At 62.1% G+C, this 56,806-nt stretch carries 53 protein-coding genes and 1 pseudogene (1 of these 54 only partly in view); 23 read left to right on the top strand and 31 right to left on the bottom strand.

Annotated features, from left to right (window positions below):
- From A2I95_RS06950 to A2I95_RS06910, 9 genes are all read left to right on the top strand, one after another.
- Nucleotides 1-369, top strand: partial view of an esterase-like activity of phytase family protein gene (locus tag A2I95_RS06950; RefSeq protein ID WP_291729064.1) — the end only. The gene continues 546 nt to the left of window position 1, outside the view; only the last 369 of its 915 coding nucleotides appear in the window; its start codon lies beyond the left edge, outside the window; the stop codon is at nt 367-369.
- Nucleotides 370-561: 192 nt separating this feature from the next.
- Nucleotides 562-1,197 carry a queuosine precursor transporter gene (locus A2I95_RS06945; RefSeq protein ID WP_291729063.1) on the top strand — a complete coding sequence of 212 codons (636 nt, stop codon included), beginning with the start codon at nt 562-564 and terminating at the stop codon, nt 1,195-1,197.
- Between the two features lie 246 nt (nt 1,198-1,443).
- Nucleotides 1,444-1,863: an alternative ribosome rescue aminoacyl-tRNA hydrolase ArfB gene (arfB, locus tag A2I95_RS06940; RefSeq protein ID WP_291729062.1), complete on the top strand. Its 420-nt coding sequence runs from the start codon at nt 1,444-1,446 to the stop codon at nt 1,861-1,863.
- 66 nt (nt 1,864-1,929) lie between these two features.
- A complete protein-coding gene (locus A2I95_RS06935) occupies nt 1,930-2,676 on the top strand; it encodes an SDR family oxidoreductase (protein WP_291729061.1) in 747 nt (248 codons plus the stop codon).
- Complete coding sequence (locus A2I95_RS06930) at nt 2,673-3,026, top strand: cupin domain-containing protein (RefSeq protein ID WP_291729060.1); 354 nt, start codon at nt 2,673-2,675, stop codon at nt 3,024-3,026. Before A2I95_RS06935 ends, A2I95_RS06930 begins: the two co-directional genes overlap by 4 nt.
- Nucleotides 3,027-3,120: 94 nt before the next feature.
- Nucleotides 3,121-4,143: a P1 family peptidase gene (locus tag A2I95_RS06925; RefSeq protein ID WP_291729059.1), complete on the top strand. Its 1,023-nt coding sequence runs from the start codon at nt 3,121-3,123 to the stop codon at nt 4,141-4,143.
- 109 nt (nt 4,144-4,252) lie between these two features.
- Nucleotides 4,253-4,714, top strand: a complete 462-nt coding sequence (locus A2I95_RS06920; RefSeq protein ID WP_291729058.1) for a cytochrome C — start codon at nt 4,253-4,255, stop codon at nt 4,712-4,714.
- Nucleotides 4,715-4,868: 154 nt separating this feature from the next.
- Nucleotides 4,869-5,411: an isopentenyl-diphosphate Delta-isomerase gene (idi, locus tag A2I95_RS06915; protein ID WP_027256745.1), complete on the top strand. Its 543-nt coding sequence runs from the start codon at nt 4,869-4,871 to the stop codon at nt 5,409-5,411.
- A gap of 78 nt (nt 5,412-5,489) precedes the next feature.
- On the top strand, nt 5,490-6,746 hold the full coding sequence (locus A2I95_RS06910; RefSeq protein ID WP_291729057.1) for a flavin-dependent oxidoreductase: 1,257 nt from the start codon (nt 5,490-5,492) through the stop codon (nt 6,744-6,746).
- Nucleotides 6,747-6,996: 250 nt separating this feature from the next.
- Here the strand turns inward: A2I95_RS06910 and glpK are convergent, their stop codons facing one another.
- From glpK to panB, 3 genes are all read right to left on the bottom strand, one after another.
- A complete protein-coding gene (gene glpK, locus A2I95_RS06905) occupies nt 6,997-8,487 on the bottom strand; it encodes a glycerol kinase GlpK (RefSeq protein WP_291729056.1) in 1,491 nt (496 codons plus the stop codon).
- Nucleotides 8,488-8,554: 67 nt separating this feature from the next.
- Nucleotides 8,555-9,415: a pantoate--beta-alanine ligase gene (panC, locus tag A2I95_RS06900; RefSeq protein ID WP_291729055.1), complete on the bottom strand. Its 861-nt coding sequence runs from the start codon at nt 9,413-9,415 to the stop codon at nt 8,555-8,557.
- Nucleotides 9,416-9,423: 8 nt separating this feature from the next.
- Nucleotides 9,424-10,254, bottom strand: coding sequence for a 3-methyl-2-oxobutanoate hydroxymethyltransferase (gene panB, locus A2I95_RS06895; protein ID WP_291729054.1), 831 nt, complete (start codon nt 10,252-10,254; stop codon nt 9,424-9,426).
- A gap of 164 nt (nt 10,255-10,418) precedes the next feature.
- Between panB and A2I95_RS06890 the strand changes: the two genes are divergently transcribed.
- Entirely contained in the window at nt 10,419-11,897 is a 1,479-nt protein-coding gene (locus A2I95_RS06890; protein ID WP_291729053.1) for an ABC transporter substrate-binding protein, read from the top strand.
- A 94-nt stretch (nt 11,898-11,991) separates the two neighbouring features.
- Here A2I95_RS06890 and A2I95_RS06885 read toward each other — a convergent pair whose 3' ends face one another.
- Complete coding sequence (locus A2I95_RS06885) at nt 11,992-13,110, bottom strand: acetoin utilization protein AcuC (RefSeq protein WP_291729052.1); 1,119 nt, start codon at nt 13,108-13,110, stop codon at nt 11,992-11,994.
- A gap of 162 nt (nt 13,111-13,272) precedes the next feature.
- Between A2I95_RS06885 and A2I95_RS06880 the strand changes: the two genes are divergently transcribed.
- The 5 genes from A2I95_RS06880 to A2I95_RS06860 are packed head-to-tail and all read left to right on the top strand — an operon-like array spanning nt 13,273 to nt 18,541.
- Entirely contained in the window at nt 13,273-14,220 is a 948-nt protein-coding gene (locus tag A2I95_RS06880) for an ABC transporter permease (protein WP_291729156.1), read from the top strand.
- Nucleotides 14,217-15,032, top strand: coding sequence for an ABC transporter permease (locus tag A2I95_RS06875; RefSeq protein ID WP_291729051.1), 816 nt, complete (start codon nt 14,217-14,219; stop codon nt 15,030-15,032). Before A2I95_RS06880 ends, A2I95_RS06875 begins: the two co-directional genes overlap by 4 nt.
- Nucleotides 15,029-16,621, top strand: a complete 1,593-nt coding sequence (locus A2I95_RS06870) for an ABC transporter ATP-binding protein (RefSeq protein WP_291729050.1) — start codon at nt 15,029-15,031, stop codon at nt 16,619-16,621. Before A2I95_RS06875 ends, A2I95_RS06870 begins: the two co-directional genes overlap by 4 nt.
- The gene (locus A2I95_RS06865) at nt 16,618-17,091 is read left to right on the top strand and encodes a GNAT family N-acetyltransferase (RefSeq protein ID WP_291729049.1); all 474 of its coding nucleotides are present in this window, start codon (nt 16,618-16,620) and stop codon (nt 17,089-17,091) included. The genes A2I95_RS06870 and A2I95_RS06865 overlap by 4 nt, the downstream gene beginning before the upstream one ends.
- Complete coding sequence (locus tag A2I95_RS06860) at nt 17,084-18,541, top strand: aldehyde dehydrogenase family protein (RefSeq protein ID WP_291729048.1); 1,458 nt, start codon at nt 17,084-17,086, stop codon at nt 18,539-18,541. Before A2I95_RS06865 ends, A2I95_RS06860 begins: the two co-directional genes overlap by 8 nt.
- Nucleotides 18,542-18,661: 120 nt before the next feature.
- On the opposite strand, the gene pncB is transcribed toward A2I95_RS06860, so the two are convergent.
- The 3 genes from pncB to pncA all read right to left on the bottom strand — a co-directional run bounded on the left by pncB (nt 18,662) and on the right by pncA (nt 22,952).
- Nucleotides 18,662-19,951: a nicotinate phosphoribosyltransferase gene (pncB, locus tag A2I95_RS06855; RefSeq protein ID WP_291729047.1), complete on the bottom strand. Its 1,290-nt coding sequence runs from the start codon at nt 19,949-19,951 to the stop codon at nt 18,662-18,664.
- Between the two features lie 62 nt (nt 19,952-20,013).
- The gene (locus A2I95_RS06850) at nt 20,014-22,281 is read right to left on the bottom strand and encodes a PAS domain-containing hybrid sensor histidine kinase/response regulator (protein ID WP_291729046.1); all 2,268 of its coding nucleotides are present in this window, start codon (nt 22,279-22,281) and stop codon (nt 20,014-20,016) included.
- Between the two features lie 74 nt (nt 22,282-22,355).
- Nucleotides 22,356-22,952, bottom strand: coding sequence for a bifunctional nicotinamidase/pyrazinamidase (gene pncA / locus A2I95_RS06845; RefSeq protein ID WP_291729045.1), 597 nt, complete (start codon nt 22,950-22,952; stop codon nt 22,356-22,358).
- A gap of 178 nt (nt 22,953-23,130) precedes the next feature.
- Here pncA and A2I95_RS06840 point away from each other — a divergent pair, with 178 nt between their 5' ends.
- The gene (locus tag A2I95_RS06840; protein WP_291729044.1) at nt 23,131-24,042 is read left to right on the top strand and encodes a rhodanese-related sulfurtransferase; all 912 of its coding nucleotides are present in this window, start codon (nt 23,131-23,133) and stop codon (nt 24,040-24,042) included.
- 68 nt (nt 24,043-24,110) lie between these two features.
- Here the strand turns inward: A2I95_RS06840 and A2I95_RS06835 are convergent, their stop codons facing one another.
- The 7 genes and pseudogenes from A2I95_RS06835 to A2I95_RS06805 form a co-directional block, all read right to left on the bottom strand.
- Entirely contained in the window at nt 24,111-24,779 is a 669-nt protein-coding gene (locus tag A2I95_RS06835; RefSeq protein WP_291729043.1) for a NapC/NirT family cytochrome c, read from the bottom strand.
- Nucleotides 24,779-25,249, bottom strand: a complete 471-nt coding sequence (locus A2I95_RS06830; protein WP_291729042.1) for a nitrate reductase cytochrome c-type subunit — start codon at nt 25,247-25,249, stop codon at nt 24,779-24,781. The genes A2I95_RS06835 and A2I95_RS06830 overlap by 1 nt, the downstream gene beginning before the upstream one ends.
- Before the next feature lie 8 nt (nt 25,250-25,257).
- Nucleotides 25,258-27,756, bottom strand: coding sequence for a nitrate reductase catalytic subunit NapA (napA, locus tag A2I95_RS06825; protein ID WP_291729041.1), 2,499 nt, complete (start codon nt 27,754-27,756; stop codon nt 25,258-25,260).
- The gene (locus A2I95_RS06820; protein WP_291729040.1) at nt 27,753-28,031 is read right to left on the bottom strand and encodes a chaperone NapD; all 279 of its coding nucleotides are present in this window, start codon (nt 28,029-28,031) and stop codon (nt 27,753-27,755) included. The genes napA and A2I95_RS06820 overlap by 4 nt, the downstream gene beginning before the upstream one ends.
- The gene (gene napF / locus A2I95_RS06815; protein WP_291729039.1) at nt 28,028-28,543 is read right to left on the bottom strand and encodes a ferredoxin-type protein NapF; all 516 of its coding nucleotides are present in this window, start codon (nt 28,541-28,543) and stop codon (nt 28,028-28,030) included. Before napF ends, A2I95_RS06820 begins: the two co-directional genes overlap by 4 nt.
- Before the next feature lie 12 nt (nt 28,544-28,555).
- Entirely contained in the window at nt 28,556-28,705 is a 150-nt protein-coding gene (gene napE, locus A2I95_RS06810) for a periplasmic nitrate reductase, NapE protein (protein ID WP_035919835.1), read from the bottom strand.
- A gap of 427 nt (nt 28,706-29,132) precedes the next feature.
- Nucleotides 29,133-29,312, bottom strand: a pseudogene (locus tag A2I95_RS06805) (integrase core domain-containing protein); the annotation flags it as partial.
- Between the two features lie 7 nt (nt 29,313-29,319).
- Here A2I95_RS06805 and A2I95_RS06800 point away from each other — a divergent pair.
- A complete protein-coding gene (locus tag A2I95_RS06800) occupies nt 29,320-29,622 on the top strand; it encodes a hypothetical protein (protein WP_291729162.1) in 303 nt (100 codons plus the stop codon).
- Nucleotides 29,623-29,900: 278 nt separating this feature from the next.
- Here the strand turns inward: A2I95_RS06800 and gyrB are convergent, their stop codons facing one another.
- Nucleotides 29,901-32,318 carry a DNA topoisomerase (ATP-hydrolyzing) subunit B gene (gene gyrB, locus A2I95_RS06795; protein WP_291729038.1) on the bottom strand — a complete coding sequence of 806 codons (2,418 nt, stop codon included), beginning with the start codon at nt 32,316-32,318 and terminating at the stop codon, nt 29,901-29,903.
- A gap of 93 nt (nt 32,319-32,411) precedes the next feature.
- Nucleotides 32,412-33,002 carry an NAD(P)H-dependent oxidoreductase gene (locus tag A2I95_RS06790; RefSeq protein ID WP_291729037.1) on the bottom strand — a complete coding sequence of 197 codons (591 nt, stop codon included), beginning with the start codon at nt 33,000-33,002 and terminating at the stop codon, nt 32,412-32,414.
- A gap of 109 nt (nt 33,003-33,111) precedes the next feature.
- On the opposite strand from A2I95_RS06790, the gene A2I95_RS06785 reads away from it, so the two are divergent.
- The gene (locus A2I95_RS06785; RefSeq protein ID WP_291729036.1) at nt 33,112-33,705 is read left to right on the top strand and encodes a TetR/AcrR family transcriptional regulator; all 594 of its coding nucleotides are present in this window, start codon (nt 33,112-33,114) and stop codon (nt 33,703-33,705) included.
- On the opposite strand, the gene A2I95_RS06780 is transcribed toward A2I95_RS06785, so the two are convergent.
- The 11 genes from A2I95_RS06780 to A2I95_RS06730 all read right to left on the bottom strand — a co-directional run bounded on the left by A2I95_RS06780 (nt 33,702) and on the right by A2I95_RS06730 (nt 46,788).
- Nucleotides 33,702-34,322, bottom strand: a complete 621-nt coding sequence (locus A2I95_RS06780; protein WP_291729035.1) for a LysE family translocator — start codon at nt 34,320-34,322, stop codon at nt 33,702-33,704. The two genes, A2I95_RS06785 and A2I95_RS06780, sit on opposite strands and share 4 nt — an antisense overlap.
- On the bottom strand, nt 34,319-35,416 hold the full coding sequence (recF, locus tag A2I95_RS06775; protein ID WP_291729034.1) for a DNA replication/repair protein RecF: 1,098 nt from the start codon (nt 35,414-35,416) through the stop codon (nt 34,319-34,321). The genes A2I95_RS06780 and recF overlap by 4 nt, the downstream gene beginning before the upstream one ends.
- A 62-nt stretch (nt 35,417-35,478) precedes the next feature.
- Nucleotides 35,479-36,600, bottom strand: a complete 1,122-nt coding sequence (gene dnaN, locus A2I95_RS06770; protein ID WP_291729155.1) for a DNA polymerase III subunit beta — start codon at nt 36,598-36,600, stop codon at nt 35,479-35,481.
- Between the two features lie 259 nt (nt 36,601-36,859).
- Nucleotides 36,860-39,310, bottom strand: coding sequence for an FAD-dependent oxidoreductase (locus A2I95_RS06765; RefSeq protein WP_291729033.1), 2,451 nt, complete (start codon nt 39,308-39,310; stop codon nt 36,860-36,862).
- An 83-nt stretch (nt 39,311-39,393) separates the two neighbouring features.
- Nucleotides 39,394-40,407: a GlxA family transcriptional regulator gene (locus A2I95_RS06760; protein ID WP_291729032.1), complete on the bottom strand. Its 1,014-nt coding sequence runs from the start codon at nt 40,405-40,407 to the stop codon at nt 39,394-39,396.
- Nucleotides 40,408-40,430: 23 nt separating this feature from the next.
- On the bottom strand, nt 40,431-41,327 hold the full coding sequence (locus A2I95_RS06755) for a homocysteine S-methyltransferase family protein (protein ID WP_291729031.1): 897 nt from the start codon (nt 41,325-41,327) through the stop codon (nt 40,431-40,433).
- 124 nt (nt 41,328-41,451) lie between these two features.
- The gene (locus A2I95_RS06750; RefSeq protein ID WP_291729030.1) at nt 41,452-43,899 is read right to left on the bottom strand and encodes an FAD-dependent oxidoreductase; all 2,448 of its coding nucleotides are present in this window, start codon (nt 43,897-43,899) and stop codon (nt 41,452-41,454) included.
- Nucleotides 43,900-43,914: 15 nt separating this feature from the next.
- Entirely contained in the window at nt 43,915-44,286 is a 372-nt protein-coding gene (locus tag A2I95_RS06745; protein WP_291729029.1) for a GFA family protein, read from the bottom strand.
- Nucleotides 44,287-44,295: 9 nt separating this feature from the next.
- Nucleotides 44,296-44,865, bottom strand: coding sequence for an XRE family transcriptional regulator (locus A2I95_RS06740; protein ID WP_291729028.1), 570 nt, complete (start codon nt 44,863-44,865; stop codon nt 44,296-44,298).
- 201 nt (nt 44,866-45,066) lie between these two features.
- Nucleotides 45,067-45,522 carry a GAF domain-containing protein gene (locus tag A2I95_RS06735; protein ID WP_291729027.1) on the bottom strand — a complete coding sequence of 152 codons (456 nt, stop codon included), beginning with the start codon at nt 45,520-45,522 and terminating at the stop codon, nt 45,067-45,069.
- A 93-nt stretch (nt 45,523-45,615) separates the two neighbouring features.
- The gene (locus A2I95_RS06730) at nt 45,616-46,788 is read right to left on the bottom strand and encodes an acetyl-CoA C-acyltransferase (protein ID WP_291729026.1); all 1,173 of its coding nucleotides are present in this window, start codon (nt 46,786-46,788) and stop codon (nt 45,616-45,618) included.
- A gap of 95 nt (nt 46,789-46,883) precedes the next feature.
- Between A2I95_RS06730 and A2I95_RS06725 the strand changes: the two genes are divergently transcribed.
- From A2I95_RS06725 to A2I95_RS06715, 3 genes are all read left to right on the top strand, one after another.
- Complete coding sequence (locus A2I95_RS06725; RefSeq protein WP_291729025.1) at nt 46,884-47,228, top strand: STAS domain-containing protein; 345 nt, start codon at nt 46,884-46,886, stop codon at nt 47,226-47,228.
- Between the two features lie 35 nt (nt 47,229-47,263).
- Entirely contained in the window at nt 47,264-47,713 is a 450-nt protein-coding gene (locus A2I95_RS06720; RefSeq protein ID WP_291729024.1) for an ATP-binding protein, read from the top strand.
- Between the two features lie 303 nt (nt 47,714-48,016).
- A complete protein-coding gene (locus A2I95_RS06715; protein WP_291729023.1) occupies nt 48,017-49,591 on the top strand; it encodes a gamma-glutamyltransferase family protein in 1,575 nt (524 codons plus the stop codon).
- A 35-nt stretch (nt 49,592-49,626) separates the two neighbouring features.
- On the opposite strand, the gene hspQ is transcribed toward A2I95_RS06715, so the two are convergent.
- A complete protein-coding gene (hspQ, locus tag A2I95_RS06710) occupies nt 49,627-49,953 on the bottom strand; it encodes a heat shock protein HspQ (protein WP_260008565.1) in 327 nt (108 codons plus the stop codon).
- Between the two features lie 86 nt (nt 49,954-50,039).
- On the opposite strand from hspQ, the gene A2I95_RS06705 reads away from it, so the two are divergent.
- Together A2I95_RS06705 and A2I95_RS06700 are read left to right on the top strand one after the other, a co-directional pair.
- Complete coding sequence (locus tag A2I95_RS06705) at nt 50,040-50,921, top strand: AEC family transporter (RefSeq protein WP_291729022.1); 882 nt, start codon at nt 50,040-50,042, stop codon at nt 50,919-50,921.
- A gap of 73 nt (nt 50,922-50,994) precedes the next feature.
- Nucleotides 50,995-51,582, top strand: a complete 588-nt coding sequence (locus A2I95_RS06700) for a lytic transglycosylase (RefSeq protein ID WP_291729021.1) — start codon at nt 50,995-50,997, stop codon at nt 51,580-51,582.
- 237 nt (nt 51,583-51,819) lie between these two features.
- Here the strand turns inward: A2I95_RS06700 and A2I95_RS06695 are convergent, their stop codons facing one another.
- The 3 genes from A2I95_RS06695 to A2I95_RS06685 all read right to left on the bottom strand — a co-directional run bounded on the left by A2I95_RS06695 (nt 51,820) and on the right by A2I95_RS06685 (nt 56,803).
- Nucleotides 51,820-52,404 carry an outer membrane lipoprotein carrier protein LolA gene (locus A2I95_RS06695; RefSeq protein WP_291729020.1) on the bottom strand — a complete coding sequence of 195 codons (585 nt, stop codon included), beginning with the start codon at nt 52,402-52,404 and terminating at the stop codon, nt 51,820-51,822.
- A 79-nt stretch (nt 52,405-52,483) separates the two neighbouring features.
- Entirely contained in the window at nt 52,484-55,504 is a 3,021-nt protein-coding gene (locus A2I95_RS06690) for a DNA translocase FtsK (RefSeq protein ID WP_291729019.1), read from the bottom strand.
- A gap of 120 nt (nt 55,505-55,624) precedes the next feature.
- The gene (locus A2I95_RS06685) at nt 55,625-56,803 is read right to left on the bottom strand and encodes an aminotransferase class I/II-fold pyridoxal phosphate-dependent enzyme (protein ID WP_291729018.1); all 1,179 of its coding nucleotides are present in this window, start codon (nt 56,801-56,803) and stop codon (nt 55,625-55,627) included.
- Between the last annotated feature and the right edge of the window lie 3 nt (nt 56,804-56,806).

Below are 56,806 nucleotides of genomic sequence, written 5' to 3'. Positions count from 1 at the left end.
GACAATCACGGGCAGATCCCGGTCTGGCGCTGGAACGGCCGCCGCTGGTCGCGCCCCTTCAGCCTGCCGCCGGAGGGTGGATTTCTGCCGGTGGATGCCGATTTCGGCCCAGATGGGCGGTTCTATCTCCTCGAACGCGATTTTACCCTGTTCGGGTTCCGCAGCCGGTTGCGGCGCTGGGATATCACCGCCGCAGGGCCGGTGAACGAAACCGTTCTGCTGCAAACCCGTTCCGGCACCCATGACAATCTGGAAGGGCTGTCCGTCTGGGCGGATGAAACCGGAGCTTTGCGCGCCACCATGGTATCGGACGACAATTTCCTGCCCTTTCAACGCACCGAACTCGTGGAATACGCGCTGCCCCGCTGATCACGCGCCCTGCGCCGCGCCAGCGGCACCGGGCCCAACCGAAAGAGTGCATTTCCTGAAATGCGCGCGGGCGGGCGGACGGGAGCCTCTGCCCTGCGGGGCGCTTGCAGCAGGGTGCGGAACGGTTTAAAGGGGCCGGTCTTTTGCCGTGCCGGAACATGTGCCCGCGGCCTTGAAAAACGGATCCGACCCATGCCCCGCTCGCATATCCCCGGCATTGTTGCCATGGCCGCCGTCGTTGTGGCGTCCAACATCCTGGTGCAATTCCTGTTCGGCCAATGGCTGACCTGGGGCGCCTTCACCTATCCCATCGCCTTTCTGGTCACCGACGTCATGAACCGGGTCTACGGCACCGCGGCCGCCCGCAAGGTGGTGCTGGCCGGTTTCCTTGCTGGGGTCGCCTGCTCGCTGATCGGCACTCAAATCATGCTGCAGGGCGACGGCTTCACCTATCCGGCCGTGACTCTGCGCATCGCGCTTGGCTCCGGTCTTGCCTTCCTCACCGCGCAGCTATTGGACGTCGCCGTCTTCTCGGCCCTGCGGACAGGCAAATGGTGGCGCGCGCCACTGGCGTCCACGCTGGCCGGCTCCATTGTGGACACCGCCCTGTTCTTCACCATCGCCTTTTCAGGTGCGCTCAGCTGGCTCGAGCCCGGCAACGATGTCGCTTGGGCTGGAGAGCCGCTGCCGCTGCTGGGCAGCGGCCCTATGGCCCCTTTGTGGGTCTCGCTTGCCGCGGCCGACTGGCTGGTGAAACTGTCGCTTGCTTTGGCCGCCCTTGTGCCCTTCCGCATCATCGTGCGTAAACTGACCGCAAAGACCACATGATTTTGTTTTGACATTAACCGAATCTATGGCAGGCTGGGGTCACACGAAACATTCAGAAAGGAGGTGCCCATTGTCTAGAGAAGCTATGGAGAGCAGTGCCGGAACAGTTCAGAAGGCGTGCGGCCGAGGCAGCCCTTGGCGCGTATAGAAGACTGAATTGGTGCCGACCTAACCGGTGCACCTCCTATCATCTCGAAGGGCTGTTCCCGCGTGTGGGAACGGCCCTTTTCGATTACTGACCGAGCCATGATCCACGTTAATGCGCAAATCACCCTGCAGGACTGGGAACTGACCGAAAGCTTCGTCCGCGCCTCGGGCCCAGGCGGGCAGAATGTGAACAAGGTGGCCACCGCGGTGGAACTGCGGTTCGAGGCCGAACGCTCGCCTGCGCTGACGCCTGCGGTCAAATCCCGGTTGAAACGGCTGGCCGGACGCCGCTGGACCAAAGAGGGCGCGATCATCCTGCAATGCGACGAAACCCGCTCGCAGCAGCGCAACCGCGAAATTGTGCGCGAGCGGCTGGCAGAGCTGGTGCGCAAGGCACTGGTGGCGCCAAAACGGCGCATTGCCACCAAACCCACCCGCGGCTCGGTCAAGCGGCGGCTTGAGGCCAAGAAACAGCGCGGCGGATTGAAGGCGACGCGCGGTAAAATCGACCCGGATTGATCCGGCGGATTGCACCCGCTGCCCGCTCCGCCCATGCTGCTGGCAAATCAGCAAGGAGATATGGCCATGCGGCTGGACGGAAAAACCGCCATCGTGACCGGCGGCGCCTCGGGCTTTGGTGCGGGAATTGCACGCAAGTTCCTGGCCGAAGGCGCCCGGGTGATGATTGCCGACATCAATGGCGCAGCAGCTGCGGAAATGGCCGCGGAGCTGGGCCGCAACGCCATTGCGCAAACCGTGGATGTCTCCGACGGCGCCTCGGTCAATGCCATGGCAAAGGCGGCGCTCGCCGCTTTCGGGCACCTCGACATTCTGGTCAACAATGCCGGCGTCACCCACCTTCCCGCCCCTTTGGAAGAAATCACCGAGGACGATTTCGACCGGGTACTGGCTGTGAACGTGAAATCCGTCTACCTGACGGCCCGCGCCCTGGTGCCGCATATGAAGGCGCGCCAGACCGGTGCGATCCTGAACGTCGCCTCCACCGCAGGTGTGTCGCCTCGCCCCAATCTTAACTGGTACAACGCCTCCAAGGGCTGGATGATCACTGCCACGAAAACCATGGCGGTCGAACTGGCGCCGCATGGCGTGCGGGTCAATGCGATCAACCCGGTGGCGGGGGAAACGCCGCTGTTAAAAACCTTCATGGGCGAAGACACCCCGGAAATGCGCGCCAAGTTCCTCTCAACCATCCCTATCGGCCGGTTTTCAACCCCTGGGGACATGGGCAACGCGGCTTGCTTCCTGTGTTCGGATGAGGCCGGTATGGTGACCGGTGTTGCAATGGAAGTGGATGGAGGACGCTGCATATGAAGACCGTGAACCTTAGCGAAAAGCTGGCGATGTTTTCCAGCCATTGGGATCCGCATGTGGTGGCGGACTACAATGGCAACGACGTGATGGTGGTGAAATTCCAGGGTGAATTTCCCTTTCATCACCACCCGGATACCGATGATTTTTTCCTGGTTCTGGAAGGTGAAATGGTGATGGATATCGAAGGCGAACCGCCGCAGACCATCCGCTCGGGCGAGTTGTTTGTGGTGCCCAAGGGCGTCAGCCACCGCCCCCGCGCCAATCAGGAATGCAAGGTGCTGCTGATCGAACCCAAGGGCGAGCCAAACACCGGCGATCCGGCAACTGCAGCGCCCAAGCCGCGGATATAGGCGGTTTGAAACCAGCTCTTTCATCTTTCTAAAAATACTCGCGCCGCAGGCAGCCCGCAACAGCGGGCATCGGCCAAACAAAGGACTGCCCGCTATGCTCCCCGGTCCCAGAAACCTGATCACCGATGTGCCCGGTATCCTGGTTGGCAATGCGCAAGACGCGGTGCTGAAATCCGGTACAACGGTGCTGACCTCGGACATGCCCTTCACTGCGTCGGTGCATGTGATGGGCGGTGCGCCGGGCACGCGGGAGACGGACCTGATGGCGCCGGACAAATCGGTGGCAAAGATCGACGCGCTTGTGCTGTCCGGCGGCTCCGCCTTTGGTCTTGATGCCTGTTCCGGGGTGATGGATGCGCTGCACAGCCGGGGACGCGGCTTTCCGGTCGGGCCGGCGAGGGTGCCGCTGGTGCCGGGCGCGATCCTGTTTGATCTGCTGAACGGCGGAGACAAAGCATGGAAGGAAAATCCCTACTGCGCCCTGGGCCGGGCAGCGTTTGAAAACGCGGCAGAGGCGTTTGATCTTGGCACTGCCGGCGCAGGCACCGGCGCGCTGACCGCAATGGTCAAAGGCGGATTGGGATCGGTCTCTCTGGTGCTGGACAGCGGCGCGACCGTGGGCGCGCTGGTGGCTGCCAACCCGCTGGGCGCCGTCACCACGCCGGGCGAGCGGCACTTTTGGGCTGCACCATTTGAAATCGGGGATGAGTTCGGCGGATTGGGCCCCGATCCGGCAGCCGGGCTAGGCCGCATACTGGAGAGCCGCAAACTGGCCGCAATGCAGAACCTGGGCGGCGAGACGCTGCCGGAAGAGCGCGCCAATACCACCATTGCCATCGTCGCCACGGATGCCGCACTCAGCAAGGCGCAGTGCCAGCGCCTGGCCACCGCTGCCCATGACGGCATCGGCCGCGCCATTGTTCCGGCCCATGCACCCGGCGACGGCGATCTGGTCTTTGCCGCCAGCACGGGCACCCGCGCCTCGGAAAACCCGGATGCAGAACTTGGCGTACTCTGCCACGCCGCTGCCCTGTGCCTCAGCCGCGCAATTGCCCGCGCTGTCTCTAGCGCTACGCCAGAGCCAGGCGACCTGCTGCCCTGCTGGGCGGCGCCTTGAAGGCCTGCAACTTCCTGCCATGACATTGATGCGCGTCAAACTGCCGGTTGACACCGCCGGCTATTGGATCATGAGTCACACCTGCCAACTCAAAACCGGAGCAAGCAATATGAAACCTCTCGTTACAGCCGCCATTTTCGGCCTCCTCGCCGCCCCTGCCTTTGCCGAAGGCGACCCGGCCAAAGGTGAGAAGGGGTTCAACAAATGCAAATCCTGCCACATGGTCGTCTCGGATGACGGCGATGTGATCGTGAAGGGCGGCAAGACCGGCCCCAACCTGTGGGGTTTGGCCGGCCGCACCGCCGGCAGCACTGAGGGCTTCAAATACAGCAAGGACCTGATTGCGGCGGGCGAAGCCGGACTGGTCTGGGACGAAGCGAAATTCGTCGGCTACACCACCGATCCCAAGAAATTCCTGCAGGCCGAAACCGGCAATCCCAAAGCCAAGTCGAAAATGTCCTTCCGCCTGAAAAAGGGCGGCGAGGATATCTTTGCTTTCCTGGCCAGCCACGGCCCGGCGCCGGCTGAAGAACCTGCCGCTGAAGAAAACGCAGAAGCCGCTTCCGAGTAAGGCCGGATTTTCCGGCAGCGCAGCCACAAAGCCGCGGCATTTTCGCCGCGGCTTTTCGCGTAATTGCTTTCGTAACCCGCAGAGGTTAGCGGTAGAAGCCAGGCCATCGCAGTTGCGGCAAGCCGCGCCACAAAAGAACCGTCACGGACACAGCATGAGCCACATGATCCCCGCCTGGGTGAACGGCGATTTGACACCGGTTGACAAGCTCGCTGCGCATGAGCGCGGGCTGAAGCACAAGGCGGTCTCCGTTTTTGTGGTGAAAGGCGTGGAAATCCTGATGCAGCGCCGGGCGATGGGGAAATACCACACCCCCGGCCTCTGGGCGAACACCTGCTGCACCCATCCGATGTGGGACGAGCAGCCCTCCGCTTGCGCGGTGCGGCGGATGCAGGAGGAGCTGGGCCTGACGGGCCTCTATCCTGAGTTCCGCCACCACCTGGAATACCGTGCCGACGTCGGCAATGGCCTGGTCGAACATGAAGCCGTGGATGTGTTCCTGGCCCATGCACACCGCCCCTTGAACATCACCCCCAACCCGGACGAAGTGATGGAGACCCGCTGGGTCGATTACCATGACCTTCTGGCCGAAGTCAGCCGTCACCCGGAACGGTTCACGCCCTGGCTGAAAATCTATCTGCACAATTACGCCGATGTGATCTTTGGCCCCGACCTGATCATCGGTGGCCGGCGCTGACCGCTTACTCTTTCCGCCAACTTGCCCCCGGTCGCCCGCCGTGGTTATCTGCGCGCGCAATTAGGGAGTATGCTTATCATGTCCATCCTCATCGCGGGCGGCGGCATTGCCGGGCTGACCCTGGGGCTGACTTTGCATCAGATCGGGGTCCCCTTTCAGATTTTTGAGGCCGCGCGCGCGCTGAAGCCGATAGGTGTTGGCATCAACCTGCAGCCCAACGCGGTGCGGGAGCTGTTGGATCTGGGGCTGGAGGCCGAACTGGATGCGATCGGCGTCCGGACCCGGCAGCTGGGGTTTTACAGCAAGTTCGGCAGGACCATCTGGGAAGAGCCGCGCGGCACCCGCGCGGGCTATGCCTGGCCACAGTATTCGGTGCATCGCGGAGAGCTGCAAATGATGCTCTACCGTGCACTGGCAGAACGTGCCGGGACGGGCTGTTTTGAGACCGGCGCACGGGCGGCGGGGTTTGAGGATACGGCAGAAGGTGCCGCGCTGCTGCTGGCAGACGGCCGGCGGGTCGAGGGATCGCTGGTTGTGGCAGCGGATGGCATCCATTCCGCCCTGCGCGCGCAAATGGTGCCCGATGAGGGTGCGCCGATCTGGAACGGCCGCATCCTGTGGCGCGCCACTACCAGGGCGCCAGCCTTCAAGGGCGGCGCGGCGATGGCAATGGTCGGTCACGATCACCTGCGGCTGGTCGCCTACCCGATCTCGGCGCCTGATGCCAGGGGCCGCGTCACCATGAATTGGATTGCGGAGAAGCGCTTTGATCCTTCCGCCCCCTGGCGCCGGGAAGACTGGAACCGGCCCGCTGACATCACTGAGTTCCTGCCCGATTTCGAAGGCTGGAGGTTTGATTGGATCGACGTGCCCGCGCTGATCCGCGGTGCCGGGGCGGTCTATGAATACCCGATGGTGGACCGCGACCCGCTGGCGCGCTGGACGACAGGCAGTGTGACCCTGATGGGCGACGCCGCGCATCCGACTTACCCGGTGGGCTCCAACGGCGCCAGCCAGGCGATCATCGACGCGCGGGTGATCGGCGCGCAGCTGCTGAAACACGGGGTGAACGATGGCGCTCTGCAAGCCTACGAAGCAGAAGTGCGCCCCGTGACGACGGCTGTAGGCCTGGCAAACCGCGCTGGCAGCGGGCCGGACGGGGTGCTGCAGAGGGTCGAGGATCTCTGCGGCGGAGACTTCCAGGACATCAGCGAAGTCATTCCGCAGGCGGAGCTGGCCGCCCATGCCGCCAAGTACAAGATGATTGCGGGCTTCTCCATCGCGGAGTTGAACGCCCGCCCCGCAACCGTCCCGGCAGGCGCCCGCATCAGCTAGGGCACGCCCGCGGCCAGCCGCGCCTCAAGGGCGGCACAGCCGCCGTGCCGCAGGCACGGTCCACCCTTGAGGCGCGGCTGGCGGCTATCACACTCGTGGCGGCACGTTTAAGGGCAGTTTTGACCTTAAACCGCTTCTCAGCAAAGGAAAAACGCCGCGCAAAGCGCGGCGCCACGCCCAACTGTGAGGCACATTCTTTGAATGTGGCGGAGCAGGCGGGAGCGCCCCGCCCTGCCCTGTGCCACAGCGGTCAAACGCCGATCACCGCCTGAACCGCGCGCTGCCAGCGCGCATAAGCCGCCTGCCGTGCGGCGGGCTGCATCAGCGGCACGAACTGGCGGTCGAGCTTCCAGGTATCCGCAAATCCCGTCTGATCCGGATAGATCCCGGCGCGCATGCCCGCCAGCCAGGCGGCGCCAAGTGCGGTGGTTTCCTGCATCACCGGGCGGTCGACCGCGGCACCCAGCAGGTCCGACAGGCTTTGCATGGTCCAGTTGCTGGCGCTCATGCCGCCATCGACGCGCAGTGTCACGGTGTGGTGGCTGTCGTCCTCCCAGTCGGCGCGCATCGCCTCATAAAGGTCGCGGGTCTGGTAAGCGACGCTTTGCAGCGCGGCGCGGGCGAACTCCGCCGGGCCGGAGCTGCGGGTGAGGCCGAACATGCCGCCACGGCACTCCGGCTCCCAGTAGGGCGCGCCGAGGCCGGTGAAGGCGGGCACAAGGATCACGTCCTGGCCCGGGTCGGCGCGCAGCGCCAGCTCGCCCGACTGCGACGCCTCTTCGATGATCCCCAACCCGTCGCGCAGCCATTGCACCGCGGCGCCGGCGATGAAGATCGAGCCTTCCAGCGCATAGGTCGGTTTACCGTCCAGCTGATAGGCGATGGTGGTCAGCATCCGGTTTTTCGACACCACGGGCGCGTCGCCGGTGTTCAGCAGCGCAAAACAGCCCGTCCCATAGGTGGATTTCATCATCCCTGGCTGGAAACAGGCCTGGCCGATGGTGGCAGCCTGCTGGTCGCCCGCCACCCCCAGGATCGGGATCGCGCCGCCCAGGATCTCCGGATCGGTGGTGCCGAAATCGGCAGCGCTGTCCTTCACCGCCGGCAGCATCTGCTGCGGCACATCCAGCAAATCGCTGATGGTTCGGCTCCAGCGGCCCTTGCGGATGTCATACATCAGCGTGCGCGCGGCATTGGTGGCGTCCGTGACGTGGGACGCACCGCCGGTCAGGCGCCAGATGAGGAAGGTATCCACCGTGCCAAAGAGCAGATCCCCTGCCGCCGCCCGTTCGCGCGCACCCGGAACGGTGTCGAGGATCCATTTCACCTTGGTGCCGGAGAAATAGGGATCGAGCAGCAGCCCGGTGCGGTCTGCCACCATCTCTGCGTGGCCTGCGTTCCGCAGCTGCTCGCAAATAAATGCTGTGCGGCGGTCCTGCCAGACGATGGCGTTGTGGATCGCCTTGCCGCTGGACTTGTCCCAGACCACGGTGGTTTCGCGCTGGTTGGTGATGCCGATGCCCGCGATATCCGCGGCGGAGACATCCAAATCCGCCATCACCTTGCGGCAGACCGCGACGGTGGTTTCCCAGATCTCCTCCGGGTCATGCTCCACCCAGCCCGCTTGCGGGTAATGCTGGGTGAACTCCTGCTGCGCGGTGCCCGCGACCTGCATGCCTGCATCAAACAGGATTGCCCGGGTCGACGTGGTGCCCTGATCAATTGCCAGAATATAGGTCATCGGCTGCCCTCCAGTCTCCTCTGACCGGGGAGCATAAACGCAAATGTGTTACCGCTGCCAGCCCCTACTAAGAATTTAGTTGAGGAACTTCGATATTGTCGATCAGCCGGACACCATCCATCCAGGCGGCGGCCAGCAGGCGGGCAGGCCTGTTGGGGTTGTCCAGCGCCTGCAGCGTTTCCGCACAGCGCAGGTCGAAGTATTCCACATCGCCGAAGCCCGCCTCTGCCAGCGCCTTGCGCGCGGCGGCCTCGAGCGGTGCCCAGGGTTCGCCAGCCGATGCTTTGGCGGCTGCCTCCCGCATTGCCGCATTCAGAGCCGCTGCCTTGGCCAGCGCCGCCTCAGGCAGCAGCAGGTTGCGCGAGGACATGGCAAGCCCGGAGGCCTCGCGCACTGTCTCGCAGCCGATCACTTCGATCGGGATGTCCAGATCGCGGGCCATGCGGGTCACCACCATCAGCTGCTGGTAATCCTTCTGGCCGAAAAACGCCTTGTCCGCGCTGGTCTGCAGGAACAGCTTGGCGACCACCGTGGCGACGCCATCGAAATGACCGGGGCGGAAGGGGCCTTCCATCACGTCCGCGATGCTGCCGCCAACCGAGACATTGGTGGCGTAGCCTTCGGGATAGATCTGGTCCGGGTCCGGAACATAGATCAGATCGGCTCCCAGATGCGCGAGTTTTTGCGCGTCGTCCTGTTCGGTTCGGGGATAGTTCTCCAGATCCTCTGGCTTGTTGAACTGTTTGGGGTTCACAAAAATGGTCACGATCACCCGGTCGCATGCTTCCTTCGCGGCCTCGGCCAGCGACAGGTGGCCCGCGTGCAGTGCACCCATGGTCGGCACCAGGCCGATGGTTTCGCCGGCACGGCGCCACTCGGCTGTCTTGGCGCGCAGATCAGACAGGCGGCGCAGGATCGGAGCGGTCATTTCGGAGGTCATCCTTTGGAAGGCGCCTGATCGGCAAACACATGCTCTGCCGCAGGGAAAGAGCGCGCCCGCACTTCAGCAGCGTATTCGGCGATGCCTGCTTCGGCCAGCGGGCCAAGATCAGCGTAGCGTTTCACGAATTTCGGTTTGAAGGCGGTGAAGAAGCCCAGCATGTCGTCAACCACCAGGATCTGCCCGTCGCAGCCCGCACTGGCACCGATGCCGATGGTGGGGATTGCGACCTCGGCGGTGATCTTGTCGGCCAGCGCCTGCGGCACCTTCTCCAGCACCACCGAGAACGCCCCGGCCTCCGCCACCGCGCGGGCATCTGCCAGCACGGCCTCTGCCTGCGTATCGCGGCCCTGCACCTTGTAGCCGCCCAGGGTGTTGATCGACTGCGGTGTGAGGCCGATGTGAGCCATCACCGGGATGCCGCGCTGCACCAGGAAGCGGATGGCCTCTGCCATCTCGACGCCGCCCTCCAGCTTGACCGCGGCGCAGCCGGTCTCAGCCATCAGCCGGGCGGCGTTACGAAACGCCTGCTGCGGGCCTTCCTCGTAAGAGCCGAAGGGCATGTCGATGACCAGCATCGCCTGTGCCAGCCCGCGCGCGACCGCCTGGCCGTGTATAATCATCATCTCCATCGTCACGCCCAGGGTCGAGGTCAGCCCGTGCAGCACCATGCCGACGCTGTCGCCGACCAGCACAAAATCGCAATGCTTGTCCATCAGACGCGCCATGGGCGTGGTATAGGCTGTCAGGCTTACCAAAGGGGTGCCGCCCTTGCGGGCCCGGATGTCTTCGGCGTTGGGCGCCTGTTTCTTGGCTGTTGCGCTCATGGCTTCCTGTCCGCAGTTCGAATAGCGCCCGGATTACCAACTAACGCCGCGTGCTTCCAGTGCGCGAAATGCCGCCCGGTCTTGATTACGCTCGGGAAACAGGGAAACTCGTTTCCAATAGGCGCCATTTTCAGGCCCGTAGATTGCACACAGGGAGATTTCAGATGGCCTTCAGAACCTTTGCAGTAGCCGCCAGTTCCGCGCTGGCGCTGATGGCGGGCAGCGCTTGGGCCAAGGACAGCGTCACGATCGGCCTGCAGCTGGAGCCGCCGCATCTGGACCCGACCAGCGCTGCGGCGCAGGCCATCGACTCGGTGGTTTACAGCAACATCTTCGAGGGGCTGACCCGGTTCATGGGCGATGGCTCAGTGGTGCCTGGACTGGCGGAAAGCTGGGAAATTTCCGGGGACGGCACCGTCTATACGTTCAAGCTGCGCGAGGGCGTGAGTTTTCACGACGGCAGTGCGATGGATGCGGAGGACGTGAAATTCTCGCTCGACCGCGCCCGGGGGGAAGACAGCACCAACGCGCAAAAGGCGCTGTTTGAGGGGATCACGGCTGTGGATGCGGTGGACCCGCAGACCGTGCAGATCACGCTGGACGCGCCGAACGGCAGCCTTCTGTTCAACCTCGCCTGGGGCGATGCGGTAATCGTGGCGCCGGACAGCATCGACAGCATCAAGACCGATCCGGTCGGCACCGGCGCCTATACCTTCCAGGAGTGGGTGCAGGGCGACCGCATCACGCTGGCACGCAACCCAGACTACTGGGGCGATCAGCCCGCGCTGGTGTCAGCCACTTTCAAGTTCATTTCCGATCCGACCGCTGCCTTTGCCGCAATGATGGCAGAGGACATTGACGCCTTTGACAACTTTCCGGCGCCGGAAAACCTGCCGCAGTTCGATGCCGACCCGCGGTTCCAGGTGCTGGTGGGATCGACCGAAGGGGAGACGATTCTGTCCACCAACAATAAGCAGCCGCCGTTTGACGACATCCGGGTGCGCCAAGCGGTGGCCCATGCCATCGACCGGCAGGCGATCATCGATGGCGCCATGTTCGGTTACGGCACGCCGATCGGGACGCATTTTGCACCGCACAATCCGGCCTACAAGGATCTGACCGGAGGGTCATCTTTTGATCCGGAGAAATCCAAGGCGCTGCTGGTGGAGGCGGGTTTTGCCGAAGGGTTCGAGACCACACTGCACCTGCCGCCGCCCTCCTATGCCCGGCGCGGCGGTGAGATCGTTGCCGCGCAGCTGGCCGCGGTGGGCATCAAAGCGGAGATCATCAATGTCGAATGGGCGCAATGGTTGGAATCAGTGTTCCGCGGCAAGAGCTTTGGCCTCACCATCATCAGCCATACCGAGCCGATGGATATCGGCATCTATGCCCGGCCCGAGTATTACTTCCAGTATGACAGCATAGCTTTCCAGGAGCTGATGGCCAAGCTGAATGCGACCACCGATCCGGACGCCCGCACCGCGATCCTGCAGGAAGCGCAGGAGATGATTTCGGCGGACTACGTCAACGGCTACCTGTTCCAGCTGGCCAAGCTGGGCGTGGCCAAGGCAGGGCTGCAGGGGTTGTGGGAGAACGCGCCCACCGCCGCCATCGACTTGAGCGCGCTGAGCTGGGCGGAATAGTTTGAAACGAACCTCTTGCCCGGCCGATAGGCCGGGCCGCGCCCGACCCGGGCGCATTCGCACCCTCCCAGGCTCGGGCGCGGCCCTAACCGTCTTACAACCCCTGCCTCGCCCGCAGATAGGCCACTCGCTCCCGGATCACGTGCCTGACCTCACCGCCGCGCGGCTGGTCCCTCACTGTGGTGAACCAATGCTCAGGCGGGTTGCGGCCCATGCGGTTGCCGTTGAACTCCAGCCCGCGCAGCACATCCTGGCCGGCCGCAGGCAGGTGCTCCGGCACATCAAACCCGTTCAGCGTGGCCCAAACCCCGGTCCAAAGCCGCCCCACCGACCAGGGGTTATAGCCGCCGCCGCCCAGCACCAGATACCGCGGCGCCATCCCCATCAGCGCCCGCGCCACCGCCCAATGCGCATTATTCGACAGATCCAGATGCGGCAGCGGATCCTCTGTCACCGCATCGGCCCCGCATTGCAGCACGATGGCATCCGGCGCAAAACCCTCCACCGCGGGCAGAATCAGCGCGTCTCGGATATGGGCCATCTCATCATCGTTGAAACCACGCGGCACTGGCATGTTCAGGGCCGAGCCGCCCGCGTCCTCCACCAGCGTGCCTGTCTTGGGCCAGAGGTTTTCCTCATGCACCGAGATCATCAGCACGTCCCTGTCGCCGGCAAAGCCATGCTCCACCCCGTCGGAATGATGCGCGTCGATATCCACATAGGCAATCCGCTGCGCCCCATGATGGCGCAGCGACAGCATCGCCAGGACGGGATCGTTCAGATAGCAAAAGCCGTTGGCCCGGTCCGGCATCCCGTGATGAGTGCCGCCCGCCGGATTGTAGACGATGCCGCCGCTTGCCAGCAGCTCCCCCGCCAGGATCGAGCCGCCTGCCGCGGTGGCCGGACGGCGGAAGATTTCCGGGAACACCGGGTTGGAGATGGTGCCCAGATGATGCCGCGCCCGCACCACATCGCTCACCGCCTGCGCCGCCTCCGCCGCCTGCAGCGCCGCGATGTATTCGGGCGTGTGCCAAACGGTCAGCGCTGTTGGCTTGGCGCGGGGGGAATTCACATAGACCTGGTCCGGCAGCCAGCCCAGCGCACGAGAGAGGTCCATCACGGTCGACACCCGCGGCACCCGCAAGGGATGGGTGCAGCCATAGGAAGAGCCGCGGTATATTTCTGATCCGATGAACAGGGGGCGGGACAGCATGGCTCAGTGATAGCCGAATTCCGTCTGCTGCCAAAGAGGCTGCCGCCTGTTTCAGGGCGGCAAACACCCAACCCTTTGACGTTGCGCATTTTTGCCGGCTAGGCGCGGTTTTCCTAATCTACCCACTGGACCCGTTCACGGCAGGCTCCTAACGTGGCAGCCATGCTGCATTATGCCCTGAAACGCCTGTTGTCGCTGATCCTCAGCCTGGCCGTGGCCTCGCTGGTGATCTTCCTCGTGGTGGAGGTGGCGCCGGGCGATCCGGCCTCCTTCATGCTGGGGGTCAATGCGCAGCCCGAAACCATCGCCGCGCTGCGGGCAGAGCTGGGGCTGGATCATGGCAAACCGGCCCGCTATCTGACATGGGTGGCAGGCATGCTGAGCGGCGATTTCGGCACCTCCTACACCTACCGCACGCCGGTTGCCGGGATGATCGCGGACCGGCTGTGGGTGTCGCTGCCGCTGGCGCTTTATGCGCTGACGCTGTCGACCCTGATTGCTTTTCCGGCCGGCATCTACGCCGCCGCCCGCCGCGGCAAGCCGGGCGATATGGCGGTGATGGGGGCAACCCAGCTGGGCGTTGCAGTGCCGAATTTCTGGTTTGCGATGATGCTTGTGCTGATCTTTGCCATCAACCTGCGCTGGTTCGGCGCAGGCGGCTTTCCGGGCTGGGACGCCGGGCTTTGGGCCGGTCTCCATGCGCTCACCCTGCCCGCCGTTGCGCTGGCGCTGCCGCAGGCTGCGATCCTGACGCGGGTGATGCGCTCTGCCCTTCTGGACATTCTGGGCGAGGATTTCATGCGCACCGCCCGCGCCAAGGGGTTGACCCGCCGTCAGGCGCTGTGGCGGCACGGGGTGCGCAACGCTTTGATCCCGGTGCTGACCATCATCGGGCTGCAGTTTTCATTCCTGCTGGCCGGCGCCATCATCATTGAACAGGTCTTCTACCTGCCCGGCCTCGGGCGGCTGGTGTTCCAAGCCATTTCCTCGCGCGATTTGATCGTGGTGGAGTCGGTGGTGATGCTGCTGGTCTTTGCGGTGATTACGGTGAACTTCCTGGTCGACCTCGCCTATGCGCTGGTGGACCCGCGCCTCAGGAGCCGGATATGACCCGCAACCTGATCCTTGGCGGCCTGCTGTCTTCTCTGGTGCTGCTGGCGGCTGCGGTGTCGTTCCTGTGGACGCCGTTTGACCACGCGGCCATGAACATCCCGGCCAAGCTGCAAACGCCGAATGCGCAGCACTGGCTGGGCACCGATCATTTCGGGCGCGACCTGATGTCGATGATCATGGTCGGCGCCCGCACCTCCATCGCCGTGGCATTGGTGGCCGTTGGTATCGGCATGGGTGCGGGCGTGCCGCTGGGCCTGGCGGCTGCGGCGCACAAGGGGTCGTGGCTGGATGAGTTGATCATGCGCGGCAACGATCTGGTCTTTGCCTTCCCCTCGCTGGTGATCGCAATCCTGATCACCGCCGTGCTGGGCGCAGGTGCCGTCAACGCCATCATTGCCATCGGCATCTTCAACATCCCCGTATTCGCCCGCATCACCCGCGGCGCGGCTTTGTCCTTGTGGGAACGGGAGTTCATCCTGGCCGCGCGGGTCGCGGGCAAGGGTGCAGCCCGGATCTCCGCCGAGCATATCCTGCCCAACGTGATGAACCTCTTGATCGTGCAGGGCACCATCCAGTTCTCGCTCGGCATCCTTGCGGAGGCGGGGCTGTCCTATGTCGGTCTGGGTGCCCAGCCGCCCACGCCCAGCTGGGGGCGGATGCTGGCCGATGCGCAAACCATGGTCAGCTTTGCCCCGCATCTGGCGCTGGTGCCGGGCCTGGCCATCATACTGACCGTGCTGGGGCTGAACCTGCTGGGCGACGGGCTGCGCGACCACCTCGACCCGAAACTGAGGGTAGCGCGCGCATGACGCTTCTGGATGTTACCAGCCTGTCGGTCAGCATCGGCGCCTTTCAGGTGCTGAAGGATGTGTCCTTCCACGTTGATCCGGGCGAGATCGTGGCAGTCACCGGCGAAAGCGGGTCGGGCAAGTCGATGACCGCGCTTGCCATCATGCAGCTGCTGCCGGACCTTGCGGAAGCCAAGGGTTACATCTCGCTGAGCGGCACCCAGCTGCTGGAGCAGTCCGAGGACCGCATGTGCGCGATCCGCGGCCAGTCCGCGGGCATGGTGTTTCAGGAGCCGATGACCGCGCTCAACCCCGTGAAGACCATTGGCGCGCAGGTGATGGAGACGATCCTGATCCACAAGGCAATGCCGCGTGAACAAGCCCAAGCCCGGGCGCGAGAGGTGCTGGACCGGGTTGGCCTGCCCGAGGACCGTTTCGCGCTGTCCCGCTATCCGCATGAGCTGTCGGGCGGCCAGCGCCAGCGGGTGGTGATCGCCATGGCCATCGCTTTGCGCCCCAAGCTGCTGATTGCGGATGAGCCGACAACCGCGCTGGACGTAACTACCCAGGCGCAGATTCTGGAGCTGCTGAAGGACCTTGTGCAGGACTATGGCATGGGGCTGCTGATCATCACCCATGACCTGGCGGTGGTGGCGGACCTGGCCGACCGGATCGTCGTCATGCGCCACGGCGAAGTGGTGGAAACCGGCCACACGGATTGGCTTTTGCGCAATATGCGCCACCCCTACACGCGGATGCTGTTTGAAGCCTCGAACCATCAGGTGGCACTGCCCCAGCCGCCTGCCCCGGTGCCGCTTCTGGAAGTCAGGAATGCGGTGCGCGACTACAGGACATCACGCGAATCGCTATTCTCCAAACCCGGCACCTTCCGCGCAGTGAACGATGTCTCTTTCACCCTGAACCGCGGAGAACGGCTGGGGCTGGTAGGGGAGTCGGGCTGCGGTAAATCGACCCTGACACGGGCGATTCTCGGGCTGGAGCCGCTGCAGAGCGGGGTGATTCGCCTGGATGGAAAACCCATCGCGACTCAGCTGGAACCCAGCCTCCGCCGCAAGATGCAGGTGGTGTTCCAGGACCCTTACGGCAGCTTCAACCCACGCCACCGGGTGGAGCGGCTGATCACCGAACCCTTCCACATGCTGGAGGCTCCGCCCACCGGCAGCGCCCGTGCAGACTTGATCGCCGAAACCCTCACTGCGGTTGGCCTGCGGCCGGACGATGCGCAGAAATACATCCACCAATTCTCCGGCGGCCAGCGCCAGCGCATTGCGATTGCCCGTGCGCTGATCACAAGGCCGGAACTGATCATTTTTGACGAGGCGGTCTCGGCGCTGGATGTTTCGGTCCAGGCCCGCATCCTCGACCTGCTGGCAGAGCTGTGCGGGGCCTATTCGCTCACCTATCTGTTCATCAGTCACGACCTGAGTGTGGTGCGGACAATCACTGACCGCTGCCTGGTGATGCAGCTGGGCGAGATCGTCGAGCAGGGCGAAACCGAAGCCGTATTCAGCAATCCGCAGCACCCCTATACCCGGCAGCTGATCGCCGCCGCGCCGGTGCTGCCCGATCTGGATACGGGGGCCGCATGACGCTGTCGCTGGCGTTGATTATGCCGCGGGAGCAGGCCTTGCTGGCAGCCGCGCTGGCACCCTATTTTGCGGAAACGGCGCCGCACGCTGTGATTGATCCTACGGGGCGTGCAGGCCAGATGCTGCACCGCAAGGATGTGACGGCTTTCTGGATCAAAAACGATGCCCAGCGCATTGGTTTTGCCATTGTGCTGAACCTGCCCGATGACCGGCGCGAACTGTCGGAGTTCTGCATTCTGCCGCAGCACCGCCGCCAGGGTTGGGGCCAGGAAGCCGCCTGCCTTATCCTGCAGGAATTTCCGGGGCGCTGGCGCATGGGATTGTCCAAATCCTCCCGCGAGGCAGTGGCGTTCTGGGGCACCTGCCTCAGCCTTGTGCCCGGCATCCGGGACCTGCGCGAGGGCGCGCCCTTCACCGGACATCAGATCAAAAGTTACGCATTCGACGTTGCAGGAGCCCATGATGACTGACGCCTCCCCTCTCTGGTTCGATCCCGCGCTGTGCCTCATCGGCGGCGCTTGGCATCCTGCCGCCAGCGGCGGAACCCTGCCGTTGGTGAACCCCTCGGACGGCAGCGAAATCTGCCGGATCCCCCGCGGCGGAGCCGCCGACATCGAGGCTGCGGTTCAGGCCGCAGATGCTGCCTTGGACGGGGAATGGGGCGCCATGACGCCACTGGAACGCGGCCGCATCCTGACCCGGATCGGACAGCTGGTGCTGGAGAAGGTGGAGCAACTGGCCGTGCTGGAAGCGATGGATGTGGGCAAGCCGCTGACCCAGGCGCGGGCCGATGCGCTGGCGCTGGCGCGCTACTGCGAGTTCTACGGCGGCGCGGCGGACAAGGTGACGGGAGAGACCATCCCCTATCTCGGCGGCTACACCGTCTATACGCTGCGGGAGCCGTATGGTGTGACGGGGCATATCGTGCCCTGGAATTACCCGATGCAGATCATCGGGCGTTCAGTGGGTGCGGCGCTTGCAATGGGAAATGCCTGTGTTCTGAAACCTGCCGAAGAAGCCTGCCTGACGGCGCTGGCATTTGCCCGTATCGCGGTTGAGGCCGGGCTGCCCGCCGGGGCGCTGAACGTGGTGCCGGGATTGGGGGCCGAGGCCGGGGCGGCGCTGGCGGCGCATCCCGGCGTGCAGCATATCTCCTTCACCGGGTCGGTGCGCACGGGCGCGCTGGTGCAGCAGGCGGCGGGCGCCAATGTGGTGCCGGTGACGCTGGAGCTGGGCGGCAAGTCTCCGCAACTGGTGTTCGACGATGCGGATCTGGACGCCGCCTTGCCGTTTCTTGTGAATGCAGGGATTCAAAACGCGGGCCAGACCTGTTCGGCCTCCTCGCGCATTCTGGTGCAGCGCGGGGTTTATGAGGACGTGAAGGCACGGATGGCAGAGGCCTATGAAGCGCTGACCGTTGGGCCTGCAGCAGAGGATCTGCGGGTCGGACCGCTGATCTCTGCCCGCCAGAAGCAGATTGTCGAAGGCTATCTGGAACAAGGCGCGGACCTGCCGGTGGCTGGGCGCGGGAAAATCGGTCCCCATACGCCAGAGAGCGGTGCCTATGTGCAACCAACCCTGTTTGCCGATGTGCCACCGGATCACGTGCTGGCACGGGAGGAGATTTTTGGACCGGTACAGGTGCTGATCCCGTTCGACACCGAAGACGACGCGTTGCGGATTGCCAACAGCACCGATTACGGGCTGGTTGCCAGCGTTTGGAGCCGCGACGGCGCCCGGCAGATGCGGCTGGCGAAACGTCTGAAGGCGGGACAGGTATTCATCAACAATTACGGCGCCGGTGGCGGGGTGGAGCTGCCCTTTGGCGGGGTCGGAAAATCCGGTCACGGGCGGGAAAAGGGGTTCGAGGCGCTCTATGGGTTTTCGCAGCTGAAGACCGTGGCAGCGCATCACGGCTAGGGTGCGTGATTAGGTCAGCACTGTTACCCCAATGTTTCGCGCGCGAAACATTGGGGCAGAAGCTCTGCCACTAATTGTACCGCCTGGCAGGGTCGGCCCCGCAAAACCGGCGAAGTGTTATCAAACGATTACCGCCTGCCGCTCCTGCTTGCCGACGCCGAATATCCGCTTGTAGCGCTCAATCTCATCCGCTGGCCCCATCGCCTTTTCCGGGTTGTCAGACAGTTTCACTGTTGGCCGGCCATTGGCGGCTACCGCCTTGCAGACCAGCGAAAACGGCGCCAGCGCGTTATCCTTCACCAGCCCGCGGAAGTCGTTGGTCAGCAGCGTGCCCCAGCCGAATGAGATCTTGGTACGGTCCGAGAACTGCGCGTGCAAGTCCTGGATCTGCTGCACATCAAGCCCGTCGGAGAAGATCACCCGTTTCTCCGACGGATCCTCGCCCCGCTCATTCCACCAGTTGATCGCCACCTCGGCGCCCTTGGCCGGGTCGCCGCTGTCAATGCGGATACCGGTCCAGCCGGCCAGCCAATCAGGCGCGCGGTCCAGGAAGCCTTGTGTACCGTAGGTGTCGGGCAGGATGATGCGCAGGTTGCCCTCGTGCTCGTCATGCCAATCGGACAACACGTCATAGGGCGCTTGGGCCAGCTTTGCGTCATTTTCAGCCAGCGCGGAATAGACCATCGGCAGCTCATGGGCATTGGTGCCGATCGCCTCCACCTCGCGGCGCATGGCGATGAGGCAATTGGAGGTGCCGGTGAATTTACCGCCCAGCCCCTCATGCATCGCCTGGACGCACCAGTCCTGCCAGAGGAAGGAATGGCGGCGGCGAGTGCCGAAATCGGCGATGGTCAGCCCGTCCACGTCCCGCAGGCGCTCGATCTTTTCCCAGACCTTGGTCATGGCGCGGGCGTATAGCACCTGCAGCTCAAACCGGCCCATGCTGTTGATCACCGCGCGGCTGCGCAGCTCCATCAGCACCGCCAGCGCCGGGATCTCCCACAGCATGACTTCGTGCCATTTGCCCTCGAACGTCAGCTCGTACTGATCGCCCCTGCGCTCCAAATGATAGGGCGGCAGGCGCAGACCCTCGAACCATTCCATAAAATCGGGGCGGAACATCTGCCGCTTGCCATAGAAGGTATTGCCGCGCAGCCATGTGCTTTCGCCGCGGCTGAGCGACAGCGAGCGGATGTGATCCAGCTGTTCGCGCAGCTCGCCCTCGTCGATCAGTTCGGCCAGAGGCACATGCGCGGAGCGATTGATCAGCGAGAAAGTGACAGTGGTGTCCGGTTTGTTGCGGAACACTGACTGGCACATCAGAAGCTTATAGAAATCAGTATCAATCAGCGACCGGACGATCGGATCGATCTTCCATTTGTGATTGTAGACGCGGGTTGCAATATCCACCGGCAGCCTCGTGCATAAGGGTTACTGATTGATAGAATAGCCCGCCTGCAGGGGCAAGGAATTCAACCCGTGCGGCGCGCTTGTGCCTTGGGCGCCAATTGGCCCAGCACGTCTAATAGCGCAGCCCGGTTGATCGGCTTGCTCATGAAGTCATCCATGCCGGCATCCAGGCAAGCCTTACGATCGGACTCAAACGCGTTGGCGGTCAGAGCCACAACGGCCGGCTGCAGGCGGGCCCGGGCACGGATTATCCGGGTGGCTTCCAGCCCGTCCATTTCCGGCATCGACATATCCATCAGAATGACATCCGGGGCAAAGTCCTCAAAACGCGCCACTGCCTCGCGGCCATTTTTGGCGAAGGCCAGTTCCACCGGTGCGGATTGCAGGAATTTTTCAATCAGCACCCGGTTCACCGCGTTGTCCTCGGCCACCAGAACCCGCAGGCCGTCCAATGCCGGGGACTCGTCTGGATAGGCCGTTGCAGCGGGCGCCTGTTCAGGTTCCGCCTGAGGCGCTTGCAACCGCAGCCGCACCGTAAAACAGGACCCCAAGCCAGGTTCAGACGTGACCGCAATACTGCCATCCATCGCTTCCGCCAGACGGCGGGAAATGGCCAGTCCAAGCCCGGTGCCGCCAAAGCGGCGGCTGATTGCAGCATCCGCCTGGGAAAAACGCTCAAACACCTTGCCAAGCTTCTCAGCGGCGATGCCAATTCCAGTGTCTGCCACTGTGAACAACAACTCGTGGCCTGCCCCTGATACCGCAGGTTCGGCATCCAATGTCACCAGCACCCGGCCCTGATCCGTGAATTTGATCGCATTGCCGGTGAGGTTCATCAAAATCTGCCGGATCCGCCGGTCATCCCCCCGCAGCAGGCTGGGCACACGCCCCGTTATTTTCAGGACCAGCCCCAGCCCTTTAGCGTCGGCCTGGGCCTGCAGGAGGCGGATGGTATCCCCAAAGCAGGCGTGCGGATCAAAGTTGACCTGGCTGAGATTAAGTTCCTCGGCATCCATTTGCGAAAAGTCGAGGACATCATTGATCAGCGCCAGCAGGGTATCCGCCGAACTGAGGATGGTGTCGGCGTATAGGGCTTGCTCTTCGTTCAAGCTGCTGTCGCGCAACAGCTGCGCCATGCCGATCACCCCGTTCATCGGTGTGCGGATTTCGTGGCTCATCGTGGCCAGAAAATCAGCCTTGGCCCGGGCGCCTTCCTCGGCAGCGATACGGGCCTGTTCCAATTGCTGGGCATGTTCCTTGGCGGCGGTAATGTCCCGCTCCACCGCAATCAGGGTTTCCAGCTCGCCCGCCGCATTCAGCATCGGCACCTGGCTGGTCTCGATCCAGACCCGCCGCCCGTTCTTGCAGCGGTTGCGTATTTCCACCCGCAGAGGACGCGCATGGAGAACGCTGTCCTGCAGCTGCTGGATAGTCTCAGCGTCCGTCTCGCCGCTGTTCAGCAGATCGCCGGGCAACTGGCCCTGCGCCTCGTCAAAACTGTAACCGGTGATGCGGGTGAAACTGTCGTTCACCCAGGTGATGCGCCCGTCGCGGTCCATCAGCATCACGCTGTCGTTGGCATTTTTGGCAACCAGCGCCAGGCGCTTGGCCTCCATTTTCTGATCGGACAGCCGGACATAGGCGGCTTCCAGTTCTTCCTGCTGAAGGACCTGGGCCAGCATTGCGCTGCGGGTCCCGCTGAAATTACGCATAACATAGGTCAGAAACCAGAAAAAGGAGGCAAAAAGCACAAGCAGCCCGGCCAGATGCAGATAATACGTCGGCGCCAGGACCGGTGTTTCAACGATCTCCGCTGCCAGAAAGGCCACCGGCAACCCAGCATAGGTGACAAGTCTGGCAAGGACAGCGCGCGGGTGGTAGGGCAGCACCAGCCCTGCGTTGATCGCCATCCCGGTAAGCAAACCGATGGTATACAACGGCTCATTATGCGCGTGCGGCAGCAGTGCCGGCGTTTCGACCCAGAACGGGACCGACGCGGCCGCGCCAAGCGCCAAGGCGTGCAAAAAGGCAGTCAGCGCCGTCAGCAGCCGCAGCCGCCCTTCACTCATCCCGCCGCGGACCAGGTGTTCTGCCTGGCGCAGCAGAAGACAGTCCGCAACATCCCCGGCAAGCGCAAGCGCAAAAGCCAGCAGCGCGTAGAGCGGCGGCACGGCCATGCCAAGAACGCCAAAAGCAAAGAGCATGAACAGCAGGCGGGCCCGGAACGCGCGGACACGGCCGCGGCAATAGCGCAGCAGCAGCTCAAGCGAGCCATATCGCTTACTGAATTTGGCCAGCGGTCCGTTGCCGGTCCAGTCCGAAGTGTCCATCAATCAGCCTTGGCATCTGTCCGGGTGCCCGCACAGCTTAGCAATGCCTTTGTTAACATTTCGCCTCTATCTTCTTAAGATTGCAGATTGACACCTTCACTCGCCATTTTCTTCAGAGCAGCTTGCTGCGATCCGTTCAGGTCGATAGCGCGGCAGGCGGCCAGATCCACAGTCACACCAAACCCCAACCGCGCCGCATCCAGGGCCGTGAAAGCAACGCAGAAATCAGTGGCAAGCCCAGCCAGGGTCAAACTAGTGATGCCGCGGCTGCGCAGGTAGCCCTCCAGCCCGGTGGGGGTGGATTGATCGTTCTCGAAGAACCCCGAATAGCTGTCGATCCCCGGCCGGAAGCCCTTGCGGATGATCAGGTCGCCATCGGTGCGCAGGTCGTTGTGAAAGGAGGCGCCCTCGGTGCCTTGCACACAGTGATCGGGCCACAGCACCTGAGTACCATAAGGCATTTCCGTGGTTTCAAACGGTGCCTTTCCGGGATGCGAGGAGGCAAAGGAGGAATGCCCCGCCGGGTGCCAATCCTGGGTCAGGATCACCGCATCGAAACGGTCCATCATTGCGTTAATGGGGGCCACCACCTCATCCCCGCCGGGCACCGCCAGCGCCCCGCCAGGGCAGAAATCGTTTTGCACATCGACAACGATCAAGGCGTGGGACATCGGCATCTCCTATACTGCGCACACAATATGTAGCGGTGCAGGCGGGGCTTGGGAACTGCTGTTGGCCGCCTGCGCCCCGGCGAGACAGGAAAGATACATCCAAAGCCCTTATTTTATTGGCGTTGCGACAGCGGTTCTTTCACTTGAAAACCCGGGCACATGGTTCTAAGGGCGGGGCATGTACACGATTGCTGCCCTCTATCACTTCACCCGTTTCCCCGACCCCGCCGCGATCAGGCCGGCGCTTCTGGACCTGTGCCAGGCGCAGGATGTCAAAGGCTCGCTGCTGCTGGCGCAGGAAGGGATCAATGGCACCATCGCCGGCCCGCGGGCTGGCATCGACGCGGTGCTGGCACATATCAAGTCCCTGCCCGGCTGTGCGGGGCTGGAGTGGAAAGAGGCAACCGCTGCCGAGCCGCCCTTTGGCAAGATGAAGGTGCGGCTGAAGAAAGAGATTGTCACCATGGGCCAGCCGGACGTGGATCCGCTGGCCTCCGTCGGGCATTACATCGAACCGGAGGAATGGAACGACCTGATCCGGCAGGACGATGTTGTGCTGATCGACACGCGCAACGACTACGAGGTGGCGATCGGCACGTTTGAAGGCGCGATCGACCCCAAGACCGAGTCATTCCGCGATTTCCCCGCCTGGTGGGAAGAGAACAAGGACCGTTTTCACAACAAGCGGGTTGCGATGTTCTGCACCGGCGGCATCCGCTGCGAAAAATCCACCAACTACTTGCTGGGCCAAGGGGTGGAGGATGTCTATCACCTGAAGGGCGGCATTCTGCGCTATCTGGAGGAAATGCCGACGGACAACAGCACCTGGGAAGGAGAATGCTTTGTCTTCGACAACCGGGTGTCGGTCGGCCACGGGCTGGAGGAAGGCCCGCATGAGCTATGCCACGGCTGCCGCCGTCCGATCCTGCCAGAGGACAAGGCGCGGCCCGAGTTCGAACAAGGCGTCAGCTGCCACCTGTGCATTGATCAGACCTCGGACGCGGATAAGGTGCGGTTCCGCGAGCGGCAGAAGCAGATGAAACTGGCCCGCGAGCGCGGCGAGGATCATCTAGGCAGCATCCCGCTGTAACTCTACCAATAAAAAGACCGCTGCCCATCGGGACAGCGGTCTTTTCGTGTTTTGCGGGGCTGGCAGCGTCAGTCGCCGCTCAGGCCCAGGTAGCTGCGGGTGCTGGCCAGGAGACCCTCGCCGCGGGCCGGGGCCAGCAGACCTGCGTGGTCTTCGCCTTCGGCCGCGGCCATGTCGGGCAGCTGGTGGGCAATGCCCTTGTGACAGTTGATGCAGGTCTTTTCGCCGGTGAACAGAAAGCGCTCATGCGCGTCCGCGGCCCGCTTGGACTGGCGGGTGATATCCATCGACTCATCCGAGTGGCAGTTGCGGCATTCCAGGCTGTCGTTTGCCTCAAGCCGCGCCCATTCGTGCTGCGCCAGTTCCAGCCGGTGCTCCAGGAATTTCTCCCGCGTGTTGATGGTGCCGAAGATCTTGCCCCAGACCTCCTTGGAGGCCTGCATCTTGCGGGCGATCTTGTTGGACCATTGGTGCGGCACGTGGCAATCCGGGCAGGACGCCCGCACGCCGGAGCGGTTGGAGTAGTGGATCGTCGGCTTCAGCTCCTCGAACACGTTGTCGCGCATCTCGTGGCAGCTGGTGCAGAAGGCCTCGGTGTTTGTCACCTCAAGCGCGGTGTTGAAGCCGCCCCAGAAGATGATCCCCATCACAAAGCCGCCCATGGTCAGAAAGCCGAGCGAGAAATAGGCGCTGGGACGCTTGATGATCCACCATAGACGTTTCAGAAAACCCCACATCAGTCAGACCCGCCCTGTTTGGAGTGCACGTAGTCCAGCACCTTGTCGACATCGACGAACTCATTCTCAACCAGCGGCCGGGCGTTGGTCTGCACCACATGGCACTGGGTGCAGAAATACCGCCGCGGGCTGACCGCGCCGAGGGTCTGGCCCTCGCGGTTCATGAAGTGGGTGACCGAGATCATCGGCGCCTGGCTGACCTCCACCGCGGTGCGGCTGTGGCAGGACAGGCATTTGTTAGAGTTGAGATCCACCTGATAATTGTCGGTCTTGTGCGGGATCAGCGGCGGCTGGTCCGGGTAGTTGCGCACCTGGCGGATGTCGGTGTTGACGACGCCGGGGATCTGGGTGGCTTCGCCCTGTTCGCCCAGCGGCGCGGTATTGCGCAGCGTGGCGACCTGGTTCTGGGCAAAGGCGGCTGAGGCCAGCAGGAGCGGAGCGGCCAGAATGGCGAGACGGAGATGTTTCATGACGGGCCTCACACTGCTTCGATACGGATTGCGCATTTCTTGTAATCCGTCTGTTTCGAGATCGGATCGGTGGCATCCAGCGTGACCTTGTTGATCAGCCGGCGCGCATCGAACCAAGGCACAAACACCAGACCCTTCGGCGGCTTGTTGCGGCCGCGGGTTTCAACCCGGGTGCGGATTTCGCCGCGCCGCGAGATGATCCGCACTTCGGTGCCGCGCCTGAACCCTTGGGCCTTGGCGTCATCCGGGTGCATGTAGCAGAGCGCGTCGGGGACGGCCTGATACAGCTCCGGCACCCGCTGAGTCATTGAGCCGGAGTGCCAATGCTCCAGCACCCGGCCGGTGGCCAGCCACATCGGGTATTCGTCATCCGGGCTTTCTGCCGGCGGCTCATAGGGCAGTGCGAAGATCACCGCCTTGCCGTCGGGCTTGCCGTAGAACTCGTAATCCGCGCCGGGGGTCACATACGGGTCGGAGCCTTCCTTGAACCGCCACCGGGTTTCCTTGCCGTTCACCACGGGCCAGCGCAGGCCGCGCACCTCGTGATAGGTGTCGAAGGGTGCCAGGTCGTGGCCGTGGTCGCGGCCGAACTCAGCGTATTCCTCAAACAGGCCCTTCTGGAGGTAGAAGCCAAAGTCCTCGGATTCCTGGTTGCCGTACTCCTTGGCTGTCTCGGTCAGTTCGAACTGGTCGACCTTGCCGTTGGCGAACAGCACGTCGAACAGGGTCTTGCCTTTGTATTCGGGATTCGCATCCAACAGCTCGGCCGGCCAGACCTCATCGGTGGTGAAGCGCTTGGAGAATTCCGCCAGCTGCCAAAGGTCGGATCTGGATTCACCCGGCGCGTTGACCAGCTGATACCAGAACTGGGTGCGGCGCTCGGCGTTGCCATAGGCGCCTTCCTTTTCCACCCACATCGCAGCGGGCAGGATCAGGTCGGCGGCCTCGGCGGTCACCGTCGGATAAGCATCGGACACCACGATGAAATTGTCAGGGTTGCGGTAGCCCGGCAGCCCTTCCTCCATCATGTTAGGGGCGGCCTGCATGTTGTTGTTCACCTGCACCCAGTAGCAGTTGATCTTGCCGTCTTTCAGGTCGCGGTTCTGCTTGACCGCGTGGGAGCCGACCCAGCCGGGCACGGTGCCGTCGGGCAGTTTCCAGATCTTTTCCGCAAAGGCGCGGTGTTCGGGGTTCTTCACCACCAGATCCGCAGGCAAACGGTGCGAGAAGGTGCCCACCTCACGCGCGGTGCCGCAGGCCGACGGCTGGCCGGTCAGCGAGAACGGCGAGTTGCCGGGGGTGGAGATTTTGCCGGTCAGCAGGTGGATGTTGTACAGCAGGTTGTTGGTCCAGACACCGCGGGTGTGCTGGTTGACGCCCATGGTCCACAGCGACATGACCTTGGTGTCGGGATCGGCATAAAGCTTGGCGATCTTCTCCAGGGTCTCGGCCGGAACACCGGACATTTCCTCGGCTTTTTCAAGCGTGTATTCGGAAACGAATTCGGCGAATTCTTCAAACGACATCGGCTCGGAGCCGCCTGCCTTGTCATTATTCTCAGCCGCCTGCTCCAGCGGGTGTTCAGGACGCAGACCATAGCCGATGTCCTGATTGCCGCGGCGGAAATTGACGTGTTTGCCGACAAAGTCCTTATGCACCGCATCATTCTGGATGATGTAATTGGCGATGTAGTTCAGGATCACCATGTCGGTCTGCGGGTTAAAGACCGCCGGGATATCGGCCAGATCAAAGCTGCGGTGGGTGAAGGTCGACAGCACCGCCACCTTCACATGCGGATGGCTGAAGCGGCGGTCGGTGATGCGCGTCCACAGGATCGGGTGCATCTCCGCCATGTTCGAACCCCACAGCACGAATGCGTCGGCGTTCTCAAAGTCGTCATAGCAGCCCATCGGCTCATCGATGCCAAAGGTGCGCATGAAGCCACCCACCGCGCTGGCCATGCAGTGGCGCGCGTTGGGGTCGATGTTGTTGGACCGGAAGCCCGCTTTCATCAGCTTGGAGGCGGCATAGCCTTCCCAGACCGTCCACTGGCCGGAGCCGAACATGCCGATGCCCTGGGGGCCTTTCTCGGCCAGGGTCTTCTTCCACTTCTCGGCCATGATATCAAAGGCTTCATCCCAGCTGACCGGGGTGAATTCGCCCTCTTTGTCATATTCGCCATTGGTCTTGCGCAGCAGCGGCGTGGTCAGACGGTCGGCACCATACATGATCTTGGACAGGAAGTAGCCTTTGACGCAGTTCAGGCCGCGGTTCACCTCGGCCTGGGTGTCGCCATGGGTGGCGACCACCCGGCCGGCCTTGGTCGCGACCATGATCGAGCAGCCGGTGCCGCAGAACCGGCAGGGCGCCTTGGACCACTTCAATTCAGTCAGGCTGGCATCGGTGACAAGGTTCTGCGCGGCGGCGGGGATTGGCAGCCCGGCAGCAAGCGCCGCTGCTGCAGCGGCCTGCGCCTTGATGGCGTCACGGCGGGTAAGTCCGGTCATTGGGGGACTCCTTCTTCAAGGGCGAGGTCCTGCGCATCGCAGGTTTGATGGAAGACAAGCGCCGCGCTGGCGACGCCGTCGAGAAGCTGGATTTTGGCCAAGGCATCGCCAATGGCCCGGTCACTGTCCGCTTCGAACAGAACAACGATTTTGCCTGAGGGATCCGTTTGCGAAATCTCGGCGTTCGGCATGGACTTGATATCGGTCAGGACACCTTCCATTTGCGCCGGGTTGCTGCGCACCAGCAGGCTGGAGATATGGATTTCTTCTGTCACGCGGACATCCTTTGCTGGCGGGGATCGCTGATCGCGATGGCATTACTCGGGCAAGTGGCAAGGCAGGCGCCGCAGCCGGTGCAGGCCTCGGCGTCAACTCGGATGGCGCCGACGGGGCGGACCGACAGGTCCATACTCAGGGCGCGCGGATCGCAGATGTCGGTGCACAGCTGGCAGGAGATGCCGGCAGACAGGAGGCAGTTGCTGCCGATATCCACGGTCACTGACCAGGGGGCGGGTTGATCCAGATCGAACACCGGCTCAGGGCAGGCTTCGGCACAAGCTGTGCAAAAGGTGCATTCACCGCCCCGGAAACTGATCCGCGGGCGGTTGCGGCTGTCGAGTTCAATGATCTCCTCCGGGCAGTTCTCCACGCAGGCATTGCAACTGGTGCAATACGCCTGAACCTGGGCCTCATCCGTCCAGGGCGGACGGAATTCCGGGTCCGGGCGGGCCACTCTTCCGGTCAGGAAGGCGCGCCGCGAGGGGGCTGTGCTGGCATGTGCTGGCATTGACCTGAATCTTTAACCTGTGGGTGGTCCCAGGAAGATCTGGGAGATCCAGATCATCAGGCCGTATCCGCCGACGATTCCCACTGCCAGAACTGGCGCCAGAACCACGGCCAGGAACAGGAAGGTGTTCCGCTCTTCGGCTTTGCTTGGCTGTTCGGACATTTTTTGTCCTCCTTGGCTCTTACAAGTGTAGCGCAGCAAGCCGGCCGGAAAAGGCCGCATCTGATTCCGGTTTTCTGAACAGCGCCGCTTCGCTGGCAGGAGAATGCGCAGGACAGTCATTCTGCACTTTGATCTGAATCATTTCGCAGGCAGTAGATTTGGCAACACCAAACATTCAAACAATCAAAATTAACGATGTTTTATGTTTCCGGAGCGCTTCCAATCGCGAATGGCGCAAACAATTTTGGGACAAACCCATGTTTCAACAGTGATTTGGAAAAGGCAGCAGCAGGTCTCGAACCGCTCGGCCTGTGAAACCGCCGGCCCGGCTTGACTGAAGAGCACGCGCCCTGTTGCGAAGCATCCTCATCGTTGTTCACGCACCGGGTGAGCTACTCCCCAATCGTTGGACAGGTTCGGACGTAAATTAAGCTACTCTGTGCTCCTGCTGACCGGGTTTGGTTTCGTCATTTCTCAGCCAATAGGCCACGGCTGGCGGTTTGCCGCCAAGCGCGAAATGGGGACGTTTTCGGTTGTAGAACTCGATCCAGCAACCAGCACCTGCCTTCGCTTCTGACCCGGTCTCCCAAGCGTGCAGGTATCGGCTCGTTGAGATGGAGAAGGAACCTTGCATTCTCGCCGCCTACAACAAGTCAGGGTATGTTTGGCATATTTCATCTAAGAGCATCGGCCATCAATGGTGGCCACGTCGGTTCCTTGACCCGCAGAGCAACGCTTACAGTATTCTCTTCAACGGCTCTCGGGACGACGCAACTATGTCTGACCTTGATGCAGATACCTGGTTTGATGTGCCTGGGGCTGATCGGATCGAAATCGGAGAGCAAACATTTCGAGTCCACGACGATCTTGTCATGGCGCTCCTTGTCGCACGTAGCGAGCGAATGCTGGCCGATTGAGCTCGCATAGACGCCCGTGGGCGAATTCTTTGTTTTCCTCCTGAGCCGCTCCAACCTCACACCGAGCTTGCACCCCATGGAGAACGGCGGGCGATGTGCCATCAGGTAGATTCGGACGGTTTCCTCGTAGTCACTTTCCGATATGAACAGGCCCGCCTGCAAGGCAGTATGGCCGATGTGATGAAGAGACAGCAACGCCGAGCGGTCGCCTCAATACCAACCACCCAATCCGCAGAACTATGGGGTATCCGCAGTACTATGGGGATCCCTACAACCGATCAGAAATCCAGGTTTTCAACGCTCAAGGCGTTCTTTTGGATGAACTCGCGCCGGGGCTCGACAACATCGCCCATCAGCTTGGTGAACAGGTCATCCGCCTCAATCATATCGTCGATCCGCACTTGCAGAAGCGTCCGGGCGTCCGGGTCCAGTGTGGTCTCCCACAGCTGGTCCGGGTTCATCTCGCCCAGGCCCTTGTAGCGCTGCAGCGAGAGGCCTTTTTCGCCCTCCTCAAGAATCGCTTTCAAAAGATCCAGCGGTCCGTGAATTATCTGGCTGCGGTCGCGGCGGATCAGCTGGGAGGCGGTGCCGTAGACTTCCTGCAGGCTTTGGGTAAAGCTGCCGGTCTTGCGCGCCTCGCCGGAGCGCAGCATCGGGCCGTCCAGGGTGCGCACTTCCTCGACGCCGCGCAGGATGCGGGCCAGGCGGATGCCGTGATCCTGGGTGATCCGGCCCTGCCAGCCGCGCTCATATTCCAGCGCAATCAGGTCAAGCCGCTGCGCCACTTTGTCGGCTACGCCTTGCAGATCGGAATCCACCGCACCAGGCACAAAGGCGCCGGCCACGGCGGCCTGTTCCAGGATATGGCGCGGATAGTGGGTCGGAAAGGCATCCAAAACGCGCTTCAGCTGGCGGGCTTCATCCACCACCCGGGTCAGGTCGGCACCGGCCACCTCAGAGCCGTCGCCGAGTTTCAACACAGCGCCATCGACACCCTGGTTGATCAGGTAGTCATCGAGTGCCGCCTGGTCCTTGAGGTAGACCTCAGACTTGCCGCGCGCGACCTTATAAAGCGGCGGTTGCGCAATGTAGAGGTAGCCGCCCTCGATCAGCTCCGGCATCTGCCGGTAGAAGAAGGTGAGCAGCAGCGTACGGATGTGGGCACCGTCCACGTCCGCATCGGTCATGATAACAATCTTGTGGTAGCGCAGTTTTTGAATGTTGAACTCATCACGGCCAATGCCGGTGCCAAGCGCCATCACCAGGTTGCCGATTTCCTGGCTGCCCAGCATCCGGTCGAACCGCGCCCGCTCCACGTTCAAAATCTTGCCGCGCAGGGGCAGGATCGCCTGGGTCATCCGGTCCCGGCCTGTCTGGGCGGAACCGCCGGCCGAATCCCCTTCGACCAGGAAGACTTCGGTCTTGGACGGGTCTTTCTCAGAGCAGTCCTTCAGCTTGCCGGCAAGGTAGTTCACATCCATCGCCGTTTTGCGGCGGGTCAGTTCGCGCGCCTTGCGGGCGGCCTCGCGCGCCAGTGCGGCTTCCACGATCTTGCCGACAATCTGCTTGGCCTGATTGGGGTTTTCCTCGAACCACTCGGCCAGCTTTTCCCCCATCAGGCTCTCGATCACCGGACGCACCTCGGAGGAGACCAGTTTGTCTTTGGTCTGGCTGGAGAATTTAGGATCCGGCACCTTGACCGACAGCACGCAGGTCAGGCCTTCGCGGGCGTCATCACCGGTAAAGGAGATCTTCTCCCTTTTGGCGATACCCGAAGACTGCGCGTAGTTGTTGATGGTCCGGGTCAGCGCGCCGCGGAATCCTGCAACATGGGTGCCGCCATCGCGCTGCGGGATGTTGTTGGTAAAGGGCAGCACCGTTTCATGATAGCTGTCGTTCCACCACATCGCGATCTCAACACCGATCTCGTCCTTCTCGCCGATGATGTAGACAGGGGTTTCCATCACCGGGGTCTTGTGGCGGTCGAGATATTTGACGAACTCCTTGACGCCGCCATCATAATACAGCTCGGATGATAGCTTCTCGGCCGGCCGCTCATCTTCCAGGATGATCCGCACGCCGGAGTTCAGGAAGGCCAGCTCGCGCAGACGCTTTTCCAGTGTCTCAAACGAGTATTCCAGGTTCGAGAAAGTATCAGTCGATGCCATAAAGCGGACTTCGGTACCGGTTCGATCGCCGCAGTCGCCAACCACTTCCAGGTGCTTGGCCGTGTCGCCGCGCTCAAAGCGGGCAATATGCTCCTTGCCGTCGCGCCAGATGCGCAGTTCCAGCCAGTCGGAGAGTGCGTTCACCACCGAGACACCCACACCGTGCAAGCCGCCCGAAACTTTGTAGGAGTTGCTGTCGAATTTACCGCCGGCATGCAGCTGGGTCATGATGACCTCAGCCGCCGACACGCCTTCTTCCTCGTGGATGCCCACCGGAATGCCGCGGCCGTTGTCGCTGACGGATACGCTGGAATCAGCGTGGATTTTCACTGTCACATGATCGGCGTGGCCTGCCAGCGCCTCGTCGATGCCGTTGTCCACGACCTCATACACCATGTGGTGCAGGCCCGAGCCATCGTCGGTGTCCCCGATATACATGCCGGGGCGTTTTCGAACTGCCTCCAACCCTTTGAGAACCTTGATGGAATCCGCGCCATATTCTGCGGGGGCCTGCTCGTTTCCGGACATTCACATCTTCCTGTCTTTGCTTCAGGATTTTATACGGAGTCTGGCCGGGATTGTCACGCGCAAGCCCCCTTTTTTCATGGCTGTTTCAGACGATTATGCAGCTAAGGCGCCAAGCTCCGACGCGGTGCTCAGCCAGGCTGCGCGCTCATCCGCACTTGACCCTTGCAATGCGCCGAAATGGCAGGTCTCCACCGGATCAATCCCCACGAAATTCATAATCTGGCGCTCCACCTGAACGTGCGCTGCATTACCATAGAACTGCTCCATCAAGTCAGGCGGTGTGTCCGACGCCACCAGCACCCGGCCCGACTTTCCGGCCAGAAGCGGTTTTGGCAGGCCATCGGTCACAATGCGCGGGTCAAACGTGCGGCCGGGAAGCAGAATGCGGTCAAACAACCCCTTCAGCTTCCCCGGCATCCCGCCCCACCACAGCGGAAAGGCAAGGACCACATGCTGCGCCCACTCGGAATCCGAAAGCACCGCTTCGATTTGAGGTTCCAGTTGCTTAGTGCCGGAAAACCCGGCCTGGCCGAAATCTGCATCAAATTCCAATTGAGACAGCTTGTGCATGCGCACATCATGCCCCGCCCCTTCCGCCGCAGTTGCGTAGGCTTCGCATAGCGCCTGCGTGAAAGTGTTCTCAGCCGGGTGGCCGTTCAAGATCAGGATTTTCCGGGCAGACATGTCATTCTCCATGAGGTAAGTTGACCATGGTCACTTTATTGAAAGAAAAACTGACCGCGGTCAATTACAAAAGTGACCGCGGTCAATAACAAACCCGTGAGGATGAGGCATGACACGCGCACCACAGAAGCGGCGGCTGGAAACCCGCGCGAAACTGCTCAGCACCGCAACCGCTATAGTCCAGGAACAGGGCTATAGCGGTTTGCGGGTTGAAGATGTGGTTGCCCGCGCCGGCGTCGCAAAGGGCACCCTGTTTTCCCATTTCAAGGACAAGGACGGGCTGCTGGCCGTCCTGATCGGAGCGGAAGTGACACGGCTGCTTGACGGGATGGAAACCGCAAGTGCCCCTTCGGACGTTGCTGGACTGACCGCCCGGCTTGCACCGCATCTTGATTATGTCGCGCAGGACCGGGTGATTTTCGATCTGCTGCTACGCTATTCAGGCACCACCGCGGATGAGCCGGATGAAGTTGTCACCGCAAGCTTCACCCGTCAGGTGACCTTGCTGACAGGCTGGCTGCAGGACATGCAGGCTGCGGGCGAGGTGCGCCGCAACCAGCCGCCGGAACTGCTGGCGGAAGGCATTCAGGCGTTTTTGAATCATGTGCTGGGCGTGTGGTTTTGCATGGAGCATGAAAGCGAAGCGCGCCCGGCCCAAGCACTTGAACCTTACTTGCAGGCTTGGCTGCAACCGCCCGGCTAAAGAACCGGGATCGCCAGCCCCACACAGATCAGCAGCCCGCCGGAAACCAGATTGATGCGCCGCAGGATCCTGGGCGAGGCAATCGCCCGCCGGACACGGTGCACCATCCCGGCCAGCGCGAGGTTCCCAGCCAACGGGACTGCAAAGGACAGGATTACAATGGCGGCAACGTCCGGCCAGGTTGTGCCTGACAGATCGAAGAACCCCGGCAGAACGCCCATATAGAACAGGATTGCCTTGGGGTTGCCCAGGATCACGGCAATTCCCGCCATGAATCCGGCCCATACACCGGGCCGGGTGAGGCCGCGCCTTTCCTGCACCGCCTCGCCCGCATGGCGGATCAGCAAAAAGCCCATGCCAAGGAACATCAGGCAGGCCAGCCAGCGCAGCACAGTCATGATGCCGGTGAATTCCGACACCACCCAGGACATCCCCGCAACTGCGATCAGCGGCCACAGGATATCACCGCAGGCAACCCCTAACGCCAGCGGCCAAGCCGCCTGAAACCCGCCGGACACCGAGCGCGCCATCAGTGCCAGCCAAACCGGGCCAGGCGTTAGAAACAGGATCAGCAAGGCCCCCGCATAGAGGGTAAGATCCCAGGCAGAGACCGTCATTTTTGCAGAACCTCCGACGTGCCGCCGCTGTCAGAGACTTCCAGCAATTGCGCCCGGCCTGCCAGCTCACCAAACAGCTCCGGCCCGGTGCCCGTCATCCAGGCCTGGGTTCCCAGGGCGCAAATCTCGTCATACAGGGCGGCGCGGCGGCCAGCGTCCAGATGCGCGGCAACCTCATCCAAAAGCAGGATCGGCGGCGCGCCCTCCCGCTGCGCCAGTGCGCGCGCATTGGCCAGGATCAGCGACACCAGCAACGCTTTCTGCTCTCCGGTCGAACAATCCTTGGCCGGGATACCCTTGGCCTGATAGGTGCCGATCAAATCGGTCCTGTGCGGCCCGACAAGGGTCCTTCCTGCCGCGAGATCCCGGAACCGGCTTTCCTCCAGCGCCTCTTTGAAGTCCGCCTCAGAGGACGGCATGCTGCCTTCCGATTGCAGCAATTCCAGCTCCGCCGCGGGAAAGGCGGTTTCCGCCTCTGCCTGCGCCATTTGCAGCAGATCCACTGACTGCACGCGGGCGGTGTGGATCCGATGCCCGGCGGCAGCCATCCGCTGTTCCAGCACCCGGTACCAAGCGGCATCACGCACCTGCTCCTTCAGCAGCCGGTTCCGCTCCCGCATCGCCTTTTCATAAGCCAGCGAGGCCTCGGCATGGGCGGGCTCAAAGCTCAGCGCGATCCGGTCCAGAAAGCGCCGCCGCCCTTCGGCAGCTTCAATCCACAACCGGTCCATCGCAGGGATCAGCCAGACCACCCGCGCCACCTGCCCCAGCGCCAACTGGCTGGCGGATTTGTTGTCGATCTTCACCTGCCGGGCATTGCCGCCTTCTGACCAGGTTTCCACTTCATAAACCTGCGAGGGCGCTTGCAACTCGCCTTTCAACTTCCAGCCCAGCGCTTCCGGCTGGCGCACCATGTCGGCGGCACTGGCCCGCCGCAACCCGCGGCCGGGCGAGAACAGCGAGACCGCCTCCAGGATATTGGTCTTGCCCGCGCCATTGTTGCCATGAATGGCCACCGGCCGCCCGTCCAAACGCAATTCCGCCCGCAAATGCGAGCGGAAATGGGACAATACGAGTGAGGTCAGAGCCAGCACACGGGAGCTCCCTTGTTCATCTGGCCAAAAATATCCCCGCCGCAGGCATCGCCGTCAGGCGATCAGACCCGCATCGGCATCACGACGTAAACGGCGCTTTCGTCGCTGCCTTCGCGCATCAGGGTCGGATCGCCGGAGGAGTTGAACATGAACACAGCGTTTTCGCGGTCTACCTGATTGGCAATTTCCAGCAAGTACTTGGCGTTAAATCCGATTTCCAGGCGTTCGTCGTTATAAGCCACCGCCAGCTCTTCTTCCGCGGCACCGCTGTCCGGCGCATTGACCGACAGGATCAAACGGTCCTCTTCCAGCTGCAGTTTCACCGCGCGGGACCGCTCCGACGACACCGTTGCCACCCGGTCCACGGCCTGCGCGAACTCGGAGGCATCCACTTCCAGGCGGCGGGTGTTGCCGGCCGGGATCACCCGGGTGTAGTCCGGGAAGGTGCCGTCAATCACTTTGGACGTCAGGGTGATGTTCGGGGTGGCAAAGCGCACCTTGGTTTCCGAAACCGACACCGCGATGTCCATGTCGTCATCGTCCAGCAGTTTGCGCAGCTCGCCCACGGTCTTGCGCGGCACGATCACGCCCGGCATGTCCTCGGCACCCAGCGGAAGCTCGGAGTCAATCCGCGCCAGACGATGGCCGTCGGTGGCCACAGCACGCAGAACCTTGCCGCCTTCGGCACTGTTGGAGACATGCAGATAGACACCGTTCAGATAGTACCGGGTCTCTTCGGTCGAGATTGCAAATTTCGATTTGTCGAACAGGCGGCGCAGCACCGCGGCCTTGGCGGCGAAGTTCGAGTGGTATTCAGACGACGCCATCACCGGGAAATCCTCGCGCGGCAGTGTCGCCAGCGAGAAGTTCGACCGGCCGGCCTCCACCGTCAGACGGCCGGTTGCGGCGTCGGCACTCAGGGTAACCAAGGCGCCGTCGGGCAGTTTGCGGACAATCTCGTGCAGGGTGGTGGCGGCCACTGTGGTTGCCCCGGCGCGCTCGACCTGGGCGGGGGCTTTGTCGACCACCTCAATATCCAGATCGGTGGCGCGGAACTGGACACTGTCGCCCTCGGCTTCGATCAGCACATTCGCCAGAATCGGAATGGTGTTGCGGCGCTCGACCACCGACTGTGCCTGAGCCACAGCTTTGAGGAGCGTGCCGCGTTCGATGCTGATCTTCATGTCCCAAATCCTCTTCGTCATGCCCGTGTCAGTGGCCGGGACAAGCAACCTACCTGTTTACCCCTGCCGTACAAGGCTTTTTATGGATTTCTCCAAGGGTTTCCCGGCGGGGTCAAGAGGCGTCGGGCGGCATTCCGGCCAAACCATGGGAAACGTTGCAGCAGAACCCAAATCTGTCCCCGCGGGGACAGCTGCAAAAAACGCCCCGGCGTTGCAGCCGGGGCGTGATACGGGGCAGGTGAAACCACTGGAGAGGTGCTTAGGCCTTCACCCGCTCCGATTTCGGATCATACATTGGCTTAAGCGAAGCCTCGGCCTTCACACGGGTGCCCATAACGTCGATCTCATAGGTGGACCCCAGCACATCGGCCGCGCTTTCGCCTTCACACGGCACGTAACCCATGCCGATGGCAGCTCCCAGCGTGTGGCCGTAGTTGCCGGAGCTGAGGTAGCCCACATATTTGCCGTCGCGGATGATCGGTTCGTTGTGGAATAGCAGCGGCTCGGCGTTGGTCAATTTGAATTGAACCATACGGTTTTTCGGGCCGCTCTCCTTGCGCTCCAGCACTGCTGCCTTGCCGATGAAATCCGCCTTGTCGGTCTTCACAGCAAAGCCAAGCCCTGCGTCGATTACGTTATCCTCGCAGGTGATGTCGTGTCCGAAGTGGCGGAAGCCCTTCTCGATCCGGCAGCTGTCCATCATATGCATGCCGCACAGTTTCAGCCCCATGTCCTGGCCTGCGCCCCAGAGGGTTTCGAACGCATGGCCTGCCATGTCGGCGCCTACATAGATCTCCCAGCCCAGTTCGCCCACATAGGTGACCCGGTGCACGCGGGCGAGGCCCATGCCCAGCTCGATCTCCTGCGCGGTGCCAAAGGGGTTCACCTCATTTGAGAAGTCATTTGGCGACACCTTCTGCAGCAGCTTGCGGGCGTTCGGGCCCATCACCGCCAGCACGCCCTCGCCTGCGGTCACGTCGGTGATCACCACGCAGTGGTCGCCCACATGGCGCATCATCCAGGTCTGGTCGGCCAGACGCGTCACCGCCGGGGTCACCACCAGATAGGCGGTCTCGGACAGGCGGGTGACGGTCACATCGGCCTCGATGCCGCCGCGGGTGTTCAGGAACTGGGTGTAGACGATCTTGCCCGCAGGCACTGACAGGTTGGCGCCGCAGATGTAGTTCAGAAAGGTCTCGGCATCCGGGCCTTCGACGCGGATCTTGCCGAAGGAGGACATGTCGTACATGCCCACATTTTCGCGGACTGCCTTGTGTTCAGCTGCCGAATTCTCAAACCAGTTCTGCCGCTTCCAGCTGTATTGGTATTCGCGTTCCTGGCCTTCGTTGGCGAACCAGTTGGCACGCTCCCAGCCGCCGATTTCGCCCATCACAGCGCCCTGATCCAGCAAGTGATGGTGGAACGGGGTGCGGCGCACGCCTCGGGCGGTGGCCTTTTGACGGTAGGGGTAGTGGTCGGCGTACAAGAGGCCCAAGGTCTCTTTGGAGCGCTCGAACAGGTAGTGCTTGTTACCCTGGAACGGGTGCATCCGGGAGATGTCCACGTCGCCCAGATCAAAGGGTTTCTGGCCGTCTTCCATCCACTGCGCCAGCGCCATGCCAGCGCCGCCCGCCGATTGGATGCCGATCGAGTTGAATCCAGCGGCAACCCAGAAGTTGTCCATCTCGGGCGCCAGACCCAGGTGGTAGGCGTCATCCGGGGTAAAGGATTCCGGGCCGTTAAAGAAGGTATGGATGCCCGCCTCAGCCAGCATCGGCATCCGGTTGCAGGCGGCTTCCAGGATCGGCTCGAAGTGGTCGAAATCCTCGGGCAGCTGATCGAATTCGAACGTGTCCGGGATGCCGTTCATTGCCCATGGCTTGGCGTTCGGCTCAAACGCGCCGAGCAGGATCTTTCCGGCGTCTTCCTTATAATACGCGCATTCGTCCGGCACCCGCAGCACCGGCATCTGGGTCAGGCCGGTGATGCCTTCGGTCACGATGTAGAAATGCTCGCAGGCGTGCAGCGGCACGTTGACGCCCGCCATGCGGCCGACCTCGTGGCCCCACATGCCGGCGCAGTTCACCACCATGTCGGCCTCGATATGGCCCTGGGACTGCCCGTCGTCGCTGGCCCAGTCGACACCGGTAACGCGGCGGCCGTCCTTGGAGATGCTGGTGACCTTGATGCGTTCCTTGACCAGCGCGCCGCGCTGGCGGGCGCCCTTGGCCAGGGCCAGTGCGATGTTGGCCGGGTCGCCCTGCCCGTCTTTTGGCAGCCACACGCCGGCGGTCACGTCGCCCACGTTCAGGTGCTCGTAGCGGGTTTGCACCTCTTCAGGGGAGATTTCCTCGACCTCGACACCGAACGCGCGGGCCATGGCGGCCTGGCGGAAGATCTCTTCCTTGCGCTCTTCGGTCAGCGCTACGGTGATTGAGCCGCAGCGCTTGAAGCCGGTGGCAACACCGGTTTCTTCTTCCAGCGCGCCATAAAGTTCCTGGGAGTATTTTGCCAGTTTGGTCATATTGGCAGTTGCGCGCAGCTGGGCGATCAGGCCCGCGGCGTGCCAGGTGGTGCCCGAGGTCAGCTGCTTGCGCTCCAGCAGCACCACATCCTTCCAGCCCAGCTTGGTCAAATGATAGGCCACCGAGCAGCCGATCACGCCACCGCCGATAATGACCACGCGGGCCTTGTTGGGAAGATCGCTCATGTCATCGCTCCACAGTCAGTGTTTGCGCCTGATTATCATGGATAGGCGGCGTAAAATGCATCAAAAACGCCAAGCTTCCCCGGCTATTCTCCGGCTTTGAGGATATTTCCAGCCCCGCCTTCCCCCAGCCTGCGGCGCTTGCGCAGGGCAAAGGGGGTGATGCCGAAGAAGCTTTTGTAGAGCGAGGAAAAGCCATTCGGGAAGCCGCAGGCAAGGCCGATCTCCCGCACGCTCATGGTGGTGTTCAGCAACAGGTTATTGGCCTTAGACAGCCGCATTTCGCGGTAGAACCCGTTGGGCGTGGTGCCGAGGAAGGTCTTGAACTTGCGCTCCAGCGAGCGGGTGGAGATGCCAAGCTCGTCCACGATTTCGCTGATCGGCACCGGTTCTTCGATGTTGTCCTGCATGATCCGGATGCAATGATCCAAGTCGCTGTCGCCGGTGATCGTCGGCTTGGCGCCGGCAAAGGGCTGCAGCGAGGAGAAATCACGCACCTGTTCGTGCAGCATGATGTTGGCAACGGTCATCTGCGCCGCAGCCGAGGTCAGCCGCCCGACAAGCGCCAGCACGATATCGACGGTAGACCCCATGCCGGCACAGGTCACCACCAGCCCGTCTTCGCTTGCCAGGGCATGGCTGGAATCGTTCAGCCCCATACGTTCGCGCAGCAGGGCGGAGTTTTCCCAATGCGTCGTCAGCCGGCCGGCCGCGCCGCCCTGATCGCGGATGTAGCGGGCTGCGGCCTCGGCCAGCAGATAGACCTTACTGCCGCGGCAGGTATAGCCGGAGATCACCCGGCCCAGGCTGAGGCCCGGATGATCCGGGTCCGAATTGCCAAGGAAGAAGGCAAAATCCGCAGCAGGCTTAACCGCGAAGGGTTCGGTGTCCACGCTAAGGCCCGCCTTGCAGCCAACGCGCCCGCCCTGCAGGGATCGCATGGTCCATTTGAACGGCGGCTGCGCAAGCACCCGGTTGGCGATCCGCAGCACTTCAACCACAGCCGACATCTCCGTCAGCACGAATCCTTCGCTGACGATAATGTCTATGCTCCAGACCCGGGCCGGGTCCGCGGTTTTGAGTTTTTCCTGCGTTGCCATGCTTATCCCCCTGTCAGACGACGTCAGACGATCCGATGCCCGGCCGCGCACAAGCAGCGGGCCAGTTCGGCGATGTGGTCCGGGCCGACCTCGCAGCAGCCGCCGACGATGGTGGCGCCTTGCGCAACCCAACCCATGGCAAATTCCGCATACGCCGCTGGCCCCAGATCCTGGCGCTGCTCCAGCGCATCCACGGTGGGGGCGTCCTTCAGAAAATCCTCGGATATCCGGGTGAAACCGTTGGCATAGGCGCCGTAAGGCTTGCCGAATGCTTTGACGGTCTCCAAACCCTCGCCGATAACCTCGGGCCGGGAACAGTTGAGTAGCACCGCATCGGGCTGGAATTCCTCAATCAGCGGGGCAAGCGCGGCAAGCGGCTCTCCCGAGCGCAGCAATGTTCCATCCTCATCTGAAACGGATGCCGCCAGCCAGACCGGTTTGCCCGCCTCCGCACAGCCCAGCAGCGCGCCTTTGGCATGCTCCAGCGAGGAGACGGTTTCGATCAGGAAGAGATCAGCCTGCGGGCCAAGCAATTTGACCAGTTCGGCGTAGACAGGTTTTGCCTCATCATGCGGCGGGCAAATGTCTGGGCGATAGGAGGCGATCAGCGGGCCAAGCGCTGCCGCGACACGGCCCGAGCCATGGGTGTCCCGCGCTGCAGCGGCTTGCACGGCGGCCTTCTGCAGAAGCTCATTGAAATGATCTTCCAGACCTGCGCGCTGCAGCCGGTCGCGCAGAACCGCATAGGTGTTTGTTGTGGCAATCGTGGCGCCTGCGGCAAAGTAATCAGCATGGATGCCGCCGACCACCCCAGGCCGGTCAACCATCACCGCGGTGGACCACAAAGGGGTTGCGCGGTCGCCGGACCGTTTGACAACCTCCTGCCCGATCGAGCCATCCAGAAGCGTGATCTCAGCCATAACAAACAGTCCTTTGAGCGGGTTGCCTTGCGCCGCCAGGATACAGGAAACGATCCGGCGGCGCAGGCTGTCTTTTATAGGGGCATCAGCCCGGACCTATGCGGCCCGGGCTGATACGGGTTGATCAGGCGCGCAGGCGCTCGTTTGCCGGATCCCACAGCGGTTCATCTTTCTGAACCACGGCCCGGCATTTCTGCCCGTAGATCTCAACCTCCAGCTCGGTGCCCGGCACGGCCAGTTCACTGCGCACCATGCCCAGCGCGATTGAGGCGCCCACACGGTAGCCCCAGTCTCCGCTCGTGGTCTCGCCCACGATCTCGCCATCCTTGGAGATGCAGGACATGTAAGGCGCATCCGCATCGCCGGCCTCGACGATCATGGTGACAAAGGACTTTTTCACGCCCTGCTGCTTTTCGCTTTGGATTGCGGCCTTGCCCGGGAAATCCTGCGGCTTGTCGAGTTTGACAAAGCGCTCCAGCCCGCCTTCAAGCAGCGAGTAATCGGTGCTGAGGTCACCCTTCCAGGTGCGATAACCCTTCTCGATCCGCAAGGAGTTCAGCGTATACATGCCGAACGGCTTGGCGCCGCCTTCGATCAGCGCCGCATAGATCCCGGCCTGATGCGCGTTGGCGCAGTGCACTTCCCAGCCGAGTTCGCCGGCATAAGACACCCGCGCCAGGAAGGCAGGTTTGCCCGCGACCGTGGCTTCCTGATGGGTCAGCCAGCCCAGCGACAGGTCGGCGTCAGAGATGCCTGCAAACAGTTCCCGCGACTTCGGACCGGTGACAATCATCGTCGCGAATTCGGTGGTGCGGTCGGTCAGGGTCAGGCCAGCGGGCAGCGCCTTGCGCAGGATCTCAAAGTCGTGCCACTGGGCCGAACCTGCGGTGATCATGGTAAAGTGGTCTTCGCCATGACGAATACAGGACATCTCGGTCAGGATCCGGCCGCGGTCGTCCGAGACATAGACCAGGTTCATCCGGCCTACCTTGGGCAACCCGCCAGTGACCAGACCGCGCAGGAATTCTGCGGCGCCTTCACCATCCAGATTGAAGCGGGAGAAGCCCGGCAGATCCAGCACGCCAACGCTGTCGCGGACCGCTTCGCATTCTTCCTTGATGCGCTGCTGCCACGGGCCGGAGCGGCCCCAGGTGTGGGTGGCTTCCTCAGAGGTGTCATCACCCGGCTGCGCAAACCAGTTGGCGCGTTCCCAGCCGTTGTAAGCACCCATCACGCCGCCCAATTCCTTAATCTTGGCATGCACCTGGCTGACCTTCTTGCCGCGTGCGGCCGGCCATTCGTGATGCGGGAAGTGCATGGCGTATTCGTTGCCGTAGACTTCCATGCCTTTTTGGTCGCAGTAGTCCTGGTCAGTGTAGTCGGTGTAGCGGCGCGGATCGACCGCCCACATGTCCCATTCGGTCTGGCCGTCGACGATCCATTCCGCCAGCACCTTGCCGGCGCCGCCACCCTGGGCAATGCCAAAGGTAAAGACGCAGGCCTCAAACGCGTTGTCGACACCCGGCATCGGACCAATCAGCGGCAGGCCGTCGGGCGCGTAGGGGATCGGGCCGTTGATCACGCTGGACACGCCGGAGGATGCCATCAGCGGAACCCGCTCCATCGCGTCGGTCACGATATCCTCGATCCGGTCCAGATCGTCCGACCACAGCTGGAACGAGAAATCGTCCGGCATCTGGTTGTCTTCGGTCAGCCACTCCCCCTTGCAGTTCGGCTCATACGGGCCGAGGTTGTAGCCGTTCTTTTCCTGGCGCAGGTAATAGGAGACATCCACGTCGCGGATCAGCGGCAACTTCTTGCCGTGTTCCTTGCTCCAGGCTTCGACTTCCTCGATCTGCTCGGTCAGCAGATACTGGTGCGACATCACCATCATCGGCACGGTGCGGCCGCCATAGGGCTTGAACCATTCGCCGATACGCTGGGCGTAATAGCCAGCGGCGTTCACCACATAGTCACATTCGATGTCGCCCTTTTCAGTGTGCACGATCCAGGTCTTGTCCTCCTTCTGGGTGACGCCGGTGGCCGGGCAGAAACGGATGATCTTCTGACCCATGTCGCGCGCGCCCTTGGCCAGCGCCTGGGTCAGCTGTGCCGGGTCGATGTCGCCATCGGACGGATCCCACAGTACACCTTCCAGGTCGTGGGTTTCCAGGAACGGGTAGTTTTCCTTGGCCTGTTCCGGAGTCCACATCTCCATTTCAATGCCCTGGTAGCGGCCCATCGAACAGGCGCGCTCAAACTCCTGGATCCGCTCCTTGGTATGGCCCAGGCGGATCGAGCCGGACTGATGGTAGTTCATCGGGTAATCGACTTCTTCACCCAGGCGCGCATAGAGCTCGGTCGAGTAGCGCTGCATGTTCATGATCGCCCAGGAGGTCGAGAAGGTCGGCACGTTGCCGGCCGCGTGCCAGGTCGAGCCGGCGGTCAGCTCGTTCTTTTCCAAGAGCACACAATCGGTCCAGCCCTTCTTGGCCAGATGATAAAGCGACGAGGCGCCGATGACACCGCCGCCGATGATGACCACACGGGCCTTGGTTGGAAAATCAGACATGTTCGCTCCCTAATCTCAGTCCTTCTGCGGCACACCGTCCGCAATTTCGTAATAGTCGCCCTTGGAGGCGGCAAAGATGTGCTTTTCGACGCTGAGTCCGGTGTTCCCGTCGACTGCGCCCAAAGCAAAACTTGTGGTGTCTTCGTCGTGTGCCTTCCAGAACAGGAAGGATCCGCATCGCGGGCAGCTGCCGCGCTTGGCCAGTGTGCTGGCCTCGAACCAGCTGACCGGACCGGTGATGTTAAGATCTTGGTCGCGCACATAGGCCGAGGACCAAATGCCGCCCGATTGTTTGCGGCACTGGCTGCAATGGCACATGGACGCGCCCTGCGGCTGCGCCGCGGTTTCAAAACGGATGTCACCGCAAAGGCAGGATCCTTTGATCATTATCCCCTCCTAGTAGACCGGCGGTGCAATCACCCAGACGGCCACTGCGGGTTCGTCATAGGGATTCGACCATTGGTAAGGTTCATGTTTGATCCGAAAACTGTCGCCCGAACCAACGGTGAAGCTGCGGCCGCCGATCAGCAGGTCCAGCTTCCCCGAGATCACATAGCCGACCTCTTGCGTCGGCCGATGGGCCGGTGTTTGCATGCTTGACTGCGGGCGGAAGGTAGAATGCACCATCTCGAAATCATCCGTCAGGTCGGGCGAAAGCAGCTCTTCGATCAGCCCTTCCTCTCCCGATCCCATCGGGCGGCGCGATCCAGCGCGAACAATGTACCCATGCTCATCTGCGGGGGCGCCGGAATGAGCAAACAGCATCGACATCGGCACGCCTAGGGCCTCAGCAATCTGACGCAGATCGGAGATCGAAGGTTCGGACATATCCCGCTCAACCTGGCTGAGCCAGCCGACCGAGCGGTTCAGGATCGCGCCGATATCTGACAAGGTCAGCCCGCGGGCCTTGCGCAAGGCCCGGATGTCCGCCCCCAATGTCGCCGCTGCCAGGGTTTGATCGTTCACCGGCTCTCTCCCCACTCGTGAAAAAATCCTCTTGTTTTTCACGATGCCTCGAGTTCGTGAAATTTCCAAGCCTTTTTTCACGAACTAGCCGCAAACCAAGAAAAAACCCAACGCCTTCAGGCGCCGGGCTGCTTCTTTCTGGTCGAAAATACCTTGGGGTGAGGCCTTAAGGCCGAGGGGCAAAGCCCCTGAAAGCGCGAATCAGCTCTGGCTGAAGACCTGCCCCAGGATTGCAGCCAACTGCCCTGCGTCTTCCTCGGCAAACGCGTCCGGCTGGTTGCTGTCGATATCAAAAACCCCGATCAGCGCGCCTGCAGCATTCCAGACCGGCAGGACCAGTTCCGACCGTGTGGATGAAGCGCAGGCGATATGGCCGGGAAAGGCATCAACATCCGCCACCATCTGCACCTCGCCGGTGCGTGCCGCCGCGCCGCAAACGCCGCGGGAGAACGGGATTTGCAAACAGCCGTGTCCGCCCTGATATGGGCCGATCTTCAACAGCTCCGGTGCAACGGCGCGGTAAAAGCCGGTCCAGTCGAACCGGTCGTCGGCGTGATGCACCTCGCAGGCGACGGTGGCCATGAGCGCGACCTCATCCGTCTCGCCTTCGGTCAGTGACGCAATAGTCCGGGCAAGGGAAATGTAATCGGCCTGCATGTCTGACTCTCCTTGAACGCATTGAGGGGGCTGTCTGCCCCCTCTTGACCTGACGGTCAATTCACCCCCGAGAGTATTTTTCAAAGGAGAATGTCACACCCGCTCAATTGCAATCGCCGTGCCCTCGCCGCCGCCGATGCAGATGGCGGCCACGCCGCGCTTGAGGCCGCGCTTTTCCAACGCGTTCAAAAGCGTGACCATGATCCGGGCACCTGACGCCCCGATCGGGTGGCCCAGCGCACAGGCGCCGCCGTTCACATTCATCTTGTCACGGGAGATGCCCATTTCATGCATGAAGGCCATTGGAACCACAGCAAAGGCTTCGTTCACTTCCCACAGATCGACGTCTTCAACCTGCCAGCCAATGTTTTTCAGCAGATTCTGCGCCGCTGGAACCGGAGCGGTGGTAAACCAGCCTGGAGCCTGAGCATGGCTGGCGTGGCCCAGAATACGCGCACGGATTTGCAGGCCCTGCGCCTTGGCGGCTTCAGAAGACGCCATCATCAGCGCTGCCGCGCCGTCGGAAATTGAGGAGGCATTGGCTGCGGTCACAGTGCCATCCTTGCGGAAAGCCGGTTTCAGCGCCGGGATCTTTTCCGGGCGCGCCGACTTTGGCTGCTCATCCGTGTCCGTCACCACGCTTCCCTTGCGGGACGTCACGGTAACGGAGGCAATTTCCCCGTCAAACGCGCCGCTCTTCTGAGCTTCCAGTGCGTTGGCCAGCGATTTAAGCGCGTATTCATCCTGAGCTTCGCGGGTGAACTGGTATTTCTCAGCGCAATCCTCGGCAAAGGTGCCCATCAGGCGGCCCTTGTCGTAAGCATCTTCCAGCCCGTCCAGGAACATGTGGTCGATCACCTGGCCATGGCCGATGCGGGCGCCGCCGCGCATTTTGGGCAGCACATAAGGCGCGTTTGTCATGCTCTCCATGCCGCCGGCAATCATCGTATCTGCGTGGCCCAGCGCGATCTGGTCGAAGGCAATCATCGCCGCCTTCATGCCCGAGCCGCACATTTTATTGAGCGTGGTGGCCGGAACGTCATCGCCCAAGCCTGCCGAAAACCCTGCCTGGCGCGCGGGCGCCTGGCCCTGCCCCGCCGGCAGAACGCAGCCCATCAGCACCTCATCCACGGTGGCGGCGCCAGCGCCTTCCAAGGCCGCCCGGATCGCCGCACCGCCCAGCTCTGCAGCCGTCACCCCGTCATACATGCCCTGGAACCCGCCCATTGGCGTCCGGGCCGCTCCGGCGATAACAACATCTTTCATGCAATTTTCCTCCAATCGTCAAAATAATACCTACAGAATAGTAAGCTTTGCGGTCTAGAGTGCTGACAAATGACGTTACATCCCGGGGGACTGAAATGAGCCTGACGACCACCATGACGGACGATGCGCAGATCGTCAAAGTCAATGCCGAACGCATTGATGCCGCCATGGCCATCCAATTCAAGGAGGACATGCGCACGGAAACAGAATCAGGTGCGGACCGTGTCATCCTGGATCTTTCCGAAGTGCAGTTTATCGACTCCAGCGGGCTTGGCGCAATTGTTGCTGCGATGAAGCAACTGGGTGGCAGCCGCAAACTGGACCTTGCCGGGCTGACACCCATGGTCGAGAAAGTATTCCGGCTGACCCGCATGGATACGATCTTTGACCTCTATGGTTCGCTTAGCGATGCAATCGCTCCGGCTGGCGCAAGCTCCTGAAGACGAATGCGCTGTCAGCGCAAAGCGAGAAATCGATGGTAAAAACCTTTGCCTGCTCGTTCACGGCTACAAATATGGATGCCCGTTCCGGCATTTCTTCGATTGTGGCCCAGCTTCGGTCCCTGGGAGTTCCGGGTGCCCGTGCGGATGAGGTGCAAATTGCGCTGACCGAAGCCGTGAACAATGTGGTTGAACACGCCTATGAAAGCGCGCCTCCGGGAGACGTGCGGATCCTGGCAGAACTTTACCCTGAACGCTTGTGGATCAGCATCCAGGACGCAGGTGCCCCCTTCCCTAGGGGAGAATTGCCGGAGGGCAAGCCTGCAGATGTCAGCGTTCCGGCCGAAAGCCTGCCCGAAGGCGGATTTGGCTGGTTTCTGATCCGCGAATTGGCGAGCCAAGTCCAATATGAGCGTTCAGAAGGAAACAACAATCTTTCACTCTGCTTCGAAATCAAAGTGACCAGCCCGTCAGCCGAAGTCTGAACAAGACCCCGTTCTGCGGAGGACGGCCGCCGGTTTGCTGCATTTTAACGTTTCGCCATAATCGCGCCGCAATCCCGGCCCACCTCAGCCCGATAGGTATGCGACTTTTAACCGGTAGCTGAAACGAGCTTCCCCCGGTGCCGCGTGTTCTAGCCCCCACCAGTGCACGGCACCGGGGATACTTCCTTTGACATGTATTCCTGATCCGCGATGACGTTCCGTTCCTTCAGAACCGTTAAGGATTTAAGTTGCCTTCCCGCCGCGTGTGCCTAGCCTTTGCCAGGTGACAGCAGGAGCAGGGAAATGCGCGACTTTCATCTTCCGGGGCGATCAGCCGTCTTGGCCCGAAACGGCCTGTGCGCAACCTCGCATCCCTTGGCCGCCAGTGCCGCCGCCGACATCTTGAAACGCGGCGGCAATGCAATGGACGCGGCCTTGGCAGGGGCGGTCTTACTGGGGATTTGCGAGCCGCAAATGACCGGGATCGGCGGCGATTGCTTTGTTCTCTATTCCCGTCCCGGACACGGCGTTCAGGGCCTGAACGGATCGGGCCGCGCCCCCGCCGGGGCCAGCGCTGCTGCACTTCGGGCACAAGGGCTGGAAACGGTCCCGCTGGGCAGCCCCGACGCGGTGACGATCCCTTGCGCGATTGACGCGTTCTGCCGTCTGGCTGAAAGCGAAGGGCGGCTTGGGATTGATGCACTGCTGCAGCCGGCAATTCACTATGCCGAAGAAGGTGTTCCTGTGGCGCCGCGCACGGCGTTCGACTGGACCACCAGCGCATCGGCTTTGCAAGGCGTGGCCCGGCACCATTACCTGAAAGACGGTCAGCCGTTAACCAGCGGCGATGTGTTCCGCGCGCCCGGGCAGGCCGAAGTGCTGCGCCGTATCGCCAAAGACGGGCGGGATGCCTTTTACTCCGGGGAGGTGGCCGAAGATATGGTGGCCGCACTGACGGCGCTTGGAGGCGTCCACACTCTGGAGGATTTTACCGCTGCCAGCAGCTTTGCAACACAGCCGATTGACGGCCAGTACAAAAGCATGGGCCTGACCGAGCATCCGCCCAACGGTCAGGGTGCAACCGCGATTTTGCTGCTGAACATTCTCAATCATTTTGACATTTCCGGAATGGATCCGCTTGGCGCAGAACGTGCGCATATCGAGGCGGAGGCCGCCAAGCTTGCCTATGATGCCCGCAACCGTTTCCTGGCCGACCCCAGCCGTACAACCCGGCTGGCGCATATGCTGGCGCCTGAAACGGCTGCCCGGCTAGCTGCGCTGATTGACCCCAAGCGCGCCCTGCCGGCAGCGCGGCCGCTAACCGAGGCGGTGCACAAGGACACGGTCTATATAACTGTGGTGGACAAGGACCGCATGGCGGTCTCCCTGATCTATTCTATCTTCCACGGTTTCGGCTCTGGCATTGCGTCTGAACAATTCGGCATCCTGCTGCAGAACCGCGGCGCCGGCTTTACCCTGGAAGCGGGCCATCCGAATGAATTCGGATCAGGAAAACAGCCGATGCATACGATCATCCCCGCTATGCTGCAGCAAGACGGAGAGGTGATCATGCCGTTTGGCGTGATGGGCGGCGGTTATCAGCCGACCGGCCACGCCCGGCTGGTCTCCAACCTCGTTGATTTTGGCATGGACCTGCAATCCGCTGTCGATGCCCCTCGCTGTTTTGCCGATAACGGAGTGCTGAAAATTGAGCGCGGCTATACGGCTGAGGTTCGCGGGAAGCTTGCGGATATGGGGCATCGCGTGGTGGTGCCGGACACGCCGCTGGGCGGCGCACAGGCGATCCGGATTCATGCGTCGGGCGTGCTGGAAGGCGCCAGTGACCCACGCAAGGATGGCTGCGCCCTAGGATATTGATGCAAAGGTTTTCAGACTGCCGGAAGCAGAGGCATTCAGTTCAGCTGATAGTGCAACGCATAGGCGCCGCCATCGAAATTACCAAACATTTCAGGAACATCCGGGTGGCCTATAGGCTCCCCGGAATAGTCAGCCACCAGGTTTTGCTCTGAGACGTAGGCGACATAATAGCTTTGGTCGTTTTCCGCCAGCAGGTGGTAGAACGGCTGGTCCTTTACCGGGCGGCTGTCTTCCGGGATCGCCTCATACCATTCTTCGGTATTGGAGAACTCAGGATCAACATCAAAGACCACCCCGCGGAAGGGGTGCTTCCGGTGGCGGACGACCTGCCCGAGGTTGTATTTTGCGCGTGTTCTCATCATGGTCATGTTCGCCCCCGTACATTGTAAATAGCGCGCCCGCCAATCAATTGTCCAACTCTTGACGCAAATTTTCAGGGAAACAGACTGTGAACCTCGCTTTGACAGTACTCGAAATCACCGCCCCGGTGTTCCTGCTGGCCATGGCCGGGTTCATCTGGGTGAAACTTGGATTTGAGTACCGGACGCAGTTTGTAACCCGGCTGGCGATGACGCTGGCAGTGCCATGCCTGATCTTCACTGCACTGATGAAAACGGAGCTGGACAAGGGCGCGCTCGGGACCTTTTTGCTGGCCGCCCTGGCAGGCCATGCAGCGCTGGCCGGCATAGGCGGAATTGCCTGCCGCACAGCACATCTGGACCGCCGGACCTATCTGGCGCCATTCATCTTCGGCAATACCGGCAACCTGGGCATTCCGCTGTCGATATTTGCCTTCGGCGATGCCGGGCTTGGCTACGCCGTTGTCATGCTTGCCGTTTCGGCCATCCTGTCCTTCACCTATGGTATCTATCTTGTGGCGGGCCGCAGTGCGGGCAGCAAAGCAATCCGGGAACCGATGGTCTGGGCCACGCTTCTGGGCGGGCTGTTCCTGTGGCAGGATTGGGAAACTCCGCGTTTCCTGACAAATGCGCTGGAGTTAACCGGGCAGATGGCGGTGCCGTTGATGCTGATCACCCTGGGCACTGCGGTGGCACGGCTGACCCCTGGCAAGACAGGAACCGCTGTTGCACTATCGCTGGTGAAGTTTCTGATCAGCGCCGTGGCGGGCTGGGGGCTGGCGCTGGTTTTCGGTCTGGATCCGACAGCCTCTGGCGTGCTGATTCTGCAACTCGCGACACCTGTTGCCGTGACCGCCTATCTGCTGGCAGAGAAATTCGAAGCCGATTCCAGCGCTGTGGCCGGGCTTGTAGTGGTCTCAACCCTGATGTCAGCGGTATTGCTGCCACTGCTGCTGACCCAGCTTCTGTAATTGTGATTTCCTCGCCTGCCGCAATCCGCTAAACTTGCCGCAAAATAACCCAAATCAAAAATGGGCAGAGGCAATGAGCAGAATAATCAGCGCCCTCGTTCTCCTCATGGCGGTTGCGTCCTGCGGAGGCGGGCACAAAGCGCCGCCGCGCAATCTGGATAATGCGTGCAGCATCATTCAGCAGCGGCCCGAATACCTGAAAGCTTTCCGCGCGTCCCAGCGCCGCTGGGGTGTCCCGGTGCATGTTCAGATGGCAACGATCTATCACGAAAGCCGGTTCCGCGGCGATGCCCGCACACCGCACCAATACCTGCTGGGCGTGATTCCGGTCGGCCGGCAATCCAGCGCCTACGGTTACAGCCAGGCGCTGGACGGAACCTGGGACGATTACCGGCGCGATACCGGCCGGCGGCGGGCCAAGCGCGACCGAATCAGCGATGCGGCCGATTTCATGGGCTGGTACATGCGCAAGAGCCGCGAAAAGAACGGCATCCAGCTGTATGACGCGCGCAATCAATACCTCGCCTACCACGAAGGGCATTATGGCTACTCACGCGGCAGCTACCGGTCTAAACCTTGGCTGCAGCGTGTTGCCGGAAAGGTCGAATCCCGCGCCCAGACCTATCAGGCCCAGCTCGCGACCTGCCGCAAGTTCCGCTGAGATCCGGAAGCGGCGTTCTCCCGCCCGCTTCTGCAGCTTTCTTTGTGAAAGCATCAGAAACCGTTGGGCCCGGCACTGCGCTACGGCGCAGTGCCGACGCGGTGCCGACGCGGTGAAAATATTCCCTAACAGATGATTTCAGGCGGGTTCGCGCCGGGCATCCGCCCGGTGCCGGGCCCAAGGCCGTCAGACTGTTCGGGCAAAGCCCGTGCAGCCGCGGGCGCGGGAGCCGCTGCCTCAGCGGGATCTGCCGCTGGTTGTGAACAGGCTGGAGGACAGTTTTTGGCCGGTTTCCATTGCACCCAGAATCACGGTTGTCTGGCCGCCCGCACTGTCGTGAATCACCCATTTGCGCAGCTCTACCGGCGCGCCGGTGAACATCATTTCGATACTGCCATAGTCCGGGTGTTCCGGGTCCTGTGCCCGCACAATAGTAGAGGTGCCGTCAAAACTGTGCCCCACCACCATATTGGCGCGCCCTAAATTCACGTTGCGGTCCAGGATAATCGACAGCGGAGTCCGTTTGAGCGGATAGGTTTCGGGCGGCTGGTTCGATTTGGGGTCGTGGATCACCACCGCCCCGCCGCCGGCAACCACTGTGCCGCCGCCCTTGCCGTCATATTCAAACCGCATCCGGCCCGGGCGGTGCATATAAAGCTTGCCAGTCGACAGGCTGCCGTCGTCGTTGATCTGGGTGAAGGGTGAAGCCGCGGTGGAAATCCCGTTCAGATAGCGGGAAATCTCATTGAGGCTCAGCTGTTCAGCCGCCCAAGCGGCCGGAGCGGCAAGGGTCAGCGCAAAGGCGAGTGCAATCCGTTTCATGGCCTCAACATAGGCACGCTGCTGCAAAAGTGAAGATGCCGCCCCCCTACGGATCCGGCATCGGCAGAATTTCGTCAGCTTATTGTTCGGGAACCAGAATTTCCCGCTTGCCCACGTGGTTGGCAGCCGAAACAACGCCCTCGTCTTCCATCTGCTCAACCAGCCGCGCGGCTTTGTTATAACCGATCGCCAGCTTGCGCTGGATGTAGGAGGTGGAGCATTTGCGGTCCTTGACCACAATGGCAACTGCGGTGTCGTAGAGGGCATCCTCGGTATCGGTATTGCCACCGGTGTTCAGCCCCAGAACCGCATCGATGTTATCGGCCTTATCCTCGCCCGGGCCGTCCAGAACGCCGCCGACATAATCCGGCGGACCGAATTGCTTGAGGTGGTTGACCACTTCCTCGACTTCTTCGTCCGAGCAGAACGGCCCGTGGCAGCGGGTAATCTTGGCGCCGCCCGCCATATAGAGCATGTCGCCCATTCCCAAAAGCTGCTCGGCGCCCATTTCGCCCAGGATGGTGCGGCTGTCGATCTTGGAGGTCACTTGGAAGGAAATCCGGGTCGGGAAGTTGGCCTTGATGGTGCCGGTAATGACGTCGACCGAGGGACGCTGGGTCGCCATGATCAGGTGAATGCCGGAGGCCCGGGCCATCTGCGCCAGGCGCTGGATGCAGGCCTCGATTTCCTTGCCCGCAACCATCATCAGGTCGGCCATCTCGTCGACGATCACAACGATATAGGGCAGTGCCTTGGGTTCGAATTCTTCGGTCTCAAACACCGGCTCGCCTGTGTCGTCGTCAAACCCGGTCTGCACGGTGCGCGAAAACAACTCGCCTTTGGCCAGTGCTTCCTTCACGCGGCCGTTGTAGCCCGCGATATTGCGCACGCCCATTTTAGACATCTTGCGGTAGCGGTCTTCCATCTCGCCCACCACCCATTTCAGGGCGACTACGGCCTTTTTCGGGTCGGTCACAACGGGCGAGAGCAGATGCGGGATACCATCATAGACGGAAAGCTCCAGCATCTTGGGGTCGATCATGATCAGGCGGCATTCATCCGGTGTCAGCTTGTACAGCAGCGACAGGATCATGGTGTTGATCGCCACCGACTTACCGGAGCCGGTGGTGCCTGCAATCAAGAGGTGAGGCATTTTGGCGAGGTTGGCGACCATGGAATCACCGCCGATGTCTTTGCCCAGTGCCAGCGGCAGCGCATGGTTGCCGTCGCCGAAATCCCGGGATGACAGGATCTCGCGCAAGACCACTTTTTCGCGCTTTTCATTCGGCAGTTCGATACCGATCACCGTGCGTCCGGGCACGGTTGAAACCCGCGCAGACAGCGCCGACATCGAGCGGGCGATATCATCCGCCAAGCCGATCACGCGCGAGGCTTTAAGGCCCGGTGCCGGTTCCAGCTCGTACATGGTGACAACGGGGCCGGGACGGACCGAGGTGATCTCTCCCTTGACGCCATAGTCATCCAGAACGGCTTCCAGCATCCGCGCATTTTCTTCCAGCGCTTCGTCACTCAGGTGATGGCGCTCGATGCCGCTCGGATTGGTCAGCAAGCTCAGCGGCGGCAGTTCGAAATCGCTGCCGCTGTCATCGAAGGCCAGGTTGGGCTGCGCTTCGGCCTTGGCACGTGCCGAGGGCTGTACGGTTTTGCGGGCCGGCTGTTCGACCACGGCCTTGCGCGGCTCGGCCACGGGCAGATCCACGGTCAGGCGCGGCCCCGGCGCCGGGCGTGGTTCGGGCGCGGAGGGAATTGACGCAGGCGGTTCCACAGCATCCGGCAGATCCTCGGACGGCACGTTGTCCGGAGCTATCGTACTGTGATCGGGAACAGAGTCTGCAACCTCAGCTTCGCCCTGCCGGTCAGCATCCGGCGCTTCCGAACCAAAGGCGTCATCTGTGGCAACCTGCCAGGACAGCGATGGGTCCTCCGGCAGCGGCGGCATCGTTGCAAGCGCAGCGGTCAACGGCGGTTCAGGCGGCAGGCCGTCTTGGGCCATGGCAGGATTGTAGATCAGCGGTGCAGGGCGCTGGCCGCGGCCTTTGGTCAGCGGCAGGGCCGGATCCTGCTCCGGCGGCACATCCGCTGCCCGGCGAATGCGCACGGCATTGGCGATTTTCTGGGAGATCCGATCTTCGCCACCCTCGCCATCAGCCAGAAATTCACTCTCGTCCTCTTCCTGCAAGTCAGCCGCATAGGAGCGGTCCGCCTCCGGTGCAGGGACTACACGGCGGATCAGACCGGGCACACGCGACAGAAGACCGCCTTTGGCAGGCGGTTCCGGCTCTTCCTGCTGGCTATCCGCAATGTATGCGTCTTCAGCGTAATCCTCGAACATCTCCGGCTCAGCGTCAGCAGCGTCATAAGCAGTTTCTTCCGCTTGCTCCGCCCGTGTTTTGCGATAGGTCATTGCCGCCTGCAGCCCGCTGGAGGCCCCGCGCCCCAGCAATGCGGCCACAGCGCCATAGCCCAGGATCAGGCCGATCACTACCTTGTGCAGGCCCTTCTTCACCTCGGGCCAGGTAAAGCCAAGCACCGCACAGCCAAGCGCCAGCATTCCCGCGGCACTCAGCAGCGACATGATTTTCACCATGAAATGCAGACCCACAGGCAGCAGCGCCAGCAATGCGCCCAGGAAGGTATAGCCAACCATGCCGCCAAGACCGAAGTCATAGTTCTGCTGCCAGGCGCTGCTGGCGTTCAGGGTTTCCATGTGCAGCGCCACCACCAGCAGCCACGGCACCGAAAAAAGCAGCGGCCAGACCACCCGGTCCTCGCCCCGGTGCAGCACAAACCGCAGACCCCAGGCTGACAGAAACAGAGGCACGGCCCAGCTGGCCTTGCCGAACAAGGTAATCAGGATGAAAGAGACAGAAGCGCCGGGACGGCCCAGCCAGTTCTGCACTGGCGCATCCGTGGACACAGTCCAGTTCGGATCGTCCGGCGTATACGACCCCAGCATGGCGGCAACCATCAGCCCCACGAGGATCAACGCAATCCCGATTAACTCCTTGCCGCGCTTTTCAATAGCCGCCTGCATATTGCTGTCGAGCAGCGGATCGCGGCTGCGGGTTTGAAATGCCATGCCTACCTCAGTTCCGTTTCTTTTGCCCGTGCCTGCTGTTACCCGCAAGGTCACGAACCTGTCCGTTTATTGGTCTTGGCTGCGCGGCCCCAGCCAGGCGCCGCGCAGCGAAAGTTCAGTTCAGTAAAGACACCCGCGCACTGTGCTCAGCGCCGTGCGGGTGTCCTCGGCGGGGGCGACCAGCGCCACCCGGATGTAGCCTTCGCCCGGGTTCTGCCCAGGTTCGCCTTGCGCCAGATAGGCGCCGGGCAGCACCCGCACACCGGTCTCCTGCCACAGCTTCAGTGCGGCCTGCTCGCCATTTTCCACCGGAAGCCAAAGGAAGAAGCCCGCTTCGGGCGCCATATAGCCGTTGAGACCGGCAAAGACCTCATCGGCAATTTTGTATTTCTTCTGATAAAGCGCGCGGTTTTCCACCACATGCGCCTCATCCGCCCAAACCTTGGCCGCGGCAGCCTGCAGCGGGGCCGGCAGCGGGGCACCGGAATAGGCGCGCAGCTGTTTAACACGTTTGATGGTTTCCGGACCGCCAGCAATCAATCCAGAGCGCAGCCCCGGAAGGTTTGAGCGTTTCGACAGGGAGTTGAACAAGACCACACGCTCAGGATCGGCGCGCAGTTCCTGGGCAACAGTCAATGCACCAACGGGGGCCTCACCGCGGTAAATCTCGGAATAGCATTCATCTGCGAAGATGCGGAAATCGTATTTCTCGGCCAACCGGATCAGCCGGGTCCAGTAGCCGCGCGACGCGACAGCGCCCTGGGGGTTGGCGGGCGAACAGATATAGGCCGCGGCGGTGCGGTTGAGCACTTCCTCGGGCAGGTTCTCATAATCCGGCAGATGGCCGGTGGCCGCCGTTGCGGGCACGAATACCGGCTCTGCCGCGACCGAAATCGCAGCCACCATATAGACCTGGTAGAAGGGGTTCGGAATCAGCACCACCGGCTTTTGCCCGTTCTTCTGCTCCGGACACAACGCCATTGCGGCATTGTACAGCCCTTCGCGGGTCCCGTTCAGCGCCATGACTTGCGTTTCTGGGTCCGCGGTCACGCCGTAACGGCGGGCTATCCAGCCGGCGATGGCACCACGCAGTTCAGGCGTGCCGTCGTTGTTAGGATACTGGTTAAACCCGGAGGCATTATCAGTGATGACATCGGTGACCCAGGCCGGAAATGCATGTTTCGGCTCGCCAATGGTCATATGCACCACATCCCCGCCGGGTGTGTGATGGTCCAATAACGCCCGCAGGCGCGGAAACGCATAGGCTGGCAGGTTTGAAAACCGCTCAGGAAAATCCATATC

This window comes from Leisingera sp. F5 (assembly GCF_001593695.1).
Note: the sequence above shows the minus strand (reverse complement) of the source record. Positions and strands in the feature narration are given on the sequence as shown.

Coding starts and splice junctions, on each gene's coding strand:
- A2I95_RS06945 (WP_291729063.1), top strand. CDS start 562: ATGCCCCGCTCGCATATCCCCGGCATTGTTGCCATGGCCGCCGTCGTT.
- arfB (WP_291729062.1), top strand. CDS start 1,444: ATGATCCACGTTAATGCGCAAATCACCCTGCAGGACTGGGAACTGACC.
- A2I95_RS06935 (WP_291729061.1), top strand. CDS start 1,930: ATGCGGCTGGACGGAAAAACCGCCATCGTGACCGGCGGCGCCTCGGGC.
- A2I95_RS06930 (WP_291729060.1), top strand. CDS start 2,673: ATGAAGACCGTGAACCTTAGCGAAAAGCTGGCGATGTTTTCCAGCCAT.
- A2I95_RS06925 (WP_291729059.1), top strand. CDS start 3,121: ATGCTCCCCGGTCCCAGAAACCTGATCACCGATGTGCCCGGTATCCTG.
- A2I95_RS06920 (WP_291729058.1), top strand. CDS start 4,253: ATGAAACCTCTCGTTACAGCCGCCATTTTCGGCCTCCTCGCCGCCCCT.
- idi (WP_027256745.1), top strand. CDS start 4,869: ATGAGCCACATGATCCCCGCCTGGGTGAACGGCGATTTGACACCGGTT.
- A2I95_RS06910 (WP_291729057.1), top strand. CDS start 5,490: ATGTCCATCCTCATCGCGGGCGGCGGCATTGCCGGGCTGACCCTGGGG.
- glpK (WP_291729056.1), bottom strand. CDS start 8,487: ATGACCTATATTCTGGCAATTGATCAGGGCACCACGTCGACCCGGGCA.
- panC (WP_291729055.1), bottom strand. CDS start 9,415: ATGACCGCTCCGATCCTGCGCCGCCTGTCTGATCTGCGCGCCAAGACA.
- panB (WP_291729054.1), bottom strand. CDS start 10,254: ATGAGCGCAACAGCCAAGAAACAGGCGCCCAACGCCGAAGACATCCGG.
- A2I95_RS06890 (WP_291729053.1), top strand. CDS start 10,419: ATGGCCTTCAGAACCTTTGCAGTAGCCGCCAGTTCCGCGCTGGCGCTG.
- A2I95_RS06885 (WP_291729052.1), bottom strand. CDS start 13,110: ATGCTGTCCCGCCCCCTGTTCATCGGATCAGAAATATACCGCGGCTCT.
- A2I95_RS06880 (WP_291729156.1), top strand. CDS start 13,273: ATGCTGCATTATGCCCTGAAACGCCTGTTGTCGCTGATCCTCAGCCTG.
- A2I95_RS06875 (WP_291729051.1), top strand. CDS start 14,217: ATGACCCGCAACCTGATCCTTGGCGGCCTGCTGTCTTCTCTGGTGCTG.
- A2I95_RS06870 (WP_291729050.1), top strand. CDS start 15,029: ATGACGCTTCTGGATGTTACCAGCCTGTCGGTCAGCATCGGCGCCTTT.
- A2I95_RS06865 (WP_291729049.1), top strand. CDS start 16,618: ATGACGCTGTCGCTGGCGTTGATTATGCCGCGGGAGCAGGCCTTGCTG.
- A2I95_RS06860 (WP_291729048.1), top strand. CDS start 17,084: ATGACTGACGCCTCCCCTCTCTGGTTCGATCCCGCGCTGTGCCTCATC.
- A2I95_RS06850 (WP_291729046.1), bottom strand. CDS start 22,281: ATGGACACTTCGGACTGGACCGGCAACGGACCGCTGGCCAAATTCAGT.
- pncA (WP_291729045.1), bottom strand. CDS start 22,952: ATGTCCCACGCCTTGATCGTTGTCGATGTGCAAAACGATTTCTGCCCT.
- A2I95_RS06840 (WP_291729044.1), top strand. CDS start 23,131: ATGTACACGATTGCTGCCCTCTATCACTTCACCCGTTTCCCCGACCCC.
- A2I95_RS06835 (WP_291729043.1), bottom strand. CDS start 24,779: ATGTGGGGTTTTCTGAAACGTCTATGGTGGATCATCAAGCGTCCCAGC.
- A2I95_RS06830 (WP_291729042.1), bottom strand. CDS start 25,249: ATGAAACATCTCCGTCTCGCCATTCTGGCCGCTCCGCTCCTGCTGGCC.
- napA (WP_291729041.1), bottom strand. CDS start 27,756: ATGACCGGACTTACCCGCCGTGACGCCATCAAGGCGCAGGCCGCTGCA.
- napF (WP_291729039.1), bottom strand. CDS start 28,543: ATGCCAGCACATGCCAGCACAGCCCCCTCGCGGCGCGCCTTCCTGACC.
- napE (WP_035919835.1), bottom strand. CDS start 28,705: ATGTCCGAACAGCCAAGCAAAGCCGAAGAGCGGAACACCTTCCTGTTC.
- A2I95_RS06800 (WP_291729162.1), top strand. CDS start 29,320: ATGGAGAAGGAACCTTGCATTCTCGCCGCCTACAACAAGTCAGGGTAT.
- gyrB (WP_291729038.1), bottom strand. CDS start 32,318: ATGTCCGGAAACGAGCAGGCCCCCGCAGAATATGGCGCGGATTCCATC.
- A2I95_RS06790 (WP_291729037.1), bottom strand. CDS start 33,002: ATGTCTGCCCGGAAAATCCTGATCTTGAACGGCCACCCGGCTGAGAAC.
- A2I95_RS06785 (WP_291729036.1), top strand. CDS start 33,112: ATGACACGCGCACCACAGAAGCGGCGGCTGGAAACCCGCGCGAAACTG.
- A2I95_RS06780 (WP_291729035.1), bottom strand. CDS start 34,322: ATGACGGTCTCTGCCTGGGATCTTACCCTCTATGCGGGGGCCTTGCTG.
- dnaN (WP_291729155.1), bottom strand. CDS start 36,600: ATGAAGATCAGCATCGAACGCGGCACGCTCCTCAAAGCTGTGGCTCAG.
- A2I95_RS06765 (WP_291729033.1), bottom strand. CDS start 39,310: ATGAGCGATCTTCCCAACAAGGCCCGCGTGGTCATTATCGGCGGTGGC.
- A2I95_RS06760 (WP_291729032.1), bottom strand. CDS start 40,407: ATGGCAACGCAGGAAAAACTCAAAACCGCGGACCCGGCCCGGGTCTGG.
- A2I95_RS06755 (WP_291729031.1), bottom strand. CDS start 41,327: ATGGCTGAGATCACGCTTCTGGATGGCTCGATCGGGCAGGAGGTTGTC.
- A2I95_RS06750 (WP_291729030.1), bottom strand. CDS start 43,899: ATGTCTGATTTTCCAACCAAGGCCCGTGTGGTCATCATCGGCGGCGGT.
- A2I95_RS06745 (WP_291729029.1), bottom strand. CDS start 44,286: ATGATCAAAGGATCCTGCCTTTGCGGTGACATCCGTTTTGAAACCGCG.
- A2I95_RS06735 (WP_291729027.1), bottom strand. CDS start 45,522: ATGCAGGCCGATTACATTTCCCTTGCCCGGACTATTGCGTCACTGACC.
- A2I95_RS06730 (WP_291729026.1), bottom strand. CDS start 46,788: ATGAAAGATGTTGTTATCGCCGGAGCGGCCCGGACGCCAATGGGCGGG.
- A2I95_RS06725 (WP_291729025.1), top strand. CDS start 46,884: ATGAGCCTGACGACCACCATGACGGACGATGCGCAGATCGTCAAAGTC.
- A2I95_RS06720 (WP_291729024.1), top strand. CDS start 47,264: ATGGTAAAAACCTTTGCCTGCTCGTTCACGGCTACAAATATGGATGCC.
- A2I95_RS06715 (WP_291729023.1), top strand. CDS start 48,017: ATGCGCGACTTTCATCTTCCGGGGCGATCAGCCGTCTTGGCCCGAAAC.
- hspQ (WP_260008565.1), bottom strand. CDS start 49,953: ATGATGAGAACACGCGCAAAATACAACCTCGGGCAGGTCGTCCGCCAC.
- A2I95_RS06700 (WP_291729021.1), top strand. CDS start 50,995: ATGAGCAGAATAATCAGCGCCCTCGTTCTCCTCATGGCGGTTGCGTCC.
- A2I95_RS06695 (WP_291729020.1), bottom strand. CDS start 52,404: ATGAAACGGATTGCACTCGCCTTTGCGCTGACCCTTGCCGCTCCGGCC.
- A2I95_RS06690 (WP_291729019.1), bottom strand. CDS start 55,504: ATGGCATTTCAAACCCGCAGCCGCGATCCGCTGCTCGACAGCAATATG.
- A2I95_RS06685 (WP_291729018.1), bottom strand. CDS start 56,803: ATGGATTTTCCTGAGCGGTTTTCAAACCTGCCAGCCTATGCGTTTCCG.